50 protein-coding genes (2 of these 50 cut by a window edge) are annotated in these 57,112 nt (G+C 73.9%); 16 read left to right on the forward strand and 34 right to left on the reverse strand.

What is annotated here, in order from left to right:
* Together Cch01nite_RS09065 and Cch01nite_RS09070 are read right to left on the reverse strand one after the other, a co-directional pair.
* Positions 1-130 carry the beginning of a phosphoinositide-specific phospholipase C-related protein gene (locus Cch01nite_RS09065; protein ID WP_203751637.1) on the reverse strand. The gene continues 923 nt to the left of window position 1, outside the view, so the window shows 130 of its 1,053 coding nt (coding positions 1-130); the start codon lies at positions 128-130; its stop codon lies off the left edge, out of view.
* A gap of 69 nt (positions 131-199) precedes the next feature.
* Positions 200-574 (reverse strand): hypothetical protein, encoded by a 375-nt coding sequence (locus Cch01nite_RS09070; protein WP_203751640.1) that lies wholly within the window; start codon positions 572-574, stop codon positions 200-202.
* A gap of 369 nt (positions 575-943) precedes the next feature.
* On the opposite strand from Cch01nite_RS09070, the gene Cch01nite_RS09075 reads away from it, so the two are divergent.
* Positions 944-1,552, forward strand: coding sequence for a potassium channel family protein (locus Cch01nite_RS09075; RefSeq protein WP_203751643.1), 609 nt, complete (start codon positions 944-946; stop codon positions 1,550-1,552).
* A gap of 87 nt (positions 1,553-1,639) precedes the next feature.
* Positions 1,640-1,837 carry a chemotaxis protein CheW gene (locus Cch01nite_RS09080; protein WP_203751647.1) on the forward strand — a complete coding sequence of 66 codons (198 nt, stop codon included), beginning with the start codon at positions 1,640-1,642 and terminating at the stop codon, positions 1,835-1,837.
* A 14-nt stretch (positions 1,838-1,851) separates the two neighbouring features.
* On the opposite strand, the gene Cch01nite_RS09085 is transcribed toward Cch01nite_RS09080, so the two are convergent.
* The 3 genes from Cch01nite_RS09085 to Cch01nite_RS22910 form a co-directional block, all read right to left on the reverse strand.
* Positions 1,852-2,361: a hypothetical protein gene (locus tag Cch01nite_RS09085; RefSeq protein ID WP_203751650.1), complete on the reverse strand. Its 510-nt coding sequence runs from the start codon at positions 2,359-2,361 to the stop codon at positions 1,852-1,854.
* Positions 2,358-3,557 carry a serine/threonine-protein kinase gene (locus Cch01nite_RS09090; RefSeq protein WP_203751653.1) on the reverse strand — a complete coding sequence of 400 codons (1,200 nt, stop codon included), beginning with the start codon at positions 3,555-3,557 and terminating at the stop codon, positions 2,358-2,360. Before Cch01nite_RS09090 ends, Cch01nite_RS09085 begins: the two co-directional genes overlap by 4 nt.
* A 96-nt stretch (positions 3,558-3,653) precedes the next feature.
* Complete coding sequence (locus Cch01nite_RS22910; RefSeq protein WP_203751655.1) at positions 3,654-4,211, reverse strand: CD225/dispanin family protein; 558 nt, start codon at positions 4,209-4,211, stop codon at positions 3,654-3,656.
* 159 nt (positions 4,212-4,370) lie between these two features.
* Here Cch01nite_RS22910 and Cch01nite_RS09100 point away from each other — a divergent pair, with 159 nt between their 5' ends.
* Positions 4,371-5,132 (forward strand): deoxyribonuclease IV, encoded by a 762-nt coding sequence (locus tag Cch01nite_RS09100; RefSeq protein WP_203751658.1) that lies wholly within the window; start codon positions 4,371-4,373, stop codon positions 5,130-5,132.
* Positions 5,133-5,161: 29 nt separating this feature from the next.
* Here the strand turns inward: Cch01nite_RS09100 and ggt are convergent, their stop codons facing one another.
* The gene (gene ggt / locus Cch01nite_RS09105; RefSeq protein ID WP_203751661.1) at positions 5,162-6,955 is read right to left on the reverse strand and encodes a gamma-glutamyltransferase; all 1,794 of its coding nucleotides are present in this window, start codon (positions 6,953-6,955) and stop codon (positions 5,162-5,164) included.
* Positions 6,956-7,081: 126 nt separating this feature from the next.
* On the opposite strand from ggt, the gene Cch01nite_RS09110 reads away from it, so the two are divergent.
* Together Cch01nite_RS09110 and Cch01nite_RS09115 are read left to right on the forward strand one after the other, a co-directional pair.
* Complete coding sequence (locus Cch01nite_RS09110) at positions 7,082-8,305, forward strand: type III PLP-dependent enzyme domain-containing protein (protein WP_203751663.1); 1,224 nt, start codon at positions 7,082-7,084, stop codon at positions 8,303-8,305.
* Positions 8,306-8,318: 13 nt separating this feature from the next.
* The gene (locus Cch01nite_RS09115) at positions 8,319-8,684 is read left to right on the forward strand and encodes a nitroreductase family deazaflavin-dependent oxidoreductase (RefSeq protein ID WP_203751673.1); all 366 of its coding nucleotides are present in this window, start codon (positions 8,319-8,321) and stop codon (positions 8,682-8,684) included.
* Positions 8,685-8,696: 12 nt separating this feature from the next.
* Here the strand turns inward: Cch01nite_RS09115 and Cch01nite_RS09120 are convergent, their stop codons facing one another.
* The 4 genes from Cch01nite_RS09120 to Cch01nite_RS09135 form a co-directional block, all read right to left on the reverse strand.
* Positions 8,697-9,080 (reverse strand): VOC family protein, encoded by a 384-nt coding sequence (locus tag Cch01nite_RS09120; protein WP_203751675.1) that lies wholly within the window; start codon positions 9,078-9,080, stop codon positions 8,697-8,699.
* Between the two features lie 23 nt (positions 9,081-9,103).
* Positions 9,104-9,652 carry a DUF1269 domain-containing protein gene (locus Cch01nite_RS09125; RefSeq protein ID WP_203751677.1) on the reverse strand — a complete coding sequence of 183 codons (549 nt, stop codon included), beginning with the start codon at positions 9,650-9,652 and terminating at the stop codon, positions 9,104-9,106.
* Between the two features lie 103 nt (positions 9,653-9,755).
* Entirely contained in the window at positions 9,756-10,154 is a 399-nt protein-coding gene (locus tag Cch01nite_RS09130) for a DUF7144 family membrane protein (protein ID WP_203751679.1), read from the reverse strand.
* A gap of 132 nt (positions 10,155-10,286) precedes the next feature.
* On the reverse strand, positions 10,287-11,714 hold the full coding sequence (locus tag Cch01nite_RS09135) for an XRE family transcriptional regulator (RefSeq protein ID WP_239070206.1): 1,428 nt from the start codon (positions 11,712-11,714) through the stop codon (positions 10,287-10,289).
* A gap of 202 nt (positions 11,715-11,916) precedes the next feature.
* On the opposite strand from Cch01nite_RS09135, the gene ppdK reads away from it, so the two are divergent.
* Complete coding sequence (gene ppdK, locus Cch01nite_RS09140; protein WP_203751683.1) at positions 11,917-14,613, forward strand: pyruvate, phosphate dikinase; 2,697 nt, start codon at positions 11,917-11,919, stop codon at positions 14,611-14,613.
* Positions 14,614-14,624: 11 nt separating this feature from the next.
* Here ppdK and Cch01nite_RS09145 read toward each other — a convergent pair whose 3' ends face one another.
* Positions 14,625-15,062, reverse strand: coding sequence for a rhodanese-like domain-containing protein (locus Cch01nite_RS09145; RefSeq protein ID WP_203751685.1), 438 nt, complete (start codon positions 15,060-15,062; stop codon positions 14,625-14,627).
* A complete protein-coding gene (locus tag Cch01nite_RS09150) occupies positions 15,059-15,562 on the reverse strand; it encodes a cupin domain-containing protein (RefSeq protein WP_203751688.1) in 504 nt (167 codons plus the stop codon). The genes Cch01nite_RS09145 and Cch01nite_RS09150 overlap by 4 nt, the downstream gene beginning before the upstream one ends.
* A 515-nt stretch (positions 15,563-16,077) precedes the next feature.
* Here Cch01nite_RS09150 and Cch01nite_RS09155 point away from each other — a divergent pair.
* Complete coding sequence (locus tag Cch01nite_RS09155) at positions 16,078-16,485, forward strand: hypothetical protein (RefSeq protein WP_203751690.1); 408 nt, start codon at positions 16,078-16,080, stop codon at positions 16,483-16,485.
* A gap of 426 nt (positions 16,486-16,911) precedes the next feature.
* On the forward strand, positions 16,912-17,187 hold the full coding sequence (locus tag Cch01nite_RS09160) for a hypothetical protein (RefSeq protein ID WP_203751693.1): 276 nt from the start codon (positions 16,912-16,914) through the stop codon (positions 17,185-17,187).
* Positions 17,188-17,205: 18 nt separating this feature from the next.
* Here Cch01nite_RS09160 and Cch01nite_RS09165 read toward each other — a convergent pair whose 3' ends face one another.
* The gene (locus Cch01nite_RS09165) at positions 17,206-17,607 is read right to left on the reverse strand and encodes a four-helix bundle copper-binding protein (RefSeq protein WP_239070158.1); all 402 of its coding nucleotides are present in this window, start codon (positions 17,605-17,607) and stop codon (positions 17,206-17,208) included.
* Between the two features lie 163 nt (positions 17,608-17,770).
* Positions 17,771-19,675 (reverse strand): phosphoenolpyruvate carboxykinase (GTP), encoded by a 1,905-nt coding sequence (locus Cch01nite_RS09170; protein ID WP_203751696.1) that lies wholly within the window; start codon positions 19,673-19,675, stop codon positions 17,771-17,773.
* A 130-nt stretch (positions 19,676-19,805) separates the two neighbouring features.
* Here Cch01nite_RS09170 and Cch01nite_RS09175 point away from each other — a divergent pair, with 130 nt between their 5' ends.
* Both Cch01nite_RS09175 and Cch01nite_RS09180 read left to right on the forward strand, forming a co-directional pair.
* Complete coding sequence (locus Cch01nite_RS09175) at positions 19,806-21,293, forward strand: helix-turn-helix domain-containing protein (RefSeq protein WP_203752180.1); 1,488 nt, start codon at positions 19,806-19,808, stop codon at positions 21,291-21,293.
* 112 nt (positions 21,294-21,405) lie between these two features.
* Positions 21,406-22,782 carry a hypothetical protein gene (locus Cch01nite_RS09180; protein WP_203751699.1) on the forward strand — a complete coding sequence of 459 codons (1,377 nt, stop codon included), beginning with the start codon at positions 21,406-21,408 and terminating at the stop codon, positions 22,780-22,782.
* Between the two features lie 4 nt (positions 22,783-22,786).
* On the opposite strand, the gene Cch01nite_RS09185 is transcribed toward Cch01nite_RS09180, so the two are convergent.
* Entirely contained in the window at positions 22,787-23,863 is a 1,077-nt protein-coding gene (locus Cch01nite_RS09185; protein ID WP_203751701.1) for a DNA polymerase IV, read from the reverse strand.
* 66 nt (positions 23,864-23,929) lie between these two features.
* On the opposite strand from Cch01nite_RS09185, the gene Cch01nite_RS09190 reads away from it, so the two are divergent.
* The 5 genes from Cch01nite_RS09190 (at position 23,930) to Cch01nite_RS09210 (ending at position 32,097) form a co-directional block, all read left to right on the forward strand.
* Positions 23,930-25,117, forward strand: coding sequence for an MFS transporter (locus tag Cch01nite_RS09190; RefSeq protein ID WP_203751705.1), 1,188 nt, complete (start codon positions 23,930-23,932; stop codon positions 25,115-25,117).
* 48 nt (positions 25,118-25,165) lie between these two features.
* On the forward strand, positions 25,166-27,919 hold the full coding sequence (locus Cch01nite_RS09195) for a cation-translocating P-type ATPase (RefSeq protein WP_203751708.1): 2,754 nt from the start codon (positions 25,166-25,168) through the stop codon (positions 27,917-27,919).
* A 42-nt stretch (positions 27,920-27,961) separates the two neighbouring features.
* Positions 27,962-28,405, forward strand: coding sequence for a hypothetical protein (locus Cch01nite_RS09200; RefSeq protein WP_203751711.1), 444 nt, complete (start codon positions 27,962-27,964; stop codon positions 28,403-28,405).
* 106 nt (positions 28,406-28,511) lie between these two features.
* Complete coding sequence (locus Cch01nite_RS09205) at positions 28,512-31,268, forward strand: AAA family ATPase (protein WP_203751714.1); 2,757 nt, start codon at positions 28,512-28,514, stop codon at positions 31,266-31,268.
* 136 nt (positions 31,269-31,404) lie between these two features.
* Entirely contained in the window at positions 31,405-32,097 is a 693-nt protein-coding gene (locus tag Cch01nite_RS09210; RefSeq protein WP_203751717.1) for a hypothetical protein, read from the forward strand.
* A 36-nt stretch (positions 32,098-32,133) separates the two neighbouring features.
* Here Cch01nite_RS09210 and Cch01nite_RS09215 read toward each other — a convergent pair whose 3' ends face one another.
* The 7 genes from Cch01nite_RS09215 to Cch01nite_RS09245 are packed head-to-tail and all read right to left on the reverse strand — an operon-like array spanning position 32,134 to position 40,274.
* Entirely contained in the window at positions 32,134-32,952 is an 819-nt protein-coding gene (locus Cch01nite_RS09215; RefSeq protein WP_203751720.1) for an HpcH/HpaI aldolase family protein, read from the reverse strand.
* Complete coding sequence (locus Cch01nite_RS09220) at positions 32,937-33,722, reverse strand: 2-keto-4-pentenoate hydratase (RefSeq protein WP_203751732.1); 786 nt, start codon at positions 33,720-33,722, stop codon at positions 32,937-32,939. Before Cch01nite_RS09220 ends, Cch01nite_RS09215 begins: the two co-directional genes overlap by 16 nt.
* A gap of 27 nt (positions 33,723-33,749) precedes the next feature.
* The gene (gene hpaD, locus Cch01nite_RS09225; protein WP_203751734.1) at positions 33,750-34,850 is read right to left on the reverse strand and encodes a 3,4-dihydroxyphenylacetate 2,3-dioxygenase; all 1,101 of its coding nucleotides are present in this window, start codon (positions 34,848-34,850) and stop codon (positions 33,750-33,752) included.
* Positions 34,847-36,376: a 5-carboxymethyl-2-hydroxymuconate semialdehyde dehydrogenase gene (hpaE, locus tag Cch01nite_RS09230; RefSeq protein ID WP_203751737.1), complete on the reverse strand. Its 1,530-nt coding sequence runs from the start codon at positions 36,374-36,376 to the stop codon at positions 34,847-34,849. Before hpaE ends, hpaD begins: the two co-directional genes overlap by 4 nt.
* 12 nt (positions 36,377-36,388) lie before the next feature.
* Entirely contained in the window at positions 36,389-37,099 is a 711-nt protein-coding gene (locus tag Cch01nite_RS09235; protein WP_373309915.1) for a GntR family transcriptional regulator, read from the reverse strand.
* Positions 37,081-38,580: a fumarylacetoacetate hydrolase family protein gene (locus Cch01nite_RS09240; protein WP_203751740.1), complete on the reverse strand. Its 1,500-nt coding sequence runs from the start codon at positions 38,578-38,580 to the stop codon at positions 37,081-37,083. Before Cch01nite_RS09240 ends, Cch01nite_RS09235 begins: the two co-directional genes overlap by 19 nt.
* A 47-nt stretch (positions 38,581-38,627) precedes the next feature.
* Positions 38,628-40,274 (reverse strand): thiamine pyrophosphate-binding protein, encoded by a 1,647-nt coding sequence (locus tag Cch01nite_RS09245; RefSeq protein ID WP_203751745.1) that lies wholly within the window; start codon positions 40,272-40,274, stop codon positions 38,628-38,630.
* A gap of 195 nt (positions 40,275-40,469) precedes the next feature.
* Here Cch01nite_RS09245 and Cch01nite_RS09250 point away from each other — a divergent pair, with 195 nt between their 5' ends.
* A complete protein-coding gene (locus Cch01nite_RS09250; protein ID WP_203751748.1) occupies positions 40,470-42,377 on the forward strand; it encodes an FAD-binding monooxygenase in 1,908 nt (635 codons plus the stop codon).
* An 8-nt stretch (positions 42,378-42,385) separates the two neighbouring features.
* On the opposite strand, the gene Cch01nite_RS09255 is transcribed toward Cch01nite_RS09250, so the two are convergent.
* The 12 genes from Cch01nite_RS09255 to Cch01nite_RS09310 all read right to left on the reverse strand — a co-directional run.
* The gene (locus tag Cch01nite_RS09255) at positions 42,386-43,273 is read right to left on the reverse strand and encodes a phenylalanine 4-monooxygenase (protein WP_203751750.1); all 888 of its coding nucleotides are present in this window, start codon (positions 43,271-43,273) and stop codon (positions 42,386-42,388) included.
* 70 nt (positions 43,274-43,343) lie between these two features.
* On the reverse strand, positions 43,344-43,586 hold the full coding sequence (locus tag Cch01nite_RS09260; protein ID WP_203751752.1) for a hypothetical protein: 243 nt from the start codon (positions 43,584-43,586) through the stop codon (positions 43,344-43,346).
* Positions 43,587-43,819: 233 nt separating this feature from the next.
* Positions 43,820-45,208, reverse strand: a complete 1,389-nt coding sequence (locus tag Cch01nite_RS09265) for a hypothetical protein (RefSeq protein WP_203751754.1) — start codon at positions 45,206-45,208, stop codon at positions 43,820-43,822.
* 464 nt (positions 45,209-45,672) lie between these two features.
* Positions 45,673-47,754, reverse strand: a complete 2,082-nt coding sequence (locus Cch01nite_RS09270; protein ID WP_203751756.1) for a HelD family protein — start codon at positions 47,752-47,754, stop codon at positions 45,673-45,675.
* Positions 47,755-47,882: 128 nt separating this feature from the next.
* On the reverse strand, positions 47,883-49,136 hold the full coding sequence (locus Cch01nite_RS09275; protein WP_203751758.1) for a cytochrome P450: 1,254 nt from the start codon (positions 49,134-49,136) through the stop codon (positions 47,883-47,885).
* Positions 49,137-49,249: 113 nt separating this feature from the next.
* Complete coding sequence (locus Cch01nite_RS09280; protein WP_203751760.1) at positions 49,250-50,410, reverse strand: class I SAM-dependent methyltransferase; 1,161 nt, start codon at positions 50,408-50,410, stop codon at positions 49,250-49,252.
* Complete coding sequence (locus Cch01nite_RS09285) at positions 50,410-51,294, reverse strand: alpha/beta hydrolase family protein (protein ID WP_203751763.1); 885 nt, start codon at positions 51,292-51,294, stop codon at positions 50,410-50,412. The genes Cch01nite_RS09280 and Cch01nite_RS09285 overlap by 1 nt, the downstream gene beginning before the upstream one ends.
* Before the next feature lie 2 nt (positions 51,295-51,296).
* A complete protein-coding gene (locus Cch01nite_RS09290) occupies positions 51,297-53,033 on the reverse strand; it encodes an acyl-CoA dehydrogenase family protein (protein WP_203751766.1) in 1,737 nt (578 codons plus the stop codon).
* Complete coding sequence (locus tag Cch01nite_RS09295; RefSeq protein WP_203751769.1) at positions 53,018-54,700, reverse strand: acyl-CoA dehydrogenase family protein; 1,683 nt, start codon at positions 54,698-54,700, stop codon at positions 53,018-53,020. The genes Cch01nite_RS09290 and Cch01nite_RS09295 overlap by 16 nt, the downstream gene beginning before the upstream one ends.
* Before the next feature lie 3 nt (positions 54,701-54,703).
* Positions 54,704-56,416 carry an AMP-binding protein gene (locus Cch01nite_RS09300; protein WP_203751772.1) on the reverse strand — a complete coding sequence of 571 codons (1,713 nt, stop codon included), beginning with the start codon at positions 56,414-56,416 and terminating at the stop codon, positions 54,704-54,706.
* A complete protein-coding gene (locus tag Cch01nite_RS09305) occupies positions 56,413-56,748 on the reverse strand; it encodes an acyl carrier protein (protein WP_203751776.1) in 336 nt (111 codons plus the stop codon). Before Cch01nite_RS09305 ends, Cch01nite_RS09300 begins: the two co-directional genes overlap by 4 nt.
* Positions 56,749-56,932: 184 nt before the next feature.
* A protein-coding gene (locus Cch01nite_RS09310; RefSeq protein WP_203751779.1) for a DUF8691 family protein crosses the window boundary here: on the reverse strand, positions 56,933-57,112 show its 3' portion. Its footprint extends 63 nt past the window's final position; the window shows 180 of its 243 coding nt (coding positions 64-243); the start codon falls outside the window, past its right edge — the gene reads right to left on this strand; the stop codon is at positions 56,933-56,935.

Below are 57,112 nucleotides of genomic sequence, written 5' to 3' on the forward strand. Positions count from 1 at the left end.
CGTGGGCCGCCGGATCGGACCCGGCCGGGTCGTCCGGCGCGAGCAGCGCGCCCGCCGCGACGAGCAGCACGGCCGCCCCCGTCACGAGCAGCACGCGCCGGCGGCCGCTCGTGGGTCGGGCGTCCGCCATGACGGCATTGTGGCGCGCGCCGGTCGGGCGGGCGCGCGGGATCGCCGCCTCGCGGGCCGGTGTCCCGTCTCAGGGGACCTGACGTCGCCCGCCGGGCCAGCCCAGCAGGACGCACAGGTCGCGGGCGTCGCGCGGGCCCGTGAGCGTGGCTCGCGCGACGGCCTCGACGCCGTCCGCCTCGCACCGGGCCAGCTCGCGCTCGATGTTGCGGTTCCACGGCTCCGGCAGCAGACCGAGGTCGTCGCCGGCGAGGTCGAGGACACGGACGGCGTGGCCGTCGTCGCGCACGAGGCGGACGGACAGCCGGCCGAGGGCGTCGCACGCGGGTGCCGCCGCGCGGGTCCGCTCGTCGAACCCGGCGACGCGCACGGTGACGTGCCCGCCGGACTCCGGGACGACGCGCTGCTCGGGCCGCAACGTCGGGAGACGGATTGCGGTGACCACCCTCGAGGCTGGGCGGTCGTCTGGTTGCTGGGGCGCGACCTGGTCGATGACCACGGGTCTCCTTCGCCGCGCGAGGTCGGTGGCCCCGGGGGCGGTCCGCCTTCGACGCGTGGTGGATCGGTCGCAACCGCGTCCTGCTGCTCGAACGAGCGGGCGACCTGTCGAGGCCCATGGTGCCCGCCCGCACGGGTGCCCGCATCCGGGGCGGGCGGCGCGACGGCCGCCGGGGCGCGTCCGACGGCGGCGCGGCTCACCCGGTGGGTGTGATGCCCGTGCCCGGCGCGGGCTCCTAGCCTCGTCGAGGACGGCTACCCCAGGACCCCGACGGAGGACGAGCATGCGCCTCGCGACGACCACGGTGGTCCGCCGGTGAGCGGCGAGCCCGAGACACCTCTCCAGACGCTCGGCCTCACCTGGACCGAGCGGGCGCGGCACGTGCTGACGATGTTCGTGCGGGCGTCGGCGTCCGTCGTGCTCATCCTGGTCGTGTTCGCGGTCACGCCGTTCGACCTGCTGTCCGACGTCCCGCTGCCGCTCTCCCTGGCGGTCGGTCTCCTGGCGCTGCTCGTCGTGACAGGGCTGCAGATCCGGTCGATCGTGACGTCCCCGTTCCCGGCCCTCCGGGCGGTCGAGGCTCTCGCCGTCACGGGCACGCTCTTCCTGTTCCTCTTCGCGTCGGCGTACCTGGTGCTGGAGCAGGCGCAGCCCACCAGCTTCACCGGTGACGGGCTGACCCGTGTCGACGCGCTGTACTTCACGGTCACCGTCTTCGCGACCGTCGGCTTCGGGGACATCGTCGCGACCAGCGAGACGGCGCGGGTCATGGTGACCGTCCAGATGGTCCTCGACCTGCTGGTCCTCGGCCTCGGCATCCGGGCCTTCGTCGGCGCGGTCGAGCGCGGACGGGAACGGGTCAGCCGTGGGGCGCCCGGAGGGCAGGACGGGCGGCCCGCGGCACCGCCCGAGGATGGGCCTTAGATCCCACCCGTGACGGCGCCCTCGGCGCGACGATGGTGGAGTCGGCGACCCCGACACCCTGATCGTGCACCCACGAGGAGCGCTCCGATGACCACCGCACCCACCTCCGCACCTGTCACCGTTCGCGGCGTCGCGCGCGCCGTCCGCTGGGCACCCGCCCCGCTGTGGGAGCCCGGTCGCCGTGCCCGGTTCGTCGCCTACCTGGGCGGCAGCATGATCGCGTGGACGGCCGTCGGGCTCGGGCTGGCTGCGCTGCTGGCACAGGTGCTGCCGCTGCTCGGCTGAGCGGTCGAGGGGTCTCAGCCCTTCCCTCTGCCCGGGCCTTTCGGCCCGCTCGGGCCCTTCTTGTCCTTCGGCGCGGGCGCAGGCTGGGGGTCGGCGGGCCGGGCGGGCGTGGCGGCCGCCGCACGGTCGGCTGCCGCCTGGTCGGCCGCAGCCTGTGCTGCTGCCTGTTCCGTGGCGGCCTGCACCGCGGCCGCCTGCTGCGCAGCCGCCTCGGCCGCGACCGCCTGCGCGCGGGCCGCCGCCAGCGCACCCGCGACCCGGTCGAGCGCGCGATCGACCTCGCGGTACCGGGAGGTGGAGACCTCGCCGGCGTCGACGCCGTCGTCGAGCCGGCCGCGGGTGTCCACCAGTGCCGCCTCGGCGTCGTCCCACCGGCCCGCAGCGGCGGCGGACGTGACGTCGAGGACCGCGGCCTGCAGGGACGCGGCGCGTTCGTCCGCGAGGTCGGGACGCTCGGCGCACCCTGCGGTGACGAGCGCGACCGCGAGCACGACGACGGCCACGGCCCGCGCACGCCCGGTCACGGCGCGACGCTTTCCTGCAGCGCCGTCAGAGCGTCGCCCAGGTCGCCGTCGACCCGTGGGTAGGTCGGAGGGGGCGGCAGCTCGTCCGAGCCGGACGCGCGCACGCCGACCACGACCGCGCCCGCGGCGAGCAGCACGGCCCCCGCGCCGGCCAGCCACCGGCGTCGTGCCCGTGCGGTGGCCGTCGGCGCGGCGTTGGCCAAGGGCCGGGTCGTGGCCGTGCGCGGCGACCGGGTGCCGGGCACGTCGACCTGCTGCACGGGACGGGTCCGGGGCAGGCCGGCGTGCCCGTGCGGCGGCGCCGCCGTCAGCGCCGCGACCTCCTGCGCCGCGGGCCGGTCGCCCGGCTCCAGGGCCGTCATCCGCCTCAGGAGCGCCCCGAGCTCGGTGCCCGCCTCGTCCGGCACCGGTGGTCCGGCCGTGAGCCGGACCGCGGCCGACTCCGCCGCCGTGCCCGCGAACGCGGGCGCGCCCGTGAGGCACTCGACGAGCACCAGGCCGAGGGCGTACACGTCCGTGGCCGGGCCGACAGGCCCGCCGACCGCCTGCTCCGGGCTCAGGTAGCGCATCGTGCCCACGGTGACGCCCGTCATGGTCAGGCGCGTCGTGCCGGCCAGGCGGGCGATGCCGAAGTCGGCCAGCTTGACGACCGGTCCGGTGCGGGGATCGTGCCCGCGCAGGCCGGTCGCCGACGTGAGCAGCACGTTGCCCGGCTTGACGTCCCGGTGCACCACCCGTCCGGCGTGCACGGCCGACAGCGCGTCGGCGAGCTCGTGGGCGACGACCAGCGTCTCCTCGAGGGTCAGCGGGCCGTCCGCGAGGCGTTCGGCGAGCGTGGGGCCGTCGACGACCTCCATGACGAGGTACGTCTGGTGGCCGCCCTGCGCGGCGACGGAGCCCGCGTCGAGCAGCGTGACGAGGTTCGGGTGGTCGAACGCCGCCAGCACCCGGATCTCGGCGGCGTGCCGCGACAGGTCGTCGGCGTCGTCGACGCAGGGGAACAGCTTGACCGCGACGTCACGCTCGAGCACCAGGTCGTGCGCGCGGAAGACGGTCGCCATCCCGCCCCGGCCGAGGACGTCGCCGAGGCGGTACCGGCCGTCGAGCGTCGGCGACGGTCCGGCCGCGTCCGCGCCGGCCGCGTCCACGGGGGCGCCCGACGGACCCGGCCGGGTCTCGCCCCGTCGATCCAGCATCGTTCGACGGTAGGTGCCCCGTCCCGGAGCCGCACGCGGACCCACGGGCGTGCGTGGGCGCCGACGGCGGTCGCCCGGGACGTCGCCGGCCCCCGCTCAGCGGGACGAGCTGTCGCGTCCCGGCAGGTCAGGGCGTCCGGGGCCGTCGAACGGGAACGCCGGCCCGGACCGCTGGGTCCAGCCCGGACCGCCGTCCCACGGCGTCTCGTCGTGGAACCGGTGCACGGCGACCGCGGCCAGGACCAGCCAGGCGAGCGAGACGAGGACCGACAGCACGATCAGCCCGGCGCCGACGCACACGCTGACGACGCTCCAGCGCCTCGCGCTCGCCGCCTCGCGGACCCCGACGGGCTCGTCGCCGGCGCCGAACGCCCGCGCGGCCCGGTGCGAGGCCAGCAGCGCCGGGATGCCGGTCGGCCAGAACAGGATCATCGCGGCGACGACCCAGCCGACGGGGGCCGACGGCGCGGGAGGCTGGGGCGGGGACGGGGGGAGCGGCTGCGTGGCCCAGCCCGCGGGCGGCGGCCCTACGGCGGGACCGGCGGCGGGACCGGCGGGGGGTGGACCGGCGGGCTGGGCGCTGGGCGCTGCCGCGGGGACGTGCGGGTCCGGCGACGGGTCCGGTGCGGGCTGCGGGTTCGACTCCGTGGTCATGGCTCCTCCAGCGGTCGTGACGGCTGCTGCCCACGCTAGGACGCGTCCCTGGGAGGAGCCTTGGGATCGGCTCTCCCGAGCCGTCCGGGACGCCGGTGTCACCTGTGCGGTCTAGCCTGGCGCGTGGTCCACCCGGACCGACACCGGAGGGAGAGCGACGTGGTGCTGATCGGCGCGCACGTGCGCGGCGACGACCCGGTGGCAGGCGCCGCCGAGCTCGGCGCGCAGGCGGTGCAGGTGTTCCTGGCGGACCCGCAGGGCTGGAAGAAGCCGGTGCCGCGCGGCGACGCGGCCGCGATCGTCGCCTCCGGCCTCGGCGTGTACGCGCACGCGCCGTACCTGGTGAACGTCGCGTCGACCAACAACCGGATCCGCATCCCGAGCCGGAACATGATTGCCCAGCACTCCGCGGCCGCCGCGGAGCTCGGTGCCCGCGGGCTGATCGTGCACGGCGGGCACGTGGGGGACGGCGACGACATCGCCGTCGGCATCGAGAACTGGCGCAAGACGTTCGAGCGCGCGACGTTCCCTGTGCGCGTGCTCGTCGAGAACACCGCAGGCGGCGAGAACGCCTGCGCCCGCACGCTCGACCGGCTCGCGATGCTCTGGGACGCGATCGGCGAGTACGAGGTCGGGCTCTGCCTGGACACGTGCCATGCCTGGGCGGCGGGCGAGGACCTCGAGACGATCGTCGAGCGCGTCCGCGCGATCACGGGTCGCGTGGACCTCGTGCACGCGAACAGCTCGCGCGACGAGCAGGGCTCCGGTCGGGACCGGCACGCGAGCTTCGCCACCGGCACGATCCCGCCCGAGCTCATCGCGCACGTGGTGCGGGAGGCGGGCTGCGACGCCGTGGTGGAGACGCCGGCCGAGGGGCAGGCCGACGACATCGCGTTCCTCCGGGCGGCGCTGGGCGACTGACCGTCAGCCGTCGCGCCGTCGGCGGTGGGTCAGTGCCACCTGTCGGGACGCACGACCCCCGCGGCGCCGCCTCCACGGCGTACCGGCTCGGCGACGGCCTGCATCCGACCGTGGTCGAGGAACTCGATCGCCGTCGCCGCCCCGATCTCGGGCGTGTCGGTGAACGTGTGCCCGAGCGCGGCGAGCTCCGTCCGGGGGAACTGCGGTTCCGCCTGCACCGACGCGCTGTTGCGCTGGGACGCGCGCGGTGCGGCGACGGCCGACGGCAGGTCCATCCCGAGGTCGAGCCGGTTCACGAGCACCTGCAGGACGGTCGTGATGATCGACGCCCCACCCGGCGAGCCGAGCGCGAGCAACGGCGTCCGGCCGGACAGGACCACGGTCGGCGCCATCGAGCTGCGCGGCCGCTTCCCGGGCGCGGGCAGGTTCGGGTCGAGCCCGCCCTGGGTGTCGGTGAAGTTGAAGTCCGTCAGCTCGTTGTTCAGCAGGAACCCGCGGTGCGGGACGACGATGCCGTTGCCGCCGATCGACTCGATGGTGAGCGTGTACGACACGACGTTCCCCCACCGGTCGGCCGTCGTCAGGTGGGTCGTGGACTGCCCGTCGGTCCCTGCCGCACCGACCGCCGCGGACGCGCCGCACCCGGCGTAGTCGCCGTCGGGGCTGCCGGGTGCGACGGGCTTGACGGCGGCCGTCGGGCCGATCAGGCACGCGCGCTCCGCCGCGAACCCGGGGGAGAGGAGCTCGGTGAGCGGCACGTCGACGAAGGCCGGGTCGCCGACGAAGCGGTTGCGGTCCGCGTACGCGAGCGCGCTGGCCTCGAGGTACCGGTGCGTCGCCTGCGTCGTCCCGAGCGCTGCCAGGTCGCTCGTCCCGAGGATGTTGAGGGCCTCGCCGACCGTGGACCCGCCCGACGACGGCGGGCCCATCGAGTACACGTCGAGCCCCCGGTACTGCACGTGCGTCGGCTCGCGCAGGACGGCCTCGTAGGAGGCGAGGTCGGTGGTCTCGAGCAGCCCGGGTCGGACGACGAGCGTGCTGCCCGGGGCGACCGGCGGTCGGTGCACGGTGTCGACGACCTCCTGCGCGAGGCGGCCGGTGTACAGCGCGTCGACGCCGCGCCGGGCGAGCAGGTCGTACGTGTCCGCGAGGTCCCGGTTGCGCAGCACGGACCCGACGACCGGCGGTGCGCCGTCCGGGAGGTAGAGCTTCGCGGTCGAGGTGAACGCCGCGAACCGGGTCGCGTTGGTGGCGACCTGACCGGCGAAGGTCGGGTCCACGACGAAGCCTCGGCGGGCGACCTGCGTCGCGCCCTGCAGCGCCCGGCGCAGGTCGAGGGTGCCCCACTGCTCGAGCGCGGTCTCCCACGTGGCGGGGGTGCCGGGGACGCCGGCGGACAGCCCGGACGTGACGGCGTCGGCGAACGGGATCGGCACGCCGTTCTCGACGAAAGCGTCGCTCTGCATGGCCTGCGGTGCGGTCTCGCGGCCGTCGATGGTGTGCACCTGGCCGGTCGCCGCGTCGTAGTACACGAAGAAGCCGCCCCCGCCGATGCCCGACGAGAACGGCTCGGTGACGCCGAGGGTCGCGGCCGCCGCGACGGCGGCGTCGACGGCGTTGCCCCCGCGGCGCAGCACGTCCAGCCCGACGCGTGTCGCGTCCGCGTCGACGGTCGCGACGGCGCCGCCGCTGCCGACGGCGACGGGCACCTTGTCGGTCGGTCGGGGGTGGTGGGCGGACGCCGGGGCCGCCGTGACGACGAGGGCGAGCACGGCTGCGGCGGCGAGCCCGCCGAGGGTGCCGGGACGACGGGACGCGCGCACGAGGACCTCCGGGGTCAAGGCGACGGGAGACTCCAGTCGTACCAGGTCTTCCCGATCGCGCCACCGCACGGGCAGGGCCTCGCACGCGTGTGGACAGGGCGGCTGCGGGTCCAGCACGCTGGGACGGTGCCGCCGACGGGGGCCGAGGGGGAGCGACGGGCAGCGGTGCTGCCCGCGGACGCGCACGAGACGACGCACCCGTCCCGCCCGCTCCCGGTGGACGTGGTCCCGCATCTCGACCCGGCCGCCACGCCGCTGCGGGTGTACCTGCCGTCCGTGGGTCGAGCGCACGTCGCACGGGTCGGCCGTGCCGTGAGCGGCGCGGCGGTCGACGGTGTCCGGGTCCGGGCGGCATACAGCATCAAGACGAACCCCGACCCGCGCCTCCTCGCGGCCGTGCGGGACGACGGGTTCCACGTCGAGGCCATCAGCCAGTCCGAGGTCGAGCACGCGGTCGCAGCCGGGTTCGCGCCGCACCGGATCGTCCTGAACGGACCCGCGAAGTGGTGGCCCGCTCCCGTCACCCCGGGGCCGTTCGGCGCCGTGTTCTGCGACTCGGTCGAGGAGCTGCGCGAGACGGCGGACCGCCCGCACGGCGGTGCGCCGGTCGCCGGGGTCGTCGGTGTGCGCGTCCGCCCGCCCGGCGTCACGTCGCGCTTCGGCGTGGAGCTGCACGACCCGTCCGTCCTCGACGCCGTCGTCGGGTCCCTGTCGCGGCTGCGCCCGGACGTCCGGCTCGGCCTGCACGTGCACGTCCCGCCCCGCGACGTCGGGGCGCCACGGTGGTGGGAGCTCGTCGACGGGGTGGTGCGCGCAGCCGCCGAGCTGGAGTCACGGTCGGGCCGCGCCGTGCGGTGCCTGGACCTCGGCGGCGGCTGGGAGCCGGCCGACCTGCTCGACGGCATGCTGCCGCGCCTGCGCCGGACGCTCGGCGGGGTGCGCCGGCGGCTGGAGCGGCTCGACGAGGTCCTGCTCGAGCCCGGGCGGGCGGTGGCGCAGCCGCTCGTCGCGCTCGTGACCCGGGTGCTCGCCGTGCGCAGCGCGGCGGCGTGGACCGACGTCGTGGTGGACGCCTCCATCGCCGACGTCCCGGAGATCGGACGGACCGCGCACGACTGGTGGCTCGCGCGTCCGGGACACCGCGTGCCGGTCCTCGCCGGGGGCGGCGGCCGCGTGCTCGGCCGCACGTGCATGGAGACCGACGTCCTGCACGACCGGCTCAGGGTGCCGGACGGCACGCGCGCCGGCGACGTGCTCGTCATCACCGACGTCGGCGCGTACGACACCAGCAAGAGCTACCGGTTCGGCCGCGGTGACGCCCGGCGACCGGTGGACGTCACCGAGGTTTGACGAGGAGACCCCCATGGACCGGTCCGTCGCCGACGCGCTGCACCGCAGCCAGGTCATCGACCTGACCACCACCGGCCGCCGCACGGGCGAGCCGCGCCGGGTCGAGATCTTCCTGCACGAGCTCGACGGGCAGCTGTTCATCTCCGGCATGCCGAGCCCGCGCAAGCGCGCCTGGCTGCGCAACGTCGAGGCGGACCCGCACGTCGTCGTGCACCTCAAGGGCGGCGTGCAGGCCGACGTGGCGGCGCTGGCCAGGGCCGTGGACGACCCGCAGGAACGGCGTCCGCTCATCGAGGCGGCGGCCGCGCGGTGGGGCCGGACCGACGTCGACCTCATGATGGAGCAGAGCCCGCTCATCGTGCTCGCACCGGCGGGTTGAGCGGGCGTCGCGTCAGGGCCAGACGTGCGCGGCGCCGGCGAACTCGTCGGGGTCGCTGTGCACCGGGATGACGCAGACGAGGTGCCCGCCAGGCACGCGCAGCGTGCGGCACTCGAGCCAGCCGCCGACCTCGACCGCACCGAGCGCGAGGAGACGGTCCGTCTCGGCGGCGACGTCGTCGGACTCGATGTCCAGGTGGTAGCGCGGGGCGTCGTCGACCGCCTGCACGGACGTGACGAGCCCGGGGACCGCGCGCGGCAGCGACGTGAACTGCTCCTCGCCGGGGACCGGTCGCGCCTCCCCGCCGAGGGCGGCTGCCCAGAAGGCGGCCGCCCTCGCGGCCTCGTCGACCGGCACGTCGATCAGCAGGGTCGAGACCCGGCTCCGGTGCGTCACGGCTCCGTCCTGTGCCCCGGTCGCTAGCTCTCCGTGGCCGCCACCTCGTCGGCCGCGGCTTTGAGCTCGGCGGCCTCGGCCTTGTCGACGGCCTTCTCGACGATGCCCTCGGCCTTGTCGAGCGCCTTGCGGAGCTCGACGACGGCGGGGTCCGAGACGAGCACGAGGATCCCCGAGTGGCCCGGTGCGACGGCGTCCTTGAGATCGTCCTCGAGCCCCTTGCGGTTGCGGATCTCGAGGCCCTTGCCGGTCGCGGCCCCGACGGCCCCCAGGGCGACGGCGCTGCCGAGGATCGACGGCGGGAAGATCAGGCCGAGGGCGACGCCGCCGACGACGCCCCACGTCAGGCCGCGGCGCGTGCTGTGGTCGGTCGCGGTGAGGACCTCGACCTTGCCGCCGACCTCGCGCTTCACGACGAGCGCGCCCTCGACCTTGACGGTCGAGCCGTCCTCGGCTTCCTTGATCGCCTCGTAGGCCTCCCAGGCGACCTCGGTGTCGGCGAAGTCGGCGATGAGCAGGGTGTACGCGCCGTCGCTGACCGCGGCGGCCTCGATGATGACGTCGTCCGACATGGTGTGCTCCTCCGAGTGGTGTGTGTGCTCGACGCTAGGTCGGGGGCGGCGCGGGCCGCCTCCCTCGGTGCGGGTGAGGTCGGGGGTGAGGTCAGGGGTGAGGTCAGACCTGCGCGACGATGTCGCGGCCGTGCACGGTGAGCGCCCAGATGACGAACACGTCGAGCGCGATGATGACGAGCGCCCAGACGGGGTAGTACGGCAGCCAGACGAAGTTCGCGACGACGCTCACCACGGCGAGGACGACGCCGACGGTCCGCGCCCACACGGCACCGCTGAACAGGAAGAACCCGGCGACCGCGACGAGGATGCCGAGCAGCAGGTGCACCCAGCCCCAGGTCGTGACGTCGAACGAGAAGATCCAGTCCTCCCGGACCACGTAGAACGTGTCGTTGAACAGGGCGACGAGGCCCTGCATCGCGTGCAGGAAGCCGATCATGATCATCAGGGTCGCGGCGAAGACGGTGACACCCACCGCCAGGCCGCTGCGGTTCTCGCTCATGGTCGTTCCTCTCGTCGGCGGACCACGGGACGGGTCGTCCCGATCCTGGGACGCGCGGGGGCTGTGCGGATCACCCGCCCCGGGTGGTCCGTCGCGCGCGTGACCAGCGCGGGGACGACGCCGGGGCGCCTGTCAGTCCGCCGCGCGGTCGCCCGCGTGGCGTTCGAGGAACGCGTACACCTCCGCGTCGTCGACCCCGGGGAAGTGGCCGGTCGGCAGCGGGGACAGGATGTGCGCGTGCACCGCGGCACTGGGCCACGCGTGCGGCGCCCACCGGGCGGCGAGCGCGGTGTCGGGCTGTCGGCAGCACGACGGGTCGGGGCACCGGGAGGCGCGTCGCGTCGGCGTGTCGCGGCCGCGGAACCACTTGGCGGAGGCGAACGGGACGCCGACGGTGATGGAGAAGCCACCGGCGGACGTCGATCCGGTCTGCGTGGTGCACCAGTACGTGCCGGTGGGCGTGTCCGTGTACTGGTAGTACTCCGTGGTGCGGTTGCGCCGCGTGAACGCCGCGCGTGCAGCCCACTGGCGGCACACGATCTGGCCCTCGATCGCACCGGTGCCGTCGGTCGGGAACGGGACGCCGTCGTTCGCGTAGCCCTTGAACAGGGTCCCGTCGTCACCGGCCCGCAGGAAGTGCAGGCGGATGTCGAGGTGCTCGGTGAGCAGGTTCGTCAGCCGGTGGGCGGCGGCCCCGTGCGTCACGCCGAACGCGTCGCGGAAGTCCTCGACGGCGAGCTCCTTGCGACGCTTCGCGGCGTCGAGGTGCGCGACGGCGGCGGTGCGCGGCATCAGGCACGCCGCCGCGAAGTAGGTGATCTCGACGCGCTGGCGCAGGAAGTCGGCGTAGCTGCGGGGCGTCGAGTGCGCCAGCACCCGGTGCGCGATGGCCTGCAGCGCGAGGGACCGCAGGCCGTGGCCGCCGGGGATCGACGCCGCCGGCAGGTAGATGCGCCCGTTGGCCAGGTCGGTGACCGTGCGGGTGGAGTGCGGGAGGTCGTCGACGTGCAGGAGCGAGAAGCCCAGGTCGGCGGCCATCTGCGCGACGGCGCTGTGCGTGAGCGCGCCGGACGTGTAGCCGCCGCGGCGCACGAGGTCCTCCGCGGCGTCCTCGATCTCGGGCAGGTGGTTGTTGCGCTCCCGCATCCACAGGCGCAGGGCCGTCGTCGCCCGCCGCGCCTCCTCGGGGGTGGCGATGGCCGCGTCCTCGCGGCGGGCGAGCTCGTGGTGCAGGCCGACGAGCGCCTCGAGCGCCTCGGTCGGCAGGTGCTTCGACGAGCGGACGGCCGGCAGCCCGAGCGCGGCGTACGTCGCGGTCTGCTGCGCACGCTCGAGCTCGACCTCCAGCTCGGCCCGTCGCGTCGGGGGAGCCGGGTCGAGGAGCTCGTTCGTGGTGGTGCCGAGTGCGGTCGCGAGGGCCTGCAGGAGGCTGAGGCGCGGCTCGCGACGGCCGTTCTCGACGAGCGAGAGCTGGCTGGCCGTCGAGCCGACCTGTCGCCCGAGCTCGTCGAGCGTGAGGCCGTGCGCGTTCCGTGCGTGCCGCAGGCGCCGTCCGAGCATGAGGAGCTGGCCCCCGGCGGGCGCCTCGCCGCGGGTGCTCGTCGGGATGTCGATGACCGGCCGCTCCGAGCTCGTCATCCGTTGACAGTAGGACAAGATCCACGATTGTTGACAGATCGGCCTCGTTGAACCGTGCGAGCACGGCCCCGCACGCTGGAACGGGGCGGAATTCTCCCGTCCTTCGTCCACGACGGGAGTCCTCATGAGCACGTACGTGTCCCGGTTCTGCGACGGTGACAAGGACCAGAAGGACCTGCTGGGTGGCAAGGGCGCCAACCTCGCCGAGATGACCAACCTCGACCTGCCCGTGCCCCCCGGCTTCACCATCACGACCCAGGCGTGCCGTGCGTACATGCGGGACGGGCACGTACCGCCCGAGCTGCGGGTCGAGGTGACCCTCGCGGTGCGGGAGATCGAGGACGCGCTCGGACGGCGGCTCGGGGACTTCCACGAGCCGTTGCTGGTGTCGGTGCGCTCCGGCGCCAAGTTCTCCATGCCCGGGATGATGGAGACCGTCCTCAACATCGGGCTCAACGACGCCTCGGTGAAGGGGCTCACGGAGTTCTCGGGCGACGAGCGGTTCGCCTGGGACTCGTACCGCCGGCTCATCCAGATGTTCGGCAAGACCGTGCTCGGCATCGACGGCGACCTGTTCGCCGAAGCCCTCGACGAGCGCAAGACGGCCGTCGGCGCACGGTCGGACGTCGACCTGACCGCGCAGGACCTGCGCATCCTCGTGCACACGTTCAAGGAGATCGTGGTCGAGCAGACCGGCCGCGAGTTCCCGCAGCACCCGCGCGAGCAGCTCGACATGGCGATCGAGGCCGTCCTCGACTCGTGGAACACCGACCGGGCGCGGCTGTACCGCCGCCGCGAGCGGATCCCGCACGACCTCGGCACAGCGGTGAACGTGGTGAGCATGGTGTTCGGCAACCTCGGCGAGACGTCCGGCACGGGCGTGTGCTTCACGCGCGACCCGGCGACGGGGGAGTCCGGGGTGTACGGCGACTACCTGCCGAACGCCCAGGGCGAGGACGTGGTCGCAGGCATCCGGAACACGCTGCCGCTGTCCGAGCTCGAGCTGCTCGACCCCGTGTCGTACGACGCGCTGCGCCAGGCCATGCGGCGCCTCGAGACGCACTACCGCGACCTGTGCGACATCGAGTTCACGATCGAGAACGGCAAGCTCTGGCTCCTGCAGACGCGGGTCGGCAAGCGCACCGCGGCCGCCGCGTTCCGCATCGCGACCGCGCTCGTCGACGAGAGCCTCCTCACGATGGACGAGGCGATCACCCGCTGCTCGGGCGACCGGCTGAGCCAGCTGCTGTTCCCGCGGTTCGACCCGGCCGCGGCCAAGCAGCTGCTGACCCGCGCCATGCCGGCGTCGCCGGGGGCGGCCGTCGGCGAGATCGTGCTCGACAACGCGCAGGCGCTCGAGCGCACGGCTGCGGGGGCCCGCGTGGTCCTCGTGCGGCGCGAGACGAACCCGGACGACCTGCAGGGCATGATCGTCGCCGACGGCGTGCTCACCGCCCGGGGCGGCAAGACGTCGCACGCCGCGGTCGTCGCCCGCGGGATGGGCACGTGCGCCGTGGTCGGCGCCGAGGAGCTCGACGTGGACGTGGCCCGCGGCGAGGTCCGGGTCCGCGGGCAGGTGCTGAGGGCCGGCGACACGATCGCCATCGACGGGGCGACGGGCGAGGTGTTCCGCGGCGAGGTCCCGGTCGTGGACTCCCCGGTCATGGTCTACGTCGCGGACGGGCTCGACGCCGGTCTGGCGGCGGCGACCGACGACGAGGCCCGGGCGCTCGTGACGTCGGTGGACCGGGTGCTGCGGCACGCCGACGCGGTCCGGCGCATGCAGGTGCGGACCAACGCCGACACCGCCGAGGACGCCCGCCGCGCACGCGACCGGGGCGCCCAGGGCGTCGGGCTGTGCCGGACCGAGCACCAGTTCCTCGGCGAGCGCCGCACGTACGTCGAGCGGCTCGTGCTCGCGGACGACGACGCGTCCCGGCAGGCGGCGCTCGACGCGCTGCTCCCGTTGCAGCGCGAGGACTTCGTCGCCCTGCTCGACGCCATGGACGGCCTGCCGACGACGATCCGGCTCATCGACCCGCCGTTGCACGAGTTCCTGCCCGACCGCACCGAGCTGGCCGTCCGGGTCGCGACGGCGAAGGAGCCGGACCCGCAGGACGTCGCGCTGCTGGCTGCCGTCGAGCGGATGCACGAGCAGAACCCGATGCTCGGTCTGCGCGGCGTCCGCCTCGGCCTGGTGCTGCCCGGGCTGTTCGCCGTCCAGGTCCGCGCCGTCGCGGAGGCCACCGTGCAGCTGCGCGCCGCCGGGCGGGATCCGCGGCCGGAGATCATGGTGCCGCTCGTCGGGTCGGTCCGGGAGCTCCAGCTCGTCCGCGAGGAGGCCGAACGGGTCCTCGCGGAGGTCGGCGCGGAGTCGGGCACGACGCTGGAGCTGCCGATCGGCTGCATGATCGAGCTGCCCCGGGCGGCGCTGACGGCGCACCGCATCGCCGAGGAGGCCGACTTCTTCTCCTTCGGCACCAACGACCTCACGCAGACCACGTGGGGCTTCTCACGGGACGACGTCGAGCGGGCGTTCTTCGCCGACTACCTCCAGAACGGGGTCCTCACCATCTCCCCGTTCGACACGCTCGACGCCGACGGCGTCGGTGCGCTGGTCCGGGCCGGTGCCGCGGGTGGCCGGGCGACCAAGCCGGGCCTGCACCTTGGGGTGTGCGGCGAGCACGGCGGCGACCCCGAGTCGATCCACTTCTTCGACCAGGTCGGGCTCGACTACGTGTCGTGCTCGCCGTTCCGGGTGCCGATCGCACGGCTCGAGGCGGGCCGTGCTGCGGTGATGGAGACCTGGGCTGCCGCCTGACGTGGGGCGGCCTACTCGTCGGCGCCGCCGTGCAGGGTTGCGCCGACGAGGACCGCGCCACCGGCGGTGACCGGCAGACCGGCAGTCGCCCACGCGTGGTACCCGCCCACGACGTCCGTGGCGCGGTGCAGGCCGAGGTCGGCCAGGGACGCCGCCGCGAGGCTCGACGTGTACCCCTCGGAGCACAGCACGACGACCTGCAGGTCGTAGCCCGTCGCCGCCGGGATCCGGTGGGCGCTGGCCGGGTCGAGCCGCCACTCGAGCACGTTCCGCTCGATGACCACCGCGTCCGGCACCTCACCCTCGACGGCCCGCTGCGCCGCCGGCCGGATGTCGACGAGCAGCGCGCCGTCCTGCACCGCCGCCCAGGCCTCGCGGGGCGGGAGCCGGCGCAGGCGCGACCGAGCCTCGGCCAGGACGTCGTCGATGGTTCGCCGGACGGCCGTCACGACTCGGTCTCCGGCTCGTCGGTCTCGACGGTGCGGGTGGGCACGAGCCGGCCGTCGTCACCGGCGCCCCAGTACGTCATGCGGGTCAGCCGGGGCGAGTAGGCGTGGATGCTCACCGCGGGCTCGGTGCCGGTGTTGACGACGTCGTGCAGGTCGCCCGGGTCGACGGTCTGGGTGAGGCCCGTGGCGAAGTCCTGCGGCACCGGGCGTCCGCGGTCGTCCGGGCGGTTCTCGGTCAGCGTGCCGGCGGCGATCGTGAACGCGGCGGCCGAGGCGCCGTGGTCGTGCAGCTCCGTGCCGTGCGTCGGGAGCCACGTGATGAGCCAGACGTCGACACCGGGCGGGCCGTCGAGACGCGTCCACCACCGGCCGCTCTCCTGGAACCGGACGAGCGGACGCCACAGGTCGGGACGGTCGGCGAGCGAGCGGGTCAGCTCACTCAGCTCGTCGACCCCGAGGGTGGGGTGCGTGTCGGGTCGGTGGGACAGGTCGACGGTCATGGGGGTGCCTCTCGGAGTCTGCGGGTCTGCGTCTGCGGTCGGCCGCGCGGCGCCGGGGGCGGCCGGGGACCGACGTGCCTGCTCCCGGCGTCGGACCGGGGCGGGCGTCAGTGCTGCTGACAGCAGGCGCGACAGCGGCGCGGGCCGGCCGGCACCGGCGGGGCGCCCGCGGGGAGCCCGGACATGCGGACGACGGTCATCGGTGCTCCCTCCGTGCTCGGCGGCGGCGGCGTCGCGGTGGCTCGCGCGCCGGGGTGGCACACGGGAGCACGCGAGCTCGCCGCGGTCAACGGTCATGCGCCGGAGTCTTGGATCGTGGACGCCTGCGCCAGCGGCACGGACGGCCGCTCGAGCCCCGTCGGGCGGGTGCCGTGGGATGCCTTGACAGGCTTCGCCGGGCGTCCACAGAATGCACGCGGAGCGCTCTGAGAGCGCTCTCACCCTCGAGCCACGTGGGGATCTCTTCGGCAGTCGAACGATCCGAGAGTCCGAGCTACGACATCTGGGGGAGTCCCATGCGCCACCTCTCGACCGCCGTCCGCCGCGCTGCCGGGTGCCTCGCGGCACTCGCCGCCGTCGTCGCCCTCGCCGCACCGCCGGCGAGCGCGTCCTCCGACCGCGACATCGCCATCCGCGGCCTCGCCCAGTGCGACGCCGTCGCGGGGCAGTGGGTCGTCACGTGGGAGGTCACCAACCACGCGGACGTCACCGGCACGATCGGCAACGTCCGCGCCTACCCCGCGAGCCGCCCGCTCGTGGGCCTGCCGAGCCGGATCCAGCCGGGCGAGACCGTCCGCGGTGAGCAGCGGCTGCTCGCGAGCGAGTACAGCGGCGAGATCCTCTTCGACGTGAACTGGGACGACGGCCCGGTCACGTACGACCATCACTGGCCGATCTACATCTACCTGTACTGCGGGGGCTGAGCGGAGCGGCGTCCGTCGCTGTGCCTCCTGCCGACGAGCCCCGGTTCCCGTGCCCTCGCGGGTCGGGGCGGGGCTCGTCGGTCCGTCCGGGCAGAGCCGTCTCGACAGGTGGTCGGCGTTGACACCATGTGGACCCCTGTGGACACTCGTTGCATGCCCATCGCCCGGCCTGTGCCTCAGGTCCCGCTCCACGCGGGACGCGTCGACGCCATGTCGACGCGCCGGTGTCTGTGTCGAATGTGTCGCTGACGACCTCGTCGTCCCGGTCCGCGCAGCTCTGACGAGCCCCCGCAGGCGTTCCGCCTGGCTGGTGGGTGCGGACCAGTCCCGCCGCCTCGCGGCGCAGCCCGACACCGTCGTTCTCGCCCGTCAGGGCGCGACGGTGCGGAGCCGACACCGATCACAGACAGAGCCCCTGGAGCTGACGTGGCCCACCACGCCCGTACCGACGTCCTTCCCATCCAGACGATCGTCGCCAACGCCTCGCCGGGTGCGTGGCGTGACGGTCTCGTCACCGCGCGCGATCAGGACGCACTGACCGTCCTGCTCCTCGACGGCGGCGCCCTCGTCCTCTCGACGAGCGCGGCCCCGGAGCTCGGCGAGCCGGTCGCCGTGCACCCCGTCGCGGAGGTGATCGCGGTCGGGAGCGCGTGGTACTCGGCCCGCGCGCTCGCCGACCACGACGGAGCACCCCGCTCCTAGGCGGCTCCTCGGCGGGCCTCAGGCCGGCATCGAGCTCATGCACGCCGCGCACGCCGCGACCATCGCGCGGCAGGCCGACGCGCAGATCCGGCAGTGCTCCGACATGTCGGCGTGCATGTCGCACTCGGCCGCGCACGCCTCACCCATCGCCATGCAGGCCGTCATCATCGAGCGCATGACGCCCATGTCGTAACCGCTCGGGCGCATCATCATGCGCATCATCGCGGTGGCGACGTCGGCGCAGTTCATGCACATCGACGCGCAGCGCCCCATGCTCTCCCCGGCGTCGGCGTCGGCGCACATCGTGGCCGCCATCGACGCCGCGGAACACGCCTCCACGCACTGCTGCATCATCGTCATGTCCATGCCCGTGGTCTCCGGCATGGTCATCGATCCCATCATGTCCGCCATCATGCTCATCGCTGCTTGCCACCCCTCGTCGCGCGTGCAGTGCCCTGGCCCGATCGACGCTACGCCGGGTGCCCGGCGGGTCGCCATGGAGGAAACGGACTCGTAACGAGGGGCCGCCGGCGACCCGGCGCGCGAGCGGACGTCCCGCAGCGCCGGCCGCCGACGCCCGGGGTCAGCGGGTGCGGCCGAGCGCGGCGCGCATCCGTGCCAGCCGGTCGCGCAGCTCGGGCGGCACGCGGTCGCCGAAGGTCGCGAAGAACTCCTCGGTGAGGTCGGCCTCGAGCGACCAGGCGTCGGTGTCGACGTGGAACAGCCGGGCGAGGTCCTCGTCGCTGACGTCGAGCCCGCGGGTGTCGAGCGCGCCGGGTGCGGGCAGCAGCCCGACGGGGCTGGTGACGGCGCCGACGTCGGTGCGCAGCCCGCGGGTGCGGTCGACCTGCTCGACGATCCAGGCGAGGACGCGCGAGTTCTCCCCGAACCCGGGCCACAGGAAGCGGCCGTCGTCGTCCTTGCGGAACCAGTTGACCTGGAACACGAGCGGCCGCCGGTCGGCGTCGAGCGCCTCCCCGACGCGGAGCCAGTGGGCCCAGTGGTCGGCCATGTCGTACCCGCAGAACGGCAGCATCGCGAACGGGTCGCGGCGCAGCTCCCCGACGAGGCCCTCGGCGGCGGCGGTCCGTTCGGAGGAGATGGTCGCGCCCATGAACACGCCGTGCGCCCAGCTCTCCGCCTGGGTCACGAGCGGGACGTTCGTCGCGCGGCGGCCGCCGAACACGATCGCGTCGAGCACGACGCCCTCCGGGTCGTCCCAGCCGTCCGCGATCGTCGGGCACTGCGCGGCGGCGACCGTGAACCGGGAGTTCGGGTGCGCGGCGGGCCGTCCGGCGGCGCCGTCGGCGGGGGTCCAGTCGCGCCCGGTCCAGTCGACGAGGTGGGGCGGTGCGTCGGGGGTCAGGCCTTCCCACCAGACGTCGCCCTCGGGGGTGAGCGCGACGTTCGTGAAGATCGTGTCGTGCCGGAGGGTCTCGACGGCGGCGGGGTTGGTGGTCTCGCCCGTGCCCGGCGCGACGCCGAAGAAGCCGGCCTCGGGGTTGATGGCCCGCAGCGACCCGTCGGGTCCGGGGCGGAGCCAGGCGATGTCGTCGCCGATCGTCTCGACGTGCCAGCCCGGGAGCGTCGGGACGAGCATGGCGAGGTTCGTCTTGCCGCACGCCGACGGGAACGCTGCGGCGACGTGGTACCTGCGCCCCTGCGGCGAGGTGAGGCGGACGAGCAGCATGTGCTCCGCGAGCCACCCCTCGTCGCGGCCCATCACGGAGGCGATGCGCAGTGCGAAGCACTTCTTGCCGAGCAGCGCGTTGCCGCCGTAGCCCGACCCGTAGGACCAGATCTCGCGCGTCTCGGGGAAGTGCGAGATGTACTTCGTCGGGTTGCACGGCCAGGGGACGTCGTCGTGGAGCGTGCCGTCGCGGTCGCGCAGGGGTGCGCCGACGGAGTGCACGGCGGGCACGAAGGGTGCGCCGGCGTCGACGAGGTCGAGCACGTCGCGGCTCACGCGGGTCATCACGTGCATGCTGACCACGGCGTACGGCGAGTCCGTGACCTGCACACCGACGCGCGACAGGGGTCCGCCGACCGGCCCCATCGAGAACGGCACCACGTACATCGTGCGGCCGCGCATGCTCCCCGCGAACACCGCGTCGAGCTCGGCCCGCATCGCGGCGGGCTCGCGCCAGTTGTTCGACGGGCCGGCGTCGGCCTCGTCGCGCGGGCAGACGAACGTGCGCGACTCGACGCGGGCGACGTCGTCGGGGTCCGAGCGGGCGAGGTAGCTGCCGGGGCGCAGCGTCGGGTCGAGGGGGAGCAGCGTGCCGGTCCGCACCATGTGCCCGAGCAGGGAGCGCCGCTCCGCGTCGGACCCGTCGCACCACACGACGGCGTCGGGCTGCGTGAGGTCGGCGACCGCGGCGACCCACGCGCGGACGTCGCCCGTGAGGGCGACGGACGTGACGTCGGCGAGCGTGCGGACCGCCACGCGGCTGCGGGTCGTGGTCGGGTGCGGCGCGAGCATGGTCATGTTCGGGTCTCCTCCAGCGCTCCTCGGCGTGCGCTCTCTGTACTTCCATCCCACGGCAAGCACGGCTGCCTTGCGGGACGACTCGCCCGTCAAAAATGGCCGTTCTTGCCGTAGAGTCACGTTCGTGGGGATGGACCAGCGCGACGAGACCGGCACGCAGGGCACGCCCGACGCCCTGACGCTCGGGCGCCGCGTCCGGCACCTGCGCACCGCACGCGGCCTGACGCTCGACGCCCTCGGGCGGCGCGTGGGCGTGACGCCGAGCGTGCTGTCGCTCGTCGAGAACGGCCGCCGTGAGCCGCGCCTCGCCCTGCTGCGCGGCATCGCCGAGGCGCTCGACGTGACCGTCGCGGACCTGCTCGAGGCCGAGCCGCCGTCGCGCCGCGCCGCCCTCGAGATCGCCCTGGACCGGGCGCAGCGCTCCGCCGGCTTCGACCGGCTCTCCCTGCCCACCGTCCGCCCGGGGCGGTCCCTGCCGCTGCCGATCCTCGAGCAGCTCGTCGGGCTCCACGCCGAGCTGGCCCGCCGCGACCTCGAGTCCGTCGCGACCCCCGAGGAGGCCCGTCGCGCGAACACCCAGATCCGCCTCGAGCGGCAGCAGCGCGACAACCACCTGCCCGAGATCGAACGGCTCGCCGAGTCGATGGCGCGCAAGGCCGGGTACACGTCCGGGGCGCTCACGCACCGCACCGTGACGCGGATGGCCGAGCAGCTCGGGTTCGTCATCGTCTACGTCGACGACCTGCCGAGCTCGACCCGCACCGTCACCGACCTCGCGAACGGCCGCATCTACCTGCCGCCGGCGTCCGCCCCGGGCGGCCACGGGCTGCGCTCGCTCACGCTGCAGGCGATCGCGCACCGGGTGCTCGGGCACGAGCGCCCCTCGTCGTACGACGAGTTCCTCCGCCAGCGCATGGAGATCACCTACTTCGCGTCGTGCTGCCTCATGCCCGAGTCGGCCGCCGTCGCGCACCTCGCGCAGCACAAGCGGGAGAAGGACCTCGCGATCGAGGACCTGCGGGACGCGTTCGGCGTGACGCACGAGGCGGCGGCGCAGCGGTTCACCAGCCTCGCCACCCACCACCTCGGCATCCCGGTCCACTTCGTGCGGATCGGGGGCGACGGCGCGATCTACCGGGCGTACGCGAACGACGGGCTGCCGCTGCCGACGGACGTGACCGGCGCGATCGAGGGGCAGCTCGTCTGCCGGAGCTGGGGCGTGCGGCGTGCCCTGACGCGGCGGGACCGCTCGTCCGAGTCGTACCAGTACACCGACACGCCCGCGGGCACGTTCTGGTGCTCGACGCAGACGGGCTCGGGGACCACCGGAGCGATGTCCCTCGCCGTCGGGGTGCCGTTCGCGCACGCCACGTGGTTCCGCGGCCGGGACACCACGGACCGGCACAGGTCGACCTGCCCGGACGAGGGCTGCTGCCGCCGGCCGCGCGCCGCGGCGGCCGCTCGCTGGCAGGACGCGTCGTGGCCCAGCGCCCGGATCCACCAGCAGGTGTTCTCCGCGCTGCCGACCGGGGCGTTCCCCGGCGTCGACGCGCGCGAGGTGTACGCGTTCCTCGACCGGCACGCGCCGCAGGCCGCCACCGGCGCGACCGACGAGTAGCGCCCGAGACCGTCGCCGGGAACCTTCACCCGCCCGGGCAGGTATCTAGGCGGTCCGTGCCGTCTCCTTCGCGGAAGCGATGGTCGTCGGTCCAGGACGGGCGGAGGACGCCATGACGACGATGCCGGGCCACATGCCGGCCGGTGCTCCGGGGATGCGCACGGGCAACGGCAGCACCGGGATGCGCACGGGAGGCGGCGCACCGGGGATGCGCGGGAGCGACGGGCACCCCAGGGTGCTGGACGTCCCGCCGTCGGTGAAGCGGGGCGACCCGCCGGAGCCGCCTGCGGACGTCACCGCGGGCCCGGCCCCTGACGCCATGCCCGAGGCCACGCCCGACGTCACGCCCGACGTCATGCCCGACATCACGCCGGACGCCGTCCAGGACGCGCCGCCGCCGGCTGCCGCGGCGACCGTGCCGAGCGGAGTCCCGGGCGCGGCCACGAGCGAAGCCCTGGTCGTGACTCCGCTCGCCATCGCGGGCCCGGGCCGCTCGCTGCGGGTGACCGCCGCGTACGCCGACCTGCAGCTCGTCCGGAACACCGTCCTGGAGGCCGGGACGTCGGTCACCGGCAGCGAGACGGTCCGCAGCATCTGCACGGCCGAGCTCGACGCCGCGAAGGCCGCCCTCGAGAAGTGCGACGAGAAGGGTCCGAAGCGCGGCCGTCGCGACGCCCACCTCGAGTTCGCGTGGACCGCGATCCACCGGGCACGCGCCCTGCTGCCGCTGATCGTCGACGACGACGCCCTCGACACCCAGTACCTGTACGCCGTCGAGCGCGTCGGTCGGATGCAGCCCCGCAACGCGCGGCTCCTCGCGGCGCTCGGCACCGCGCAGAGCCGCAAGGGCGCGACCCCGCAGGACGAGCGCCTGCACCGGCAGCGGCTCAGCTTCGCGCTGTCGGCCGCGTACGCGTCGGCGGACCGCGAGCACCAGCAGCTCCGGCTCCTGCGGGACCGTCTGGTCCGGGTCGCGGCCTTCACCTGGCTCGCCCTCGCGATCGTCGTGCTCGCCGGCACGCTCGTGCCGACGCTGTTCCCGCTGTGCTCGGGCGGCGACGGCGCGCAGGTCTGCCCGACCGGTCGCGGCGCACCGAGCGCGGGCGACGTCGCGACGGTCGTGTTCCTCGGCATGATCGGCGCCGGCCTGACAGCGGTGCTGGCGGTCAGCCGGGCCCGGCCGTCGGCCTCGCCGTACCGGCTGATGCCGGCGCTGAGCCTGCTGCGCATCCCGCTCGGCGGCATCGTCGCGGTCCTGGGCATCGTCGTGATGCAGAGCGAGGTCATCCCGGGCTTCCAGGGTGTGCTCGACGTGCAGCAGATCGCCGTGTACGCGATCGTCTTCGGCTTCGCGCAGGAGGCCGTGACCCGCCTGCTCGAGAACCGGGTCCGTGCCCTGCAGGACTACGCGGCGCAGGGGGTGAGCGGGAAGCAGGCGGGCTCCACGGCGGCGGCGATCGCCGCCACGCGCGTCCAGGACGAGGCGTGACGCATCAGATCCGGCCGCGCACCGGTGTCCGGTCGACCGGGTCCCCGTCCTGGGGCATCGCCATCTCCGCGCGCACGCCGAGCAGCCGGACCTCGCGGTCCTCGAGCGTCTCCGCGAGCGCCGTCACCGCCGCGACCACGGTCGCCCCGTCGCGGGTGGGCTCGGGGAGCTTGCGGCTCGTGGTCTTCGTGACGAACGGCGCGTAGCGCACCTTCAGCGCGACGCGGACCACGAGGCGTCCGTCCTGCGCCGTGTCCTCGACGACCGCACGTGCGAGCTCGGTGACGGCGTCGCGCACCTGGTCGGGGGTCGTGAGGTTCTGCTGGAACGTGGTCTCGCGGCTGTGGCCCCGGGGTATCCACGGGCTGTCGTCGACCGTCGTCGGCCCGAGCCCCTGCCCGAGCTGGTGGTACCAGAGACCCATCTTCGGCCCGAACTCCGCGACCAGGACGTCGGTCGGTGCGGCGGCGAGCTCGTGCACGGTCGTGACGCCGAGCGCGGCGAGCCGCTTCGACACCTTCGTGCCCACGCCCCACAGGTCGATCGTGGGGCGGTTCCCCATGACGTCGGACCAGTTCTCGGCCGTGAGCCGGAACATCCCGGCCGGCTTGCCGAACTCGGTGGCGATCTTCGCGCGGACCTTGTTGTCGCCGATCCCGACCGAGCAGTGCAGGAGCGTCGCGGCGAGCACGGCCTCCTGCGCGCGGCGGGCCAGCGCCTCGGGGTCGTCGGTCTCGACGCCGAGGAACGCCTCGTCCCACCCGAGCACCTCGACGACGACGCCGAGCGACCTCAGCGTCGCCATGACCCGCTCCGACGTCGCCTCGTACTCCGGGGCGTCCACGGGGAGGAACACGCCGTCGGGCAGCTTGCGTGCCGCGATCCGCAGGGGCATCCCGGAGTGCACGCCGAACGCCCGCGCCTCGTACGACGCGGTCGAGACGACGCCTCGTTCCGTGGGGTCCCCGCGGCCGCCGACGACGACGGGCCGGCCGGCGAGCTCGGGGTGGCGCAGCACCTCGACGGCAGCGACGAACTGGTCGAGGTCCACGTGGAGCACCCACGGGGTGTGCGGGCTCATCCTCGGAGTCTGCCGGTCCCGACGTGCGGCGTCACCGGTCCAGCCGGTGCTCGGTACCGTCGAGACGTGACCGCCCCGACGCCGCGTCCCGTGGCCGTGCGCGTCCTCGCCCCGCTGTACCTCGCGGGCTTCACGACGGCGTTCGGCGCGCACGGTGTCGCGGCGGCTCTCGGTGTCCGCTCGGACGACGTCGGGCTCACGCTGCTCTCGTTCGGCGCGATCCTCGCCCTGTACGACCTCGCCGAGGTGCTCCTCAAGCCGGTCTTCGGTGCCCTGAGCGACCGGGTGGGACCGAAGCCGGTGGTGGTGGCAGGCCTGCTTGCCTTCGCCCTGGTGTCGCTCGCGGGAGCCGTCCTGTCCCCGCCGGCCGTCCTGGCGCTCGCCCGGCTCGGGCAGGGCGCAGCCGCCTCCGCGTTCTCGCCGGCGTCCTCCGCGGCGGTCGCCCGTCTCGCCGGGCCGGCCGCCGTGGGCAGGTACTTCGGCAGGTACGGCGCGTGGAAGAGCCTCGGGTACGCGGCGGGTCCGCTGCTCGGTGCCGGCCTGCTCGCGCTCGGCGGGATGCGTGCCCTGTTCGTGGCGCTGAGCGTGCTCGCGGCCGGGGCCGCCCTGTGGGCCGCGGTCGCGCTCCCGACGCTCCCGGTCCTGCCTCGTCCGCGCGCGACCGTCGCCGACGTGGTGCGGCAGACGACCGACCGCACGTTCCTCGTGCCGACCGCCGTGCTCGCGGCCAGCACCGCGGCCCTCGGCGTCGCGGTCGGGTTTTTGCCGCTCGTCGCGACGCGGGTCGGGCTCGCTGCGCCGGCGGGCATGGCGGCCGTCACGGTGCTGGCACTCGCGTCGACCGTGGTGCAGCCCGTCGTCGGCCGCCTTCGGGACGCGGGTCGCGTGGACACCCGGCACGGCGCGCCCGGCGGGCTGCTGGTCGTCACCGCGGGCGTGCTGCTCGTGGCGGTGGCGCCCCACGCCGTCACCGTCTACGCCGCGGCGCTGCTCGTCGGGCTCGGGATCGGCACGGCCACGCCGCTCGCGTTCGCGCACCTCGCCGCGGCGACCCCGCCCGAGCGGATCGGCCGCACGATGGGTGCCGCCGAGGTGGGGAGGGAGCTCGGCGACGCGGGCGGACCGCTGCTGGTCGGGGCCGTCGCGGTCGCCGTCAGCCTCCCCGTCGCGCTGGGCGCGCTCGCGGCCGTGACGGCGGGCACGGCGGCGGTCGGCGCCACCGCGCTGCGGCCCGTGCCGCCGCGGTCGCCCTGACCGCTCCTCAGGAGGTGCGGCATCCGGGTTCACCAGTTGAATGGCCCTGTGCTCACACCAGTCGAGTCACCGGGCCACCTCGTCCGTGCTGCCTGGTCGCTGTCCGGGGACGAGGTCCTCGACGCACTCGGCTCGGGCGCCGACGGGCTGAGCGCCGCGACCGCCGAGCAGCGGCTCGCCGAGGTCGGCCGCAACGAGCTCCCGCTGCCGCCACGACCGCCCCTGTGGCGCCGGGTCCTCTCGCACTTCCAGGACGTCCTCGTGTACGTGCTGCTCGTCGCGGCGGGCCTCAAGGCGATCCTCGGCGAGTGGATCGACTTCGCGGTGATCCTGCTGGTCGCGGTCGTCAACGCCGCGGTCGGGCTCATCCAGGAGGGCCGGGCCGAGAGCGCGCTCGACGGGATCCGGAAGATGCTGTCGCCCGGGGCGGAGGTCCGTCGGGACGGCGCCTGGACGAAGGTCGACGCCGCCGCGGTGGTGCCGGGGGACGTCGTGCGGGTGCGCGCGGGCGACGGGGTCCCGGCGGACGTCCGTCTCCTGACGGCGTCGAACCTGCGCGTCGAGGAGTCGGCGTTGACGGGCGAGTCCGTCCCGTCGACGAAGGACCCGGCACCGGTCGACGCCGTGGCGGGCGTCGGGGACCGGTCGAGCATGCTGTTCTCCGGCACGATCGTCGCCGCCGGCTCGGGGGAGGGGGTCGTCGTCGCGACGGGCGCGGCGACGGAGATCGGCGCGATCCAGAGCCTCGTCGCCGAGGCGGAGGAGCTCGCCACGCCGCTGACCCGCCAGCTCGGGCGGTTCGGCACGCAGATCGCGCTGCTCATCCTGGTGATGGGTGTGCTGATGGCGGTGATCGGGCACACCGTGCACCACCTGTCGGTCGACGACCTCCTGTCGGCGTCCATCGGCTTCGCGGTGGCCGCGGTCCCCGAGGGGCTCCCGGCGCTCGTCACGATCACGCTCGCGCTCGGCGTGCAGCAGATGGCGGACCGCAACGCGATCACCCGCCGGCTTCCCGCCGTCGAGACGCTCGGTTCGGTCAGCACCATCTGCTCGGACAAGACCGGCACGCTCACGAAGAACGAGATGACGGCACGGACCGTCCGGACCGCGCACGGCACGGTCGAGGTCGCCGGTGCCGGGTACGCGCCCGAGGGCGGCCTCACCGTGGCGAGCCAGGAGCTCGTCGCGGGGGAGCACCCGGACGTCGAGGCCCTGCTCGACACGATGGCGCTGTGCAACGACGCCCAGGTCGTGCGGTCCGCCGACGGGTGGTCGCTCGTGGGTGAGCCGACCGAGGGCGCGCTGCGCACGCTCGCCCTGAAGGCCGGCACCGGCACGTCGGCCTGGCGGCGCGTCGCCGTCCTCCCGTTCGACTCCGCCGTCAAGTACATGGCGACCCTGGACCGGGACGACGAGCGCGCGGTCACCGTCCTGCACGTCAAGGGCGCTCCGGACCGGGTCCTCGAGCTGTGCCGGACGCAGGCGACGCCCGACGGCGCGTCCGAGCCGGTCGACACGGGGTTCTGGCTGGCCCAGGTCGACGAGCTCGGCTCGCACGGGCTGCGGGTGCTCGCGGCCGCCCGTCGGTCCGCTCCGGCGGACGCGGTGTCGATCGAGGACGACGACCTGCGGGACCTCGAGCTGTGCGGGCTCGTGGGCATCGTCGACCCGCCGCGGCCCGAGGCGATCGACGCGATCGCGGAGTGCCACCGCGCGGGCATCACCGTGAAGATGATCACCGGCGACCACGCCGGCACCGCGACGGCGATCGCCCAGGAGCTCGGGCTGCTCACCCCCGACGGGCGCCCGGCCCACCGGACCGCGGACGTCGACCGCGACGCGCCCGTGGTGCTGACCGGCGCCGAGCTCGAGGCGATGAGCAACGAGCAGCTGCGCGGTGTCGTGCGCGACGTCGACGTGTACGCCCGCACGAGCCCCGAGCACAAGATCCGGATCGTCTCCGCCCTCCAGGCGCACCGGCAGGTCGTCGCGATGACCGGGGACGGCGTGAACGACGCGCCCGCCCTCACGCAGGCCGACGTCGGTGTCGCGATGGGCATCAAGGGGACGGAGGCGACCAAGGAGGCCGCCGACGTCGTGCTCGCGGACGACAACTTCGCGACCATCGAGCGCGCCGTCGAAGAGGGTCGCAGGATCTACGACAACGTCCGCAAGTCGGTGCTCTTCCTGCTGCCGACGAACGGCGCGCAGGCCCTCGTCATCCTCGTGGCGGTGCTGTTCGGGCTGACGATGCCGCTCGAACCGGTGCAGGTGCTCTGGATCAACATGATCACCGCCGTCACCCTGTCGCTGGCCCTCGCCTACGAGAAGGCCGAGCCCGGGATCATGGACCGGCCGCCGCGCGACGCCGACGCGTCCATCCTGGGCGGGGCGGCGCTGCGGCGGATCCTGCTCGTCTCCGCGCTCATCGGCGCGGCGACGCTCGTGGTGTTCTTCGTCGAGCGCGACGGGCACATGACGGTCGACCAGGCGCAGACGACGGCCGTGACGATGCTCGCGTTCGGGCAGCTCGCGTACCTGTTCAACTGCCGGTTCACCGACCGGTCGAGCCTCAGCCTCGACGTGCTGCGGGGCAACAGGGTCCTGTGGATCTCCGCTGGGTCGCTCGTCGTGCTCCAGGCGGTGTTCGTGTACGCGCCGTTCATGCACACGCTGTTCGGGTCGGCGGCGGTGCCGTGGCGCGGGTGGTGGGTGCCGCTCGTCCTCGCGGTCGGGGTGTTCCTCGTCGTCGAGGCGGGCAAGGCGGTCGGCAGGGTTCGCGGGCGCTCACCAAGGTGAGGGCGGCTTGGTGCACGCGGCAGCGCCCCGTAGCCTCCGGCCATGAGCACCCTCCACGAGGTCGGCGAGCGGGACGGCTGGCGATGCTGGCTCTGCGACGAACCGGTCGACCCCGACGCGTCGGTGAACGCCGACCGCGGTCCGAGCATCGACGGCGGGGCGACGCCGAAGGGCAAGAAGCCGGCACCCGGCTCCGAGCGCCTGGCCCACCGGGCCTGCAACACCCGTAAGGGCGCGGTGAAGCCGGTCGTCGCATGGCCGTCGACGCTGTTCGTGGTGGACCCCGCGCCGATCGTCGCGACCGTCGACCGGCTGACCGGCAAGGGTGGGCGTGAGGTCGTGGCGCGGTGCCCGACGAGGGCGGACGGCGAGGACGCGGCTGCCTGGCTCGTCGACCGGCTCTCCCGCTTCGCCCCGAGCCTTCGGGTGACCGCGGACGTCGAGCCGGGCGGCGGTCAGTTCCTCCTGGTCCTGCGGGCGCGCTGACGCCTGCGCGACTCCGACGCACCCGCCGCCCTGCCGGTGGTGCGTCGTCGTCCGCCCGGCGGGCGGTCCCCGACGCCGTATCGGCGGCGTGCGGGACGATGCGCTCATGGGAGCGGCCCTGTTCGGGCGCGACGCGGAGCTCGCGACCGTCGGGCGGGTGCTCGACGAGCACACGTCGGGGCCCACCGTGCTGTCCGTGCACGGGGAGGCCGGGATCGGGAAGTCGTCGCTGCTCCGTGAGGTCCGCGACCTGGCGACCGCGCGCAGCTACCGTGTCCTCGCCGGCACGCCCACGAGTGCCGAGGCCCGGTGGAGCTACTCGGGGCTGACGGACCTGCTGGACCCGCTGGTCGCGCTGCTGCCGGACCTGCCGGCCGCGCAGCACCTGGCGCTGGACGCCGTCATGCTCCGCGGGACGGTGGGCACGACCGCACCCGACGTCCGCACGGTCTGCGCCGGGACGCTGGGCCTCCTGACGCGGGCGGCCAGGCAGCAGCCGCTGCTCGTCGCGGTGGACGACGCCCAGTGGCTCGACGAACCCACGATCCGTGCCCTGACCTACGCGGTCCGCCGGTGCGTCGAGCGGCTCGTCCTCGTCGCCACGGTGCGTGACGGCTTCGACGACCCGCTCCGGGACGTGGTCCCCGACCCGCGCGCGGTCACCTCGATCGCGCTCGGCGGACTCGGACGCCCCGAGCTCCGGTCCCTCCTCGCGGACCGCCTCGACGCGTCCGTCGACCCCGCCGTCGTGCGGCGGATCGAGGCGACGTCGCGGGGCAACCCCCTGTTCGCGCTCGAGCTCGCACGCACCCTCGACCCGGACGGTCGGTCGCGGACGGCGTTCCCCTCGGCCCTCACCGTGAGCATGCGGAGCACGTTCGCGGGGCAGCCCGAGCGGACGCGCGACGTCCTGCTCACCTGCAGCGCGCTGGCCGCCCCGACGGCGGCGGTGCTCGCGCGTGCGGGGATCGTCGACGCCGGCACGGTCCTGGTGCCGGCGGAGCGGGCGGGCATGGTCCGCTGGCGCGGCGACCGCCTCGAGTTCGCCCACCCGATGTGGCGCGAGGTCGTCTACGGGTCCGCCGACCCGGCATCGCTGCGCGCCGTGCACCGCCGCCTGGCGGTGGCGGCCGCCGACGTCGAGGAGCGGGCACGGCACTCCGCGCTCGGGGAGGTCGGCCTGAGCCCGGCCACCCGCGCGGCGCTCGAGCAGGCGGCGGCGAGCGCGCGGAACCGGGGAGCACCCTCCGCCGCCGCCGCTCTCCTGCAGCTCGCGCTGGACCGCGGTGCGCGCAGCCCGGCGCTCCGGCTCGCCGCTGCGGTCGACCACTTCGAGGCAGGGGAGCACGCGGACGCCCGCGCGCTCGCGACGACGCTGGTGGACGAGACCCCACCGGGCCCGGTCCGGGCCGCCGCCCGCGCCGTGCTGGCGCACGTCGCCTACCTGGAGGAGGACTTCGCGACCGCCGTCGCCCAGCTGGAGAGCGCCGTCGACGACGCGGGCTCCGACGCCGTGACGCAGAGCGGGCTCGCGATCGACCTCGCGTTCTCCTGCATCAACGTCGGCGACGTCCACCGTGGGCGGGACTGGGCGGTACGGGCCGAGGCCAGCGCGCGGGCGACGGGCGAGCCGGCCGTGGTCGCCGAGGCGACGGGTGCCGTCGCGCTCCTGGGCTTCCTCACCGGCAGCGGGGTCGACGAGGTGCGCCTCACCCTGGCCCTCGCCGCCGAGGACCCGGTCCGGCCGTCGCCGGCGGCTCGCTGGCCGACGCTCGACGACGCCCTCGTCCGGTTGTGGTCCCACGACCTGGAGCGGGCACGCGCGGGCCTGGCGGTCGCGCGAGCCCGGTACGACGACCTGGGGTTCGAGGCGGGCCGAGGGCAGCTGCTCGCGCGTGTCGCGGAGGCGGCCGTGCTCGCCGGCGACCTCGCCGAGGCCCGGGCCTCCGTGGCCGAGCTCTCCGACCGGGCCGCCCTGGACGGCGACGGCAGCACGGTCGCGACCGCGCTCGCGTCCCGGGTCGTCCTGGCGTCGTGGTCGGGCGACGCCGCGCAGGCCCACGAGGAGCACGCGCGTCTGCTCGAGCACTCGCACGGAGTCGAGCACCTGCTCCCGCGACTGGCGGCGTCCGCGGCACTGGGTTCCCTGGCGCTGGCGTCGTCGCAGCCCGGGGCGGCCGTGGAGCACCTCGAACCGGTCGCCGACGTGCTGCTCCTGTTCGGCGTGGCCGAGCCCGTCGTCACGTGGGCCTTCCCCGACGCGGTCGACGCGTGGGTGGCGACGGGCCGCCCAGACCGCGCCGTCCCGCTCGTGGAGCTGTTCGAGGAATGGGGTGCTCGGGCGGGCACACCCTGGGTGCAGGGGGTCGGGTGCCGAGGCCGGGCGCAGCTCCTGCTCGCCGGCGGCGACCCGGCCGGCGCGGGGGACTCGCTGCGGCGGGCGCTCGCGGCGTTCGAGCGCATCGGGTCGCGGTACGAGCTGGCCCGCACGCACCTCGTGGTCGCCTCGTGGCAGCGACGCCGCCGCATGCGCGCCGCGGCCCGGGCCAGCCTCGAGGTCGCCGCACGGCTCTTCCGTGAGGTCGGCGCGGCAGCGTGGGCGGCGAACGCCGAGCAGCAGCGTGACGGTCTGGGAGTGGGCTCCGGACGCCCCTCGACGCTCACGCCCAGCGAGCGGCGCGTTGCGGAGCTGGCAGGGTCGGGGCTCACGAACGGCGCGGTGGCAGCCCGTCTGGCGATCAGCCCCAAGACGGTCGAGGCCCACCTCGCGAGCGCGTACCGGAAGCTGGGGATCCGGTCCCGCGCCGAGCTGGGCCGCTGGCTGGCCGACGGGGCCCCGGCGCCCGACGACGACATGCCTTAGGGAAACCCCCGATTTCGCCCACTGTCGTCCCGGCGAAGCATCGGCATCTCCAGGACCGGCCCGGACCTCGGTGCCGGTCCACCCCACCAGGGGGCGCGTGATGCCACGCGCCCCCGCGCACCAGAGGGAGATTCCGATGGCCAAGACCCTGTACAAGGCGCCGAAGCGGCTGCAGTTCCGGCTCCGGCACTTTCTCGAGCACGACTCCACCGACAGCGGCTTCCAAGGAGGGGACGACGAGGTCTACATGTCGGCCCTCGGGTTCGACAGCGCTGTCGTCGTCAAGGGGGCGGACGGCAGACCCGACGTCCCCATGTACATCGCACCGCTCATCGGTGACGTGACCGACAACGCCGTCCGCGGACCCTGGGCGACGAACCCGTTCGTCCTCGTGGACTGGGACCTGCACCCGCCGGGAGGTGTGACGTACCCCCGGACCTTCACCGTTGTCCTGCTCGTGGTCGAGCAGGACAACGAGGGGCTCGCGGACGACTTCACGCACCTCATCGACAAGGTGGGCGGCAAGGTGCGCGAGAAGGTCGTCGAGGCCGCCACCAACGCGGGCGACGCTCTCGCGACGGCCGTGGTCGGGGCGGCGATCCCGGGCATCGGTCCGGTCGTCGGTGCGGCCGTCGGCGGGCTCGCCGGCGACGGCTACGACGCCCTCGTCGCCGAGATCAAGGCCGGGCTCCACAACGAGGTCTTCACCCCCGTCCCGATCACCTTCTCGACGGGCGACCACGTCCTGGCCGGGCACGAGTACTCGGTGCACATCCAGCAGTTCGGGGCGCACTACGAGCTCGGGTACGAGTGGCACTACGTGCGCTAGACGGGCTCGACCGACGGACCCGGGCGGGTGGGCTGATCAGGAGCCCGCCCGCTCCGGGTCGTCGGTCGCGGGCGCGAGCCGCCGGGCGAGCTCCTCGGACCCCCGCGCGAGGAGCGTCACGTCGGCGCCGACCGCCACGAAGGCGGCCCCGGCGTCGACGTACGCGCGCGCCAGGGCCGGGGCGAACGCGTTGACGCCGACCGGCTTGCCCGCCGCCCGCACCGCGTCGAACGTGCGGTGGACGGCGGCCACCACGTCCGGGTGGTCCTGCCGGCCGAGGTGACCCATCGAGGCGGCGAGGTCGGACGGCCCGACGAACACGGCGTCGACGCCGTCGACCGCTGCGATCGCGGACGCGGACGCGACGCCCTGCGCCGTCTCGACCTGCACGACGAGCGAGACGTGCGTGTCGGCGTCCTCGGCGTAGCCGTCGACCCTGCTCCACCGGGCCGACCGGGCGAGCGACCCGCCGACACCCCGGCGACCGCGGGGCGGGTAGCGCACGGCCTCGACGACGGCCTGCGCCTCCTGCGCCGACGACACCATCGGGACGAGGAGGTTCTGCGCACCGAGGTCCAGCACCTGCTTGATCGTCACGACGTCCCCGACCGGCACCCGCACGACCGGGGTCACGGGGTAGGCCGCGACCGCCTGGAGCTGCGCGAGGACCGACTCCAGCCCGTTGGGCGAGTGCTCCATGTCGACGAGCAGCCAGTCGAGCCCGGACCCGGCGCAGATCTCTGCGACCAGTGCGCTGCCCGAGCACACCCACATGCCGGCGAGCGGCCGGGCGGCCGGCCCGCTCACCGCGGTCGCGAGCGCGTCGCGGAACGTCGGCGTCATGTGAAATGGCATGTGATCGTCCCCAGGTCTCGGTAGTCGGCGAGCACGGTGTCGCCCGGGTGCACCCACATCGGGCGCGTGAACGAGCCCGCGAGCACCAGGTCGCCGGCGTCGAGCCGGTCCCCGTGCTGGGCGAGCTTGTTCGCCAGCCACGCGACGCCGCGGGCGGGGTGGCCGAGCACGGCGGCGGCGACGCCGGATTCCTCGATCGTCCCGTTGCGGTGCAGGAGCGCGGCGACCCAGCGCAGGTCGACGTCGCCGGCCCGGACGGGGGTGCCACCGGTGACCATCGCCCCCATCGCCGCGTTGTCGCTGATCGTGTCGACGATGGTGCGGCCCGCGAGCTCGACCCGGGAGGAGAGGATCTCCAGCGCCGGGACCACGTGCTCGGTCGCGGCCAGCACGTCGTCGACGGTGGCGTCCGGGCCGTCGACGGGTGCCGACAGGCGGAACGCGAGCTCGACCTCGATGCGGACGTTCGAGAACCGGCCGTGCTCGATCACCGCGCCGTCCTCGTAGACCATGTCGGCGAAGATGGCGCCGTAGTCCGGCTCGTCGATGCCGGTCGCCGCCTGCATGACCTTCGACGTCAGCCCGATCTTGCGGCCGACCGGTCGACGTCCGGCGGCGACGGCCCGGCGCCGCCACTCGCGCTGCACGGCGTACGCGTCGTCGACGGTCATGCCCGGGTGGCGCGCGGTCAGGAGCGGCACGGTCGCCCGGTCCTGTTCCGCGGTCGCGAGCTCGTCCGCGATCGCCGTGATCGTCTCAGTCGGCAGCACGCTGTCCTCCGGTCGCGGCGCGCGGGGTCACAGCTGGTGCCCGAGCTTGTACTCGCCCTGCTTCCAGCTCGGGAGCGCGTCGGGGGCGTCGCCCTCGCGGGTGTACGAGAACCCGTCGGCCCCGATCGTCACCTCCAGCTCGCTGGTGTCGGTGCGCTCGAGCACGGGCTGCGGGTTCCCGTCGAGGTCGAGCACGAGGGACGCCTCGGTGTACCAGGACGGCACGACGGGGTTGCCCCACCAGTCGCGGCGCTGGTTGTCGTGGACGTCCCAGGTGACGACCGGGTTGTCGGGGTCCCCGGTGTAGTAGTCCTGCGTGTAGATCTCGACGCGGTGCCCGTCGGGGTCGCGCAGGTACAGGTAGAACGCGTTGGACACGCCGTGCCGGCCAGGGCCCCGCTCGATCCGGTCGGACATCCGCAGCGCGCCGAGCAGGTCGCAGATCGCCAGCACGTTGTGCTTCTCGTGCGTCGCGAACGCGATGTGGTGCAGGCGCGGGCCGTTCCCGCCGGTCATCGCGGTGTCGTGCACGGTGGGCTTGCGGCGCATCCACGCCGCGTACGTGGTCCCGGCCGCGTCCTGGATGTCCTCGGTCACGCGGAACCCGAGGTCCTCCATGTACCGCACGGCCCGCGGCACGTCGGGCGTGACCTGGTTGAAGTGGTCGAGCCGCACCAGGACGCCCGGCGGGTGCAGGTCGTAGCGCCACGCGAGCCGCTCGACGTGCTCGACGTCGTGGAAGAACTCGTACGGGAACCCGAGCGGGTCCTGCACGCGCACCGAGTCCCCGACGCCCCTCACGAAGCCGTCCGCCCGGCGTTCGACCCGGCACCCGAGCTCGCGGTAGAACGCGACCGCCCTGTCGAGGTCGGCAGGGGAGCGGACCCGGTAGGAGAACGCCGCGGCGGCCGCCACCGGCCCCTGGCGCAGGACGAGGTTGTGGTGGATGAACTCCTCGAACGTGCGCAGGTAGACGCAGGTGTCGTCCTCCTCGGTGACGACGAGGCCGAGGACGTCGACGTAGAAGTGCCGCGACGCCGCGAGGTCGGTGACGACGAGCTCCATGGCGGCGCAGCGCAGCACGTCCGGCGGCGGGGACGACGGCGTCGGGATCGGGTCGGTGCTCACGGTCGGCGTCCTTTCCCGAAGGTGGGCTGGTGCACCTCGCCGAGCGTGACGTGCACGGCCTGCTGGTGCGTGTAGAAGTCGATCGACCGGTACCCGCCCTCGTGGCCGAGCCCGGACGCCTTCACGCCGCCGAACGGGGTGCGCAGGTCGCGGACGTTGTTGCTGTTGAGCCACACCATGCCGGCGTCGAGCGACTGGGCGAACGTGTGCGCCCGCCGCAGGTCGTTCGTCCACACGTACGCCGCCAGCCCGTACCGCACGCCGTTCGCCAGCGCGAGCGCCTCCTCGTCGGTGTCGAACGGCGTGATCGCGACGACGGGCCCGAAGATCTCCTCCTGGAAGATCCGGGCGTCCGGCGGGACGTCGACGAACACGGTGGGCGCCACGTAGTTCCCGGTCGGGAAGCCCTCGGGACGTCCGCCACCGGCGACGAGCCGGCCTTCCGACCTGCCGATCTCGATGTACCCCATGACCTTCGCGTGGTGCTCCGGGTGGACGAGCGCACCGACCTCGGTCGCCGGATCGTGCGGGAGCCCGACGACGACGCGGTGCGCGTGCGCGGCGTAGCGCTCGACGAACTCGTCGTAGACCTCCCGCTGGACGAGGATCCGGCTGCCCGCGGTGCAGCGCTCCCCGTTGAGCGAGAACACCCCGAAGATCGTCGCGTCGACGGCGGCGTCGAGGTCGGCGTCCGCGAAGACGACGGCGGGCGACTTGCCGCCGAGCTCCATCGACAGGCCCTTCAGGTGCGGTGCCGCGTTCGCGAAGATGAGCTGCCCCGTCCGGCTCTCGCCCGTGAACGAGATCAGCGGGACGTCCGGGTGCCGCACCAGCGCGTCGCCCGCCTCCTCGCCGAGCCCGTGGACGAGGTTGAACACGCCCGCGGGCACGCCCGCCTCCTCGAAGATCCCGGCCCACAGCGACGCCGACAGCGGCGTGAACTCCGCCGGCTTGAGGACGACGGTGTTCCCCGTCGCCAGGGCGGGGCCGAGCTTCCACGACTCGAGCATGAACGGCGTGTTCCACGGGGTGATCAGCCCGGCGACGCCGATGGGCTTGCGGTTGACGTAGTTGAGCTGGCGCCCGGGCACCTTGAACGCGTCGTCGGTCTGCGCCACCACCAGGTCGGCGAAGAACCGGAAGTTCTCGGCGGCCCGCCGAGCCTGGCCGAGCGCCTGCGTGATCGGCAGGCCCGAGTCGAAGCTTTCGAGCTCCGCGAGCCGGGCGTCGCGCTCCTCGACGATGTCGGCGACCCGGTGCAGGACCCGGGAGCGCTCGCGGGGGAGCAGACGCGGCCACGGCCCGTCCTCGAACGCGCGCCGCGCCGCGGCGACGGCCCGGTCGACGTCGGCCGCCTTGCCGGCCGCCGCGTGCAGGTACGTCTCGTTCGAGACGGGGTCGAGCACCTCGAACGTCGTGCCGTCCACGGAGTCGACGTGCTCCCCGCCGACGTAGTGCCGGATGCGGTCGGGGAGGTCGGCCGGAAGGTGGCGGGGCGCCACCGTGCCCGTGCTGGTCCCACCCATGGGTCCCACCTCTCAGACGGTCGTCACGCCGGCTGCGGCCGGCGCCTCGTCGGGGTGCTCGTGGCTGAGGTAGGCGGCGAGCGTCGCCGAGCGGTGCCCGCGCGCGGCCCGCTCGACGTCCGCCAGGGGTGCGCCGGACTCGATGAGGTCGACGAGGGCATCGTGCTCCCGCACGGACTCGTGCGCGCGTCCGGGCACGAAGCTGAACGTCGAGTCGCGCAGGTGCCCGAGCCGGACCCACTCGGCGTCGACGAGCGCGAGCAGCCGCGGGTTCGGGCACGCGGCGAACAGGACCGCGTGGAACCGGTGGTTGAGCGAGGTGAACAGGTGCGGCTCGAAGTCGTCCAACGACTCGACGAGGCGGCGGTTGAGGTCGCGTGCCCGCCGGAGGTCGTCGGCCGTCAGGTGCCGGGCCGCGAGCGCGGTGGCCGCCCCTTCGAGGAGGGCGAGGGCCTCCATGCTCTGCCGGTACTGGGAGTCGTCGATCATCGCGACGCGCGCCCCGACGTGCTGCTCGAACGTGACGAGCCCCTCGGCCTCGAGCCGGCGTATCGCCTCGCGCACCGGCACGACGCTCATGTCGAGCTCGTGCGCGATCGAGCCGAGGACCAGGCGGTAGCCCGGCGTGAACTCCCCGCCGGCGATCCGCTCCTGGATCCAGTGGTACGCCTGCTGCGACTTGCTGCGCGTGCGCGCCGTCTCGCTCATCTGCCCGTGCGCCATGCGTCGTACCGCGCTCTCCACCCGGCGTCCATCGGGAACAGGCCCTCCACCGGGTGGCCGGCGGCGACCTGCTCGGCGATCCAGCCGTCCTCCTCCTCCTGGGCGAGGGCGGCGTCGACGACCTCCTCGACGAGCGCGGGTGGGATCACGACGACGCCGTCGGCGTCCCCGACGACGACGTCGCCGGGCTCGACGGTCGTCCCGCCGCACCCGACCGCGACGTCGACCTCCCAGGGCACGTGCCGGCGACCGAGGACGGCGGGGTGGTCGCCGGCCGAGTACACCGGGATGCCGACGGCGGCGACGGCGTCGTGGTCGCGGACCCCGCCGTCGGTGACGATCCCGGCGGCGCCGCGCGCGTGGGCACGCAGGGCGAGGATGTCGCCGAACGTGCCGGACCCGGCGTCGCCGCGCGCGTCGATGACGAGGACGTCGCCCTCGTCGAGGGTGTCGAACGCCCGCTTCTGCGCGTTGTACCCGCCGCCGTGGCGGGCGAACAGGTCTTCCCGGCCCGGGACGAGCCGCAGGGTGCGTGCGGTGCCGACGAGCTTCGCGTCGGGGTGCAGGGGCCGGACTCCGTCGACGGTCACGGCGTCGAGGCCGCGTCTGCGCAGCTGCGCGCTGAGGCCTGCGACGGGCGCCCGGACGAGCTTGTCGTGCAGCTCGGTGGTGAGGCGGAACGGTGCGGGTGCGGGCTCCAGGCCTGCGGCGTCGGGGGAGCCCCACGCCTCGGCGCGCTGCGTGTCGTCGACGCCGGGCAGCGCCCCGAGGCCGTCGTCGAACGGGTGGTCGCCCTGGGTGACGGTCGTGACCAGCCGGCCCGAGGTCGGCGCCCCGGGTGCGTCCGGTGCGTCGACCTCGATCTCGACGACGTCTCCCGGGACGACGACGGAGGAGCCGGCGGGCGTGCCGGCGAGGATGACGTCGCCGGGCTCGAGCGTGAGGTGCTGGGAGAGGTCGGCCACGAGCCGGGCCAAGGGGAACAGCAGGCCGGCCGTCGTGTCGTCCTGCCGGAGCTCGCCGTTGACCCAGGTCCGCAGGCGCAGCGCCCCCGGGTCGACCGTGCGCGCGTCGACCAGGCCGGGGCCGATCGGCGTGAACCCGTCGCCGCCCTTGGAGCGGACGTTGGAGCCCTTGTCGGCCGCGCGCAGGTCGTACAGCCCGAAGTCGTTCGCCGCCGTGACCCACCCGACGTGGTCCCACGCCCGGGCGAGGGCGACGCGCCGGGCGGTGGTGCCGACGACGAGCGCGATCTCGCCCTCGAAGGCGAGCAGCTCGGTCCCGGCCGGACGCTCGACGGTGCCGCCGGACGGCGCCACCGAGCTCGACGGCTTGAGGAAGTAGGACGGCGCCGCGGGCCGGCGCCCGCGCTGGTCGGCGCGGGAGACGTAGTTGAGGTGGACGGCGACGATCTTCCCCGGGCGGCCGGGCAGCGCCGAGAACCTGCGGTCCGCTCCGTCGCGGCCGGGCTGTGCAGACATCCGCTCCCTCGCCGTCGTCTGTCGTATCCGAAATCGTATGTGATCGGTCAGCTGTTCGCCCGGACGATCTCCTCCTGGTAGGGCGCGACGACGGCGGGGGACACGGTGAGGTCCAGCAGCAGGAACGGTCGCTCCGCCGCGGGGCGCGCCGCCCAGCTTGCGAGCTCGTCGAGGTCGTCGAGCGAGCGGACGGCGACCCCGTGCGCGCCCACGGCCGAGGCGAGGCCGGCGAAGTCGACGCCGGGGATGAGCATCGGCTCACGGGTGAGGCCCTTGCGTCCATAGACGTGGATCTCGGCGCCGTACGCGGAGTCGTTCCAGACGACCGCGAGCCCGCGGCCGCGCGCCACGCGCACGGCCGACTCGAGGTCGGCGAGTGCCATGAGCCCCCCGCCGTCGCCGGTGGTGAGCACCACCGTGGAGTCCGGCCGGGCGAGGGCGGCGCCGAGGACGCTCGAGAAGCCGAGCCCGATCGCCTGGAACGCGGTGCCGACCATGATCATGCGGTCCGGCGAGGCCACCGGCCAGTACATGTTCGCCCAGGCGATGAAGTGGCCGCCGTCGGAGACGACGACCCGGTCGGCGGGCAGCAGCTCGGCGATGCGCGCGGCCGCTGACCGGGGGTCGAGCCGCCCGTCGGGGGCCGTGGCCGCGCCGGGCTCGTACCGTCGCGCGGCGTTGACGTCGACGGACTCGCGCCAGCCGCTGGGCGTGGCCCGGTCGATCCCGGCGAGGACGGCGGCCGCGACCGTCGCCGCGTCCCCGCGCACGTACCCGCCGACGTGCGGGTGGGTCGCCGCCGGTGCGACGTCCACCTGGTACACCCGGGTGCCGGGCGCGAACAGCTCGCCGAACCGCATCGTGAACTGGTTGAGCGAGGCGCCCACGACGACGGCGACGTCGGCCTGCCGCACGAGCGCCATCGCCCCCTCGGCGCCGAACCCGCCGGCCACGCCCAGGTCGAACTCGGGCCGGGGGAACACCCCTCGACCGAGCGCCGTGGTCACGGTGAGGGCCCCCGTCGCGTCGGCGATCGCACCGAGCACGGTGCCGGCGCCGGACAGCCACGCGCCCCGGCCCGCGAGCAGGAGCGGCCGGTGTGCGCGGGAGAGGGCGGACGCGACGTCGCGCACGCTCGCCTCGGCGAACGGGCCGCGCGGGGCGAGCGGCTCGGGGAGGCGAGGTGGGGGCACCGTCGGCACCGGGCCGGCGTCGACGGTGGCGACGTCGTACGGGATCGCGAGCACGGTCGGCACGCGGTAGGTCAGGGCGTGCTCGACGGCGATGAGCGTGGTCGCGGCGGCGTCCGCCCGTCCCACGGTGTACGTGCGGGCGCCGACGGCCGACGCCATCGCGATCTGGTCCACGTCCCACGGGCGCGGCCCGGACGTCGGCTCGTCGCCGACGACGAGCACCAGGGGGACGTGCGCCTGCACGGCCTCGGCGAGCGCGGTGAGGGTGTTCGTGAAGCCGGCGCCGTACGTGGTCGTCGCTGCAGCGAGGCGACCCGACGCCCGGTGGAAGGCGTCGGCGGCGACGACCGCGCCGGACTCGTGGCGCACCGCGGTGAACGTCGCGGACGTCTGCCGGGCGAGCGCGTCGAGGAAGTACGCGTTGCCGTTGCCCATGACGCCGAACACGTGGTCGACGTGGGCGGCGAGGGTGACGGCGGCGTGCGCGGAGACCGAGGGCACCAGCAGACCTCCACGTCGAGCGTCGGGACGGGCCGTGCGCGGCCGGCGGACGTGCACCGGGCGACGCTGCCGGGTGCGGCCGGGGGCCACGCGGCGGCAGCCTATCCCGACCGTATACGATCCGCTCGAGGGGGGTTCGCAGGACCTGCGGGCCCCGCACCATCGCCTCGACAGCGCCGTCCGAGGAGTCGTCCGATGCAGTTCCACCACCACGGCTACGTCTCGGGAGACCCCCGCGTCCAGCCCGCCGCCGGGGTCGGCCTCGACCGGCCTGAGGAGCTTCCCGACGAGGTCGACGTCCTGATCGTCGGCACCGGTCCGGCGGGCATGATCACCGCCGCCCAGCTCTCGCAGTTCCCCGACGTCACCACCCGGATCGTCGACCGTCGCGCGGGCCGGCTGGCGATCGGCCAGGCGGACGGGATCCAGGCGCGCAGCGTCGAGACGTTCCAGGCGTTCGGCTTCGCGGGCCGGATCGCCGAGGAGGCGTACCGCATCACCGAGATGTGCTTCTGGCACCCGGACCCCGCCGACCCGTCACGGATCGTGCGCGGCGAGCGGCCCCCGGACGACCCGTCGGGCATCACCGAGTTCCCGCACCTCATCGTCAACCAGGCCCGCGTGCTCGACTACTTCGCCGAGTTCATGGCGAACGCCCCGACCCGGATGCGGCCGGACTACGGCTACGAGTTCCGTGACCTGACGATCGCCACCGACGGGTCGCACCCCGTCACCGTCCACCTCGTCCGGACGTCCGGCGAGGGCGCCGGGACCGAGAAGGTCGTCCGGGCGAAGTACGTCGTCGGCGCCGACGGCGCGCACAGCGGGGTCCGTCGGGCCATCGGCTGCACCCGGCTGGGGGCCGACGCGTCCCACGCGTGGGGCGTCATGGACGTCCTCGCCGTGACCGACTTCCCCGACATCCGCCTCAAGTGCGCGATCCAGTCCGGCTCCGGCGGCAGCATCCTGCTCATCCCGCGCGAGGGCGGCCACCTGTTCCGCATGTACGTCGACCTCGGCGAGGTCCGCCCGGAGACCCACGGCGCGGTGCGCAGCACGACGGTCGAGCAGATCATCGCGCACGCGAACGCGATCCTGCACCCGTACTCGCTGGACGTGAAGGACGTCGCCTGGCACAGCGTCTACGAGGTCGGCCACCGCGTCACCGACCGGTTCGACGACGTCCCCGCCGACCAGGTCGGCACGCGCACCCCGCGCGTCTTCATCGAGGGCGACGCCTGCCACACCCACAGCGCCAAGGCCGGCCAGGGCATGAACGTGTCGATGCAGGACGGGTTCAACCTCGGCTGGAAGCTCGGCTACGTGCTGACCGGACGCAGCCCGGAGAGCCTCCTGGCCACGTACTCGAAGGAACGCCAGGTCATCGCGCAGAACCTCATCGACTTCGACCGGCAGTGGTCGTCGCTCATGGCGAAGCGGCCCGACGAGCTCGACGACCCCGGCGAGCTCGCGGACTTCTACGTGCGCACCACCGAGTTCCTGTTCGGGTTCATGACGCAGTACCCGCCCTCGATGCTCGTCGCGGAGTCGACCCACCAGGCGCTCGCCACCGGGTTCCCGGTCGGCAAGCGGTTCAAGTCCGCGCCCGTCGTCCGGGTCGCCGACGCGAACCCCCTGCACCTCGGCCACCAGCACCGGGCGGACGGCCGGTGGCGCGTGTACGCGTTCGCCGACCGCGCCCCGGCGGGGGAGCGGTCCGCACTGACCTCATGGGCCCAGTGGATGGCCGGAGCGCCGGACTCCCCGGTGCTCGCCCACACGCGCGAGGGGGAGCAGAGCGACAGCGTGCTCGACGTCAAGGTCGTCTACCAGCAGCGCCACGTCGACGTCGACATCGCCGCGGTGCCGGCGATCTTCCTGCCGCGCACCGGGCCGTTCGGGCTCGTCGACCACGAGAAGGTCTTCGCCACCGACCCGGCCGCCGACATCTTCGAGCTCCGCGGCGTCGACCGCGCCGGGTGCGTCGTCGTCGTGCGGCCCGACCAGTACGTCGCGGCCGTCCTGCCGCTCGACGCCACGGACGAGCTCGCGGCGTTCCTCCGCCAGCACCTGCTCGTGCGGGCCGGACAACCCGTCGGCTGACGTCGACGCTAGGCCGCCTCGTGCGCGAGCCGGGCGGGCGTGTCGTCGTCGAAGTCGGCGAAGAAGCCGGCCACCCGGTCGGTCAGCTCACCCATGCCGTCGCACGCGAACAGGATCGGCTGGTAGTGGCTGATGTCGTACGCCAGCGTCGCCATCTGGTGGAAGTCCACCGGCCGGATCTCGGCCCCGCGGAACTCCTCGATCTCGCCGTACGACGAGAGCAGCCCGGCTCCGTACGCACGCAGCTCGCCGTCCTCGTGCATGACGCCGAACTCGATCGTGAACCAGAAGACGTCCGCCACGTACTGCAGGCCCTCCGGGGTCTCGCACCGCCGCGCGGCCTCCCCGGCACGGCGCTTGACCTGCGCGATCGCCGGGTTCGCGAGCAGGTTGCAGTGCCCGACGACCTCGTGGATGATGTCCGGCTCCGGCGTGTAGAGCGGCTGCGACGCGTGTCGCAGGTACTGCGTCGAGTGGAACACCCCGTCCGCGAGCGACCCGTAGAACACGTCCAGCGGCACGAGCCCGGCGGCCGGGTGCAGGCGGAAGCCGCTCAGCGGCCCCAGGCCCGCGCTCACCTCGTCGAGCTGCGGGACGTGGTCGGTGGGGAGGCCGAGCGCCTCCTTGCCCTCCAGGAAGCCGCGGATCGCGAGCCGCTCGTGCTTCGGCGCGAGCTCACGGCACACCGTCCGCCAGATCTCGTTCTCGGAGTCCGTGTACTCGACGCGCGGCACCGGCTCGCCGGGCTGCCACGCCAGCGCGGGGGCGGCGATCTCGACCCGACGGCGGCGGTACTCCTCGTCCTTCGCGCCCGGGTGGTCGTCCGCGAGGTGCACCGTGACGCTGCCGTCCTCGTCCGCGGTGACGGGGCTGTAGAGCTGTCCTTCGTCGAACATCGCACCGTTGTACGCCCGAAGTCCGGGCGACGCACCCGGACGAGGGGTCAGCCGGCTCCGCGTGCGGAGGTCACGGCCGGGTCGTGATCTCCACGATCCGCCACAGGGCCAGCGGGACGTAGACGAAGGCGAGGCAGAGCAGGACCGCCTCGACGACACGCCGTCTCGTCGTCACGGGAGGGCCGTCGTCGCCGTCCTGCTCGGGGTTCGTCACCGCGTCGGGCTCCGGCCGGTCCGTCGTCTCCCGGACGGGCAGCTCGTCGGGTCGCGCCGGAGCGGCACGCTCAGGCGTCGCGGTGGTGGCGGGGTGCATCAGACCTGCTTTCGGGCACGCGCGTCGGACTCCTGGTGAAGCCCGGGCCGAAGGTACGTGCGCGATCCGTGCCGAACCGGTCGAAACGGTCACGATTCACTCGAAGTTGACCGGTTCGGCGTAGTCGGCCCGCGGGTGTGCCCAGAGCCACGGGAGCGCGTCAGTGAGCCTCTGTGCGGACAAGGCGGGAGGTTCCCCGTCCAGGCGCGTACCTTTTCGCCCCTGCCGAGCGGTCAGGTGACCTCCCTCGGAGTCGCTGCTCCAGGTTGCTTCTTGAGAAGTTCGGCGACCGCCAATGGCACGCAGCCCACCGCAGCGGCTGCGAGGGCCGAGAGTCCCACCTTCTCGGCTGACTCGATCCCCACGGCGTACGCCAACACGGTAGGCACGACCGCAGTCAGGACAGCGCCGACGATGATCGCGATGAACCGGTTGAACTGGCTGACGATCCAGAAGCCGAGCAGCACGCTCAGCGTCAGGGCCACCGGTAGGGCCACAAAGCCGACGAGCATCTGTGCCGTCCAGGAGGTGACTTGGGCGTCCGTCCAAGCAGACCAGAGCGTCGCGAGCGGCCACTGCACCAACAGTGCCGTTCCAGTGATGAGGACAACTGCGATCGATGCGCTGACGCAGTAGCGAACCGTCAGGTTTCTGACGCTTGCGATGTAGATCGGCCGGGTCTTCACGGACGGCATGAAGGTCCGCCCGGCATTGGCTGTGAGCAGTTCGTATGCCCTGGTCTCGCGGAACGCTTCCATGTTGAGGTCCCGATGGTCGAGCGATTCGGGAGTCAGGAAGAGGCGCTCGCTCGGAAGCACGATCTGTCCACTGATCTCCGGGTCGACGACGGTAATTCGTCGCATCCCCACAGTGAATGCGACGAAGCAGAACGCGGCGACACCGAGCCCGCACACGAGCGTCACCTGGAGCAGCCTCAGCGGATCACCTTCCAAGATCGCGAGGCTCAAGAAGTACGAGCCGATCGCGAAGTACGTGGCAACAAGCTGGGCCGAGACTTCGCTCGCCATGCGCACGGCGAAATATATTGTGCCCAAAATGCCCGAACGCATGGCTGCGGTGAATGTGGTGCCGCCCACCTTGGCGCTGCGGATCTGCGCCCAAGCGTCCGGCCAACTGTCAGCGTCAAATTTCTGGACGTACTGGCGCTTGAGGTTCTGTTCGACAACGAACTCTGTGGATTCACCCATCGTCGACACGAGCGCCTGACCTTCGGTGTCGAACTCGAGGCGAAGGCCTTCGACACAGCGCAGCAGGAACCGAAACATGTGCAACGGGAGAAGCGTTATTCCCTCGAAAGTCTGACGTCCCGCTACCGCTTGGGCTACGCGAGGCTTGCGAGCGATTCCGAGCAGAGCAACTTCCAAGAAGGTGAAGAAGATCACGCCCAGCGCCACGATCAGAATCTGGTACCCAAGGCCCATTCCCTGCCGCAGTGCAATTGTGGCCGCGAGTGAAAGGCCGATGCGAACGGCGAACACCCAGCAGGTACGGATCGCCGGCGTTAATGCACCCAGTGCGAGTGCGGTCCCGATCGCCTGGGTGATGACTACCGACTTCGGAACGTCGACGACGCGAAAGTCGGGCCGTGGATATGCGGTCACGGTTCACCTCTGCATCTCTTGCCCTTGCCTCATCCGGGGGCCCTGGTGCCCCGCGGGACGGGTCGGAGACCGCTCGGTGGCAAGGCGTTCGAGTTGACTTGCTCACTTCCAGCGGCGTCGCGTCCGTGCTCCACCGTCGTTCCGGCCGGTGAAGCAGGCCGCGTTCCGACGCTACGGCGCAGCGGCGCACGCCTGAAGGGCCGAAAGGGCACGATGGAGCCCCGGCGTCGCGTCGCAGGGGTGCACGGCGGAGAGCGGCGGAACGGTCGTGCTCGACCGGTCGGGGAGTGTGACCACGGAGCGTGCGACAGAACGTGCAGAGGCGCACCTGCAGGTGGCCTACAGGCCTCTCGCCGTGACCACGTGCACGCCGAGCGCTGGGTGACTCGTGCACCACGACGTCGGCGCCCCGCTGAGCCTCACGAGATCGCTGGCAGCACAATTCCGATCGTCCGGTGAGGTGCCTACCTGGCCGGCTCCTGCGCCGCCGCCCCTGGCGCTGACGATGCGTCGGGCGTCGTCCGGAGCTCGCTGGGGAGGGGGTCCTCGTGGAGGACGACCAGGTCGGAGACCGCGCGTGTGAGGACGACGTACAGGCGGTTCAGGCCTCGTGGCTCCTCCGCCACGATGCGCGCCGGCTCCAGGGCGACCACGGTGTCGAACTCCAGTCCTTTCACGACCGTGGCGGGCACGAGGGTGAGGCGGTGGACCGTCACGTCCTCGGGGGCGCCCCACGCGAGCCCCGCCCGTGACAGGGCTTGCGCGGCGTCGTCCACGAGCGAGTCGGGCGCGACGAGCCCGACCGAGCCCTCCCGCGCGAGCGCGGCGCGGCACTCCTCGACGGCGGCCGCGACGAGGTCGGCGACGCGACGTACCCGCAGCGAGCCGTCGTGGCGCAGCGACGTGGCGACGGGGACGTCGAGGTCGAGCGTGGGGACGAGCTGGTTCGCGAAGTCCATCAGGACGGACGGGACGCGGAACCCGGTCGTCAGGGGAACCACCGCCGCGTCGGGTCGGCCGAGGTGGGTGGCCGTCTCGGCCCAGCTGCGGGTGGCCCACGGAGTCGTGCCCTGCGCGAGGTCGCCCAGCACGGTCAGCGATCCGTGCGTGCTGCGCCGCGCGAGCGCCCGGCACTGCATCGGCGACAGGTCCTGAGCCTCGTCCACGACGATGTGGGTGTAGCGCCGTGGCCGGTCGATGAGCCCCGCCACCTCGTCCAGCAGGTACGCGTCACTCGTGCTCCAGCGAGCGGCACGGTACGAGCGCGCCCGCTGCGGCCGGTGCAGCAGGTCCTGCTCCGCTTCGGTCAGGATCCCGTCGGCCGACTCGGCGAGCAGCGCACGGTCGGACAGGAGCCGGTGCACGAGCTCCTCGGGAGTGACCGCCGGCCAGACGGCGTCGAGGAATCGCGTCACCGGTCGGCTTCGGCTCGTCGAGCGGAACCAGGACTCGCTGGGGGCGTCCGCGTGACGCAGCTCGATCTGCCGCTGCAGCCGGCTCACGACTCGCGCGCGGAGCCGGTCGCGACCCGTGGCGTACGTGGGCGACGACTGCGTCACCTCGTCGACCACACGATCCAGAGCGTCCGGGCCGAGGGTGAAACGGGAGGAGCCGTGCGTGACGGTCACCGGCGCCTGAGCCGGGACGACCTGGCGCCAGAGCGCGCGGTGCAGGAGGGCAGCCATGCGGACGTCGTGCTTCAGCACGTCGACGGCCGGCTCGTCGATGTGCCGTGCGTCGACCGGGTACAGCTCACCGATGCTGATCTGCTCGACGTCGAGCTCGCCGAGCGCCGGCAGGACGCTGCTCACGAACTGGATGAGGGCGCGGTTCGGCCCGACGACGAGGACGCCACCGCGCTCGAGCCGGTGCCGGTGCGTGAAGAGCAGGTAGGCCGCGCGGTGCAGGCCGACCGCGGTCTTGCCGGTCCCAGGCCCCCCTTGCACGCACAACGAGACCGAGAGGTCGGCGCGCACGAGCTCGTCCTGCTCGGGCTGGATCGTCGCGACGATGTCCCGCATCGGGCCGACGCGAGGGCGCTCGATCTCGTCCGTGAGGATGCGGCTCGATGCGCCGGCCTCCTGCCCGCGGTCGAGGTGGTCGTCCTCGAAGCTCGTCAGCTCTCCGCCGGACGAGCCGAACCGGCGCCGGACCGCGACGCCGAGAGGTTCCCGGGTGCTCGCGCGGTAGAACGCCCTCGACACGGGTGCCCGCCAGTCGAGCACCAGCGGGTGGCTCGCGTCGTCGGTGACGTGCCGACGACCGATGTAGTACCGGGTGGAGCCGTCGTCCGACGCGTCCGTGAGATCGAGCCGGCCGAAGAAGAGCGGGGTGTCGGCCTGGTCCGACAGCTGCGCGACGCGCCGGGTCAGCGTGAAACCGAGCCGCTCGGCCGCGTAGGCGTCGCCCCCGACTCCGGCGCCCACGTCCAGCAGCTTCTCGGCCTGTTCGCGCATGCGCCGCAGGGCATCCCGTGCTTCCGCCAGGTACTGCCGCTCGGAGTCGAGCTCGCCGCGGAGAGCCGTCGGCGGTTCAGGTCGTGTCATGCCGTCCTCTGGTGTCCACGCCGCGGCGCGGTCGTCACCGGCCCGCCGAAGGCGCCGGCGCGCGCCGCCTCGGTTCGCCCCCGACACTCGGGGCCGAAAGTCTACCGAGGCACTCGTCGTGCCACGCCTCACGCCGTCGACGGCTGTGCGTCCCACGCGAGCGGCAGGTGGTCCGGACCGTAGAGCCCGGCCGCGGGGCGCCACACCGGCTCGCCGTCGATCCGCAGCCCCGGCATCCGCGCGGCCATGATCGCGAACGCCTCGCGCATCTGGATGCGCGCCAGCCACGACCCGAGGCAGTGGTGCGGGCCACCGCCGAAGGTGAGCTGCGCCGCCCGGGGAACCGTGATGTCGAGCCCGACCGGCTGGAAGACCCGCGGATCCCTGTTGGCGGCCGCGACGACGACGAAGAAGAAGGTGCCGGCCGGCAGCACGGTGCCGTTGACCTCGATGTCCTCCTTGGTGATGCGGCTGATCGCAGGCATCGTCGGGACCAGGCGCATCACCTCCTCGACGGCGTTCGAGGCCAGCTCCGGAGAGCGCCGCAGCAGGTCCCACGTCTCGGGGTTCTCGGCGAAGAGCACCATGGCCCGGGCGATCTGGTTGCGGGTCGTGGTGGTCGCGGCGAAGAGCAGCTCGACGACCAGGTCGCGCGCCTCCTCGGCGGAGAGCCGGTCGCCGACGTCGCCGGCCTGCAGCAGGGCGCTGACGAGGTCGTCGCCGGGCTCGCGGCGCCGGATCGCGACGAGCTCGTCGACACCCTCACGCAGGCCGGCGAGCGCGGCCTCGATCCTCGGCAGGAAGGCCGGGACGCCGAGCGTGAAGATGTGCCCGAGATCGCGGGCCCAGCCGGCCAGCGAGGGCCGCACGCTGTCCGGGACGTCGAGGACCTCGCACACGGCCTGCAGGGGATAGGGGTCGCCGAACGCGGGGAGGAAGTCGCACCGGCCGTCGTCCGCCACGGCGTCGAGCAGCTCGTGCGCGCGACGTCGGAAGGCCGGGACCATCTCCTCCACCCGGCGCGAGTTGAAGACGCCGGTCACGAGCCGCCGCAGCCTGGTGTGGTCGGGGGCTTCCATGTTGTTGAGCAGGGTGTCCAGCCACCAGCGTGCCGCCGGACCGTCCGTGACGCCCTGCCGCCCCAGGATCTCCGGGCTTCCGGGCCGAACCCGGCGGTCGCGCAGCAGGGCCGCGGCCTCGGCGTGCCGGAGCACCGCCGGCCCGAGCGGGGTCTGGGCGTACCAGCTCGCCTCCTGCGCCTCGGCGACCAGCGGCGAGTCGGCCCGGAACGACGGGTCGAGGATGTTGACGAACGGGACCTCGTCCGCCGGGGTGAGCGGCGCACGCTCCTCGAGAGTCTCTGCACGTGCGGGCGATGACATTCGGTTCTCCCGTCCTGCGGCCACGATGAGGCGACGAGCCGCCCCGGTCGTGGGTGACCGGAGCAGTGCTGCACCTGGAGGAGGGGGCGCCGGGCGCCCCTGATACACGCGGCTCAGGACGGCCGCTGCGCGACGATGCCGCCGTAAGGCCACGTCTCACGCAGCGTCGGGTCGGGGAAGACCCGGAAGTCCGGGAAGCCGGCGTCCACGAGCGAGAGCGACCACTCCTCGACGGACAGGTAGCCGACGTTCACGCGGCGCGGCGGGTCCAGCTCGGCCCGGTGGTAGCTGTGCAGGGAGGTCTGGAGGAGCTCGCAGGGGAAGAACAGCCCAGGGCGGTGCCGGTTCCCCAGCGTGAACACGAGCCATCCGCCCGGCTTGAGGATCCGGTGGCAGGAGCGCAGGACGTCGTGGAGCCGCTCGACGTCGTGCAGGACGCTCTCGAAGACGATGAGGTCCGTGGACCCGGTCTGCAGGTACGGCAGGTCGTCGTACTCGTCCAGCTGGTCCAGGTCGACGCGGTCGAAGCTCGTCACGGAGAGCAGCTCGGGCGCCTCGCGCCTCAGCAGGTCCTCGGCCTGACGCATGAGGGGCCGGCTGATGTCGGTGAAACCGTAGAGGCTCAGGTGCTGGGCGGCGCGCTCGCGGAACCCGTCGATCCGCAGGGCGTACCGCAGGGTGGCGCCGAGCCCGGCGCCCCCCTCGAAGACGACGGTGGGTTCGCCTCTGCGGAGGCGTCGGTCGAGCGTCCGCGCGACGAGGGTGTTGCACGCCTGCTTCGGGGGTGCGTCCAGCATGAGGTAGCTCCACAGGCGCCAGGTCTGCGCCTCGCCGAGGCTCTCCTCCATCAGCGCGAGGCCGTCCTTGCCCTGCAGGATCCCGCCGGCGACGCTCTCGATGCTCTTCATGGCCTCCAGCGTGGGGCTGTCGGCCGGTCCGCCGAAGTAGTCCTCCTCGGACGTGCCCGCCCGTTCGACGAGCGCGGGCGTCGGCCGGTAGAGGTCGCCCGCGCGCACGAGGTCGCCTCGGTCGTCCAGGTACTCGATCAGCCGCTTGCGGAAGAAGAACGGCTGCCGCTCTGCCGGGCTGCGAGGTGGTGCCGCCTGCGGGTCGTGCCGTGCCTCGCCGTCGGCGAACACGTGCTCCATCGCGATCCGGGAGAGCACCAGGGCGGCCTCGTGCCGCAGCGTCTCGATGTGCCGGGTGTACTCCGGGGAGTAGACGTCGTCCATCTCGATGAGGTCGAGGTCCGAGGCGGTCGTGAGGTCGTCCATCACCGGTCTCCGGGGTCGTCGGTCGTGCGTGCCGTGCGGACGAACTGCGCCGCGGCTCGCACGATCGCCTGCGGTCGGAACACCCACCGGAAGTGGTGGGTCGTGGTGAGCCCCAGGTCCGAGGGCGGGATCTCGAGCCATGTCACCGGGGCGGTCCGGAGCTTGTCGGCCAGGTGCCGCATGGCGGGTGCCGGGACGTACTTGTCCCCGGGGAACGCCACGAACATCGCCGGGACCGCGGACTGCGCGAGCGCCTTCTCGTAGTCCACGGTGCTGCGACGGACGCGGTAGCGGCCCGTCATGGACTCGACGCCCCAGTCCCGGACGACGCCCCGGGCCTCCCGGCCGGCGAACGGGAACCAGGCGGGGAGGTACCCCCACAGCACCGTCGTCGCGAAGAGCAGCTGCAGGCCCAGGAAGCGCCCGACGGACCGTGCTCCCGCCTTGCGGTACCAGGCCGAGCCGCTGGCGACGAGGACCACCTGGCTCACCCGGGTGGAGGTGGCCGCGAACAGCAGGCCGAGCTGGCCGCCGAGGCTGTGCCCCAGCACGATCACCTGGTCGACGCCGAAGCGTCGGCACACGGCGTCCGTGATGGCCGGGAGCTCCAGCTCGAGCAGCTCCGCGTACCCGAAGGACACCCGCCGCCCGGCCCGGACCGAGCTCCCCCCGGTCCCGCGCAGGTCGGCCAGCACCGCGTTGAACCCCGCCTCGGCGAGCACGTCGGCCAGCAGCTCGTAGTAGCCGGCCCTGACGCCCATCGCGGGCAGGCACAGCACCACGGGGTCCGACGGACCGCCGCTCGGGAACACGGTCAGCTCCGTCGTGCTGCCGTCCGCGAAGACGACCTCCAGCGACTGGGTCGCCGATGCATCCTGGGTCATGCTCACGTCCCCCTGCCTCCATCCTCGCGTAGCGCGTCGTGGTCCGACCACTGCTCCGGACCGGGTGTCTCGCCGAGCCGCGCCAGGGCGGCCCGGTCCACGTCGTCGACGGGTGCGGGCCCCGGACGCAGCCGCCCGACGAGGCGTCGCAGGCACAGGACGAGCCACGCACCGCTCGTGACGAACGGGTCGGTCGACTCCTCGCGCCGTGCCAGCCAGCGGGAGGCGCAGGCCGCCGCCGCGTGCAGGTGGCTGTAGCGGGCGGCGAGGTCGTAGGCAGCCCCGCCGCGACGCCAGGCGGCGCTCCCCGCCGACCGGCGGACCTCGTCGTCCACGCGCGCCGTCTCGGCCTCGCACCACACCACCAGGTCCAGCAGCTCCCCGCGGTGCGCGACGGGGTGCCCGTCGCGGCGCAGCGCCTCCCGCGTCGCGGCGAGTCCCGGGTGGACCGCGTCGGAGGCGGTGACGAGCTCGAGGTCGTCGTCGTCGAGCCACGGCAGGTCGTCTGCCGACGCGGCGAAGACGGCCGCGGGCAGGTCGTCCACCTCGTCGCAGGCACGGGCGTGCGCCAGCGCCGGCAGGTGGTCGGCGATCACGCCGAGGTTGACCGGCGCGGAGCCGTCGAACAGGGCGGTCACCGCGCAGTCGCGGCGCATCTTCTCGACGATGCCGTGCCAGAGCCCACCGGCGAGGTAGGACCGGGCTCCCAGGACGACGCTCAGCGACTCGATGCTGTCGTTCGCCAGCCGCGGCACCAGGTACTTCACGCAGGCCGACATCAACGGGAGCTGCTCGGGGCGCACCTGGGCGACGCGGCACGCCGCCTGCGCGAGGGCCTCACCCACCTGCAGCTCCGCGTAGGCGTCGGAGAGCCGGCGCGCGACGGGCTCCAGCTCCGCGATCGGGGCGTCGTACAGCCGCCGGGAACGGGCGAACGAGCCCGCCGCCGCCAGGCACGTGTCGAGCGCGCCCAGGGCGAAGCTCGCGACGAGCACCCGCGTGACCTGGAGCGTGTGGAGCAGGATCTCCAGCCCCTGCCCCGGCCTGCCGACGACGTCCGCGTCCCTCGCCTCGAGCTCGGAGAACGCGATGCCACCGAATGCGGACCCGCGCAGCCCGTGCGTGCGCAGCTTCGGCAGCGGCGCCCACTGCCCGGCGCCCGCGCGGTCCCGCGTCAGGAGGAAGAGCGTCAGGCCGCGGACGCCGTCCCCGGTCCGGGCGGTCACCGTGGCACCCGAGGCGTGGCCGGCGTTGTTGATCGACCACTTGGTGCCGTCGACGCGCCAGCCGCTCGCCGTCCTCCGGGCGGTGACACCGGTCTCGAGCACGTCCGAGCCGTGCTCCTCCTCGCTGAGCGCGAACGACAGGAAGCGGCCCCCGCGCAGCAGGCCGGCCAGGGTGTCCTTCTGCTCGGCCGTGCCGGCGAGCCACACGGGAAGGCCGGCCAGCAGGTTCGCACCGAGCGCGACGGTCGCCGTGAGGTCCCGGCGGGACAGGGTCCGGGACAGTGCGAAGCACTCCTCGAGCGAGCGGAGGCTGCCGCCCTGCTCCTGGGGGATCAGGTGCTCCGCCATGCCCCAGTCCAGGGCCTCCTGGCAGAGCTCGTGGGGGAACCGTTCCTGCCGGTCGGCGTCGACGCTCGCACGGAAGGAGCCCGCCAGGCGCTCGTCCAGGGGGGCGCCCAGTGCGCGGTCCAGGTGGGCGGCTGCTGTGGGACGGCGGGTCACTGCTGCGGGCACAGGGTTCTCCCCTCACCGCGGGACCCGGCGCGCGCCGGCGGCGCCGGGTGCTCGATCATCAGCGCGGCGAACATCTGCTCCGCGGTCGAGCGCGGCATCCGCTCACCGGGCCGCAGCAGCGCCAGGAGCCCGGCCGTGAGCCAGGAGACCGGGACGGCGTCACCGCACGCGTCCACCGACGCCTGCCACTCCCGCGCGACGCACACCGCTGCGAAGAGCCGCGCGTAGCGCTCCGCCTGCCGCTGCCCGAGCTCCGACCGAGGGTCCAGTCCGGTGCCGGCCTGCGTCCGCAGGTCGTCGCTCTCGGTGCGCAGCAGGTCGAGGGCGGTGGCGAGGTCCGGGTCGTCCGGGTGGGCGCGCAGGAGGGTGGTCCGCACGTCCTGCAGCCCCGCCGTCACCGGGTCCGCGTCGGCCACGGTCTCGAAGCGGAGGTCGGCCAGCGGTCCGCACGCGGCGTGGCCGCCCCGGAAGACGCCGTCTGCGCAGCGGGGGTCGACGTCCTCCTGCAGGCAGGGCAGCTGCGCGGCGAGCGCGCTCAGCACCACCGGCTCGCTGCCGTCGAAGAGGCTGAACAGCCGCGCGTCACGCAGGAGCTTCTCGAAGATCCCGGACCAGTGGCCCTCGCGCAGGAAGTACCGCGCGCCGAGCAGCGTGCTCAGGCGGCGCATCCGGGCCTCCACGACGTGCGGGACGACGAACTTGGCCACCGCGGAGGAGACGGGCCCGAGCTCGGGGAGCACCTGCATCACCCGGACGCAGCACCGGGCGACGGTGTCGGCCACGGTCAGGTCGAGGTAGGCGGCCGCGAGCTCCTCCTGCACGAACGGGATGTCGACGGCCGTGCCGCCGTAGAGGCGGCGGTCCTGCAGGAAGTCGACCGTGCACCGCAGCGCCGTCTCCAGGGCGCCGAGGCTCAGAGCCGGGACGAGCGTGCGCGTCACCGTCAGCGATCGCGCGACGAGCTCGAGCCCCCGTCCGGGTCTGCCGACGGATGCCGAGACGGGGACGACGGCGCCGCGCAGGCGGATCCCGGCGACGTCCGCGCCGCAGAGGCCGTGGGTGCGGATCTTGGGCAGGAGCTCGTAGCTCGACGGTGCCAGCGCGTCGAGGTCCACGAGCAGGAGCGTCAGGGAGCGCAGTCCGGAGCGCTCGGGCTCACGCACCAGCAGGCAGAGGAACCGTGCGAGCCGCACGTTGTTGATCAGCCACTTCACGCCGTCGACCACGTAGACGTCCCCGGTCCGGCGCGCCGTGACCTCGCCGGCCACGAGGTCCGCGCCGTGCTGCTCCTCGGTCAGCCCCAGCGCCACGTACCGGCCGTCGAGCACCGCCCGGGCGACCGCGTCGCGCTGCTCGGGTGACCCGCCGAGCCACACCGGCATCGCGGCGGCCACGGGGGAGTTCGCGACGACGGCCACGGCGGGGTCCCGGCGGGCGAGGACCCGGCTGAGGGCGGCGAGCTCCTCCAGCGACGCCAGCCGTCCGCCGAGCGCCTCCGGCACCTGGTGGGCCGGGTACCCCCAGTCCTGCAGCGCGTCGAGAGACGTCCGCGGGAACGCCTCGTCCTTGTCGTCCGCCACCGCCTGCGCGTAGGTCAGCGGGCCCGACGGGCGCAGGGGGTCGCCGAGGAACGCCTCGAGGTCGTCGGCGGTGCCCCAGGGCAGCACGGCTCAGCCTCCGTGCACGGCGGGGACCGGCTCGTCCACGGGGACGTGGACCACGACGCCGTCCAACGTCCCTTCGAGGAGCCGGTGGCGCATGTGCAGGCGCTGGAACTTCCCGCTGGTGGTGCGCAGCAGGGCCCCTCGGCGCAGGAGCACGACGTCGACGCCGGTGCCGTCCAGCTGCTGCGCGGCAGCGCCGCGGATGCCGGACACGGTGCTGCCGACGGACGGCGCCGGGTGGCCCACCTCGGCCAGCACGGCGATCCGCTCCGGCCGGCCCCGCCCGGGCTCGGCCGGGAGCACCACGGCGACGGCACGTCCCTGGTGGAGACCCTCGACCTCCCGCACGGCCGCCTCGACGTCCTGCGGGTAGTGGTTCCGCCCGCCGACGATGAGCATCTCCTTGCTGCGCCCCGTGACGTGGAGGCTGCCGTCCGCGACGTAGCCGAGGTCCCCGGTCGGGCACCAGCCGTCGTCCTGGACGTGCGGCGTCGACTCCCCGTAGTACCCCCGGGTCACAGCCTCGCCGCGGATCTCGATGGAGCCGACGGCTCGTTCGCCGAGCGGGCGACCGCCCTCGGTGACCCGGACCTCGATGCCCGGCACAGGGGCGCCGCAGCTGACGACGCCTCGCGCCGCGGCGGCTCCGGGGTCGGCCGGGATCGCCTGCCCTGCGCCGGTCAGCACCTCCCGGTCGACCCAGTCGACCGTCATCGGTGCCTCGACCTCGGCGATGGTGACGGCGAGGGTGGCCTCGGCCAGCCCGTAGCAGGGCGTCATGGCATGGGGCGTGAGACCGCTGGGGGCGAAGTGCCGCGCGAACGAGGCGGCGAGCTCTGCGTCGATCGGCTCCGCGCCGTTGAGCAGCCCGCGCACCGCCGACAGGTCGTACTCGCCCACGGTCTCCGCAGGGACCGTGTCGATGAGGTACTTGTAGCCGAAGTTGGGGCTGACCGAGAGCGTCGCGCCGAGCTCGCAGAACCTCCGGAGCCACTCGGTCGGACGCTTGATGAAGGCCTGCGGCGAGGTCGTCCGGACGTCGGCACCGGCCCCCACCGCCGCCAGCGTCGAGAACAGGCCCATGTCGTGCGACAGCGGCAGCCAGTGGCAGACCACGTCGGCCTCGGTCAGGCCGGTCCCGTGGTGGAGCGCGCGAAGTCCCGCGAGGACGTTCCGGTGCGTCAGCGTGACGCCCTGCGGCGCCGACGTGCTCCCGGAGGTGAACTGGACCACGGCCAGGTCGTCGGGGTCCACCGCCGGCGACCGGTACGTCCCCGCCGGCCGCAGGAGGGCCGCGAGCGGCATCGTCTCCACGCCCGGCAGGACGGCCGCGACCGTCGCGGCGAGCTGGTCCGACACGACGGCGTACCGCGCCCCGCTGGCCGCGACCACGTGCCGCAGCCGGGCGAGGTGAGCCCCGCCGGACGTCACCGGCACCGCCAGCGGGACCATGACCGCGCCCGCGACGGCGATCCCGCCCGTGGCGCGCACCAGGTCCACCGCGGAGGCGACGAGCACGGCGACGAGGGCGCCCGGCGCGACCCCCGCCGCGAGCAGGTTCCCGGCGACGTCACGCTGGTCGCCGGCCAGCTCCTGGAAGCTGAGGGTCTCCTCGTCGAACGCGTCACCCACCCTCCCGGCGGGGTGCCGGACGGCCGCGAGCTCGAACAGGTCGCCCAGCGTCGTGACGTCGAGCGGCAGCACGGGCTCCACGGTCATCGCTCTCGCGCCGCGAGGATCTCCCGCGCCAGGTCCTGCATGGTGCCCTTGCGGAACAGGGCCTCGTTCTCGATCTCGATCCCGAACGTGCGCTCGAGCTTGCCCGCGATCCGCAGCAGCTTGATCGACTCCACGTACGGCAGGTCGGTGAGTGCCGAGTCGGGCGAGATCGTGTCCGCGGGGATCCGCAGCACGTCCGCGACGATCTGGCGGACCGTCGCGGTCACCTCGTCCTCGTCTCGGCGGCTGCCCCCGACGACGGTCGTCGTCGTGCCGGCCAGGTCGGTCAGGCCCGAGAACGGGTCCGTCCCCATCGCGTCGTCGTTGTCCACTGCTGTTCCCCCCCAGGCCGCCGTCGAGCACGGAGTCGACGTCCGGTGTCGTGTCGTGTGTCTTGTGAGTGGAGTCACGCTCGGCCCGCCTGATACCGACGCCGGAGGGGCGACACCGCCCGGGTGGGCGGTGTCGCCCCTTCGTGGCTCGTGGGTCGGGGTGATGTCCGCAGGGGGTGTGGACTCAGTGGCGGGGATCCTCGTCGACGGCCTCGACCGACAGGAGGGTGACGCCGAGGTCGCGGATCCTGGTGAGCAGCCCGTGCAGCTCGGCCTGGTCGGTGACGACCCCGGTGAGGCTCGTCGTCGCGTCGTCGTCCCAGGTCACGACGAGGTCGCCGAACCAGTGCGACCAGCTCTGGTC

The sequence above is a fragment of the Cellulomonas chitinilytica genome, from assembly GCF_016862675.1.
GTDB classification, from domain to species: Bacteria; Actinomycetota; Actinomycetes; order Actinomycetales; family Cellulomonadaceae; genus Cellulomonas; species Cellulomonas chitinilytica.

Excerpts from the sequence above, each read along its gene's own strand:
- ppdK (WP_203751683.1), top strand. The coding sequence starts at position 11,917 with ATGAGCACGTACGTGTCCCGGTTCTGCGACGGTGACAAGGACCAGAAG.
- Cch01nite_RS09250 (WP_203751748.1), top strand. The coding sequence starts at position 40,470 with ATGCAGTTCCACCACCACGGCTACGTCTCGGGAGACCCCCGCGTCCAG.
- Cch01nite_RS09175 (WP_203752180.1), top strand. The coding sequence starts at position 19,806 with ATGGACCAGCGCGACGAGACCGGCACGCAGGGCACGCCCGACGCCCTG.
- Cch01nite_RS09235 (WP_373309915.1), bottom strand. The coding sequence starts at position 37,099 with ATGGCGCACGGGCAGATGAGCGAGACGGCGCGCACGCGCAGCAAGTCG.
- Cch01nite_RS09260 (WP_203751752.1), bottom strand. The coding sequence starts at position 43,586 with ATGCACCCCGCCACCACCGCGACGCCTGAGCGTGCCGCTCCGGCGCGA.
- Cch01nite_RS09165 (WP_239070158.1), bottom strand. The coding sequence starts at position 17,607 with ATGAGCATGATGGCGGACATGATGGGATCGATGACCATGCCGGAGACC.
- Cch01nite_RS09155 (WP_203751690.1), top strand. The coding sequence starts at position 16,078 with ATGCGCCACCTCTCGACCGCCGTCCGCCGCGCTGCCGGGTGCCTCGCG.
- Cch01nite_RS09185 (WP_203751701.1), bottom strand. The coding sequence starts at position 23,863 with ATGAGCCCGCACACCCCGTGGGTGCTCCACGTGGACCTCGACCAGTTC.
- Cch01nite_RS09300 (WP_203751772.1), bottom strand. The coding sequence starts at position 56,416 with ATGACCGTGGAGCCCGTGCTGCCGCTCGACGTCACGACGCTGGGCGAC.
- Cch01nite_RS09200 (WP_203751711.1), top strand. The coding sequence starts at position 27,962 with ATGAGCACCCTCCACGAGGTCGGCGAGCGGGACGGCTGGCGATGCTGG.
- Cch01nite_RS09090 (WP_203751653.1), bottom strand. The coding sequence starts at position 3,557 with ATGCTGGATCGACGGGGCGAGACCCGGCCGGGTCCGTCGGGCGCCCCC.
- hpaE (WP_203751737.1), bottom strand. The coding sequence starts at position 36,376 with ATGGGTGGGACCAGCACGGGCACGGTGGCGCCCCGCCACCTTCCGGCC.
- Cch01nite_RS09115 (WP_203751673.1), top strand. The coding sequence starts at position 8,319 with ATGGACCGGTCCGTCGCCGACGCGCTGCACCGCAGCCAGGTCATCGAC.
- Cch01nite_RS09240 (WP_203751740.1), bottom strand. The coding sequence starts at position 38,580 with ATGTCTGCACAGCCCGGCCGCGACGGAGCGGACCGCAGGTTCTCGGCG.
- Cch01nite_RS09135 (WP_239070206.1), bottom strand. The coding sequence starts at position 11,714 with ATGCTCGGACGGCGCCTGCGGCACGCACGGAACGCGCACGGCCTCACG.
- Cch01nite_RS09255 (WP_203751750.1), bottom strand. The coding sequence starts at position 43,273 with ATGTTCGACGAAGGACAGCTCTACAGCCCCGTCACCGCGGACGAGGAC.
- Cch01nite_RS22910 (WP_203751655.1), bottom strand. The coding sequence starts at position 4,211 with ATGACCACGGAGTCGAACCCGCAGCCCGCACCGGACCCGTCGCCGGAC.
- Cch01nite_RS09210 (WP_203751717.1), top strand. The coding sequence starts at position 31,405 with ATGGCCAAGACCCTGTACAAGGCGCCGAAGCGGCTGCAGTTCCGGCTC.
- Cch01nite_RS09270 (WP_203751756.1), bottom strand. The coding sequence starts at position 47,754 with ATGACACGACCTGAACCGCCGACGGCTCTCCGCGGCGAGCTCGACTCC.
- Cch01nite_RS09080 (WP_203751647.1), top strand. The coding sequence starts at position 1,640 with ATGACCACCGCACCCACCTCCGCACCTGTCACCGTTCGCGGCGTCGCG.
- Cch01nite_RS09275 (WP_203751758.1), bottom strand. The coding sequence starts at position 49,136 with ATGTCATCGCCCGCACGTGCAGAGACTCTCGAGGAGCGTGCGCCGCTC.
- Cch01nite_RS09150 (WP_203751688.1), bottom strand. The coding sequence starts at position 15,562 with ATGACCGTCGACCTGTCCCACCGACCCGACACGCACCCCACCCTCGGG.
- Cch01nite_RS09280 (WP_203751760.1), bottom strand. The coding sequence starts at position 50,410 with ATGGACGACCTCACGACCGCCTCGGACCTCGACCTCATCGAGATGGAC.
- Cch01nite_RS09170 (WP_203751696.1), bottom strand. The coding sequence starts at position 19,675 with ATGACCATGCTCGCGCCGCACCCGACCACGACCCGCAGCCGCGTGGCG.
- Cch01nite_RS09285 (WP_203751763.1), bottom strand. The coding sequence starts at position 51,294 with ATGACCCAGGATGCATCGGCGACCCAGTCGCTGGAGGTCGTCTTCGCG.
- Cch01nite_RS09125 (WP_203751677.1), bottom strand. The coding sequence starts at position 9,652 with ATGTCGGACGACGTCATCATCGAGGCCGCCGCGGTCAGCGACGGCGCG.
- Cch01nite_RS09180 (WP_203751699.1), top strand. The coding sequence starts at position 21,406 with ATGACGACGATGCCGGGCCACATGCCGGCCGGTGCTCCGGGGATGCGC.
- Cch01nite_RS09130 (WP_203751679.1), bottom strand. The coding sequence starts at position 10,154 with ATGAGCGAGAACCGCAGCGGCCTGGCGGTGGGTGTCACCGTCTTCGCC.
- Cch01nite_RS09205 (WP_203751714.1), top strand. The coding sequence starts at position 28,512 with ATGGGAGCGGCCCTGTTCGGGCGCGACGCGGAGCTCGCGACCGTCGGG.
- Cch01nite_RS09215 (WP_203751720.1), bottom strand. The coding sequence starts at position 32,952 with ATGCCATTTCACATGACGCCGACGTTCCGCGACGCGCTCGCGACCGCG.